Origin of the sequence: Stenotrophomonas sp. Sm10, from assembly GCF_030985515.1 — a bacterium.
GTDB lineage: Bacteria > Pseudomonadota > Gammaproteobacteria > Xanthomonadales > Xanthomonadaceae > Stenotrophomonas > Stenotrophomonas hibiscicola.
The window spans coordinates 1-41,560 of record NZ_JAPTFO010000038.1; the positions used below are offsets into that span (position 1 = coordinate 1).

Consider the following 41,560-nt stretch of genomic DNA (forward strand, 5'->3'; position numbering starts at 1 on the left):
GGCCCCCCCCGCTACCGGTGGTGCCGGCCGCTGGCCGGCAACATTTCAGCTGACGGTGCGCCCACCATCCACGCGCAGGGTGTGGCCGGTGACGAAGCTGGCTTCGGCCACCAGCCAGTAGACCGCTTCGGCGATCTCCTCGACCGTGCCGATCCGCGCCAGCGGCGTGCGCGCCAGCAGCGCCTCGCGGGCGAAATCGTCCTTGCCCTGTTCCGGCCAGAGGATCGCACCCGGCGCCACCGCGTTGACCCGCACTTTCGGCGCCAGCTCCAGTGCCAGTGCGCGGGTGGCCATCTCCAGCGCGGCCTTGGCCATGGTGTAGGCGATGTGGTCGCGCATCGGATCGGTGCCGTGCAGGTCGGTCAGGTTGACGATGCAGCCCTGCTGGCGGCGCAGGTAGGGCGCCGCCGCTTGTGACAGCAGCAGCGGCGCACGTGCATTGACTGCATACAGTGCGTCCATCGCCTCGGCGGTGACCTGGCCGAGCGGGGTGGGGAAGAAGTTGGAGGCGTTGTTGACCAGCGCGTCCAGGCGGCCGAAGTGGGTAACGGCCTGTTCCACCAGGTCGGGCAGGGCGTCGGCGTCACGCAGGTCGGCCTGCAGGGCCAGCACGCTGCCCGGCCGCACATTGTCGAAATCGAACGCGGCCTGCTGCAGTTCGGCGCTGGAGGTGTTGGCATGTAGCACCACCGACCAGCCACAGGCGTGGAACTGGCGGGCGATGGCCGCGCCGATCCGGCGCGCGCTGCCGGTGATCAGGACCACGGGGTGGGTATCGCTCATCGAGGGTCCTCCAAGGCTCAGCTATCCTGTGCACATTGTCACCGCATTCGAAGACGCCATGCAGCCCACCTTCCCCCTGCCCGAAGCCGATGCCCTGGCCCACAGCGACCAGCTGGCGGCCGCCCTGCGTGCTGAAATCCTCGCGCAGGGCGGGGCCATGCCCTTCTCGCGCTTCATGGAGCTGTGCCTGTACACCCCGGGCTGGGGCTATTACAGCGCCGGCGCCAGCAAGTTCGGTGGCAGCGGTGACTTCACCACCGCGCCCGAGCTCGGCAGCCTGTTTGCCGGCAGCGTGGCCAATGCGCTTGCACCGGTGTTCGCCCAGCTCGGCGCGCAGGCGCGGATGCTGGAGCTGGGCGGCGGCACCGGCGCCTTCGCCGAGGCAGTGCTGCTGCGCCTGGCCGAGCTGGATGCGCTGCCGTCGCGCTACGCCATCCTCGAACCCAGTGCCGATCTGCGCGAGCGCCAGCAGCAGCGTCTGCAGCAGAACCTGCCGGCCGAGCTGGCCGCGCGCGTGGACTGGGTCGACCGCCCGTTCGACGAGGACTGGGAAGGCGTGGTGTTCGCCAACGAGGTGATCGACGCGCTGCCGACCCCGCGCTTCCTGATCCGCGATGGCGAGGTCTACGAGGAAACCGTCGAGCTGGACGCCGAAGGCAATTTCATCCGTGGTGCGCAGCCGGCCGACATCCTGCTCAACGGTGCGGTGCGCCATATCGAGCGCTACCTGGAAAAGCCTTTCGCCGAGGGCTACCGTTCCGAAGTGTTGCCGCAGCTGCCGTACTGGCTGCAGGCGGTGGCTGGTGGCATGCAGCGTGGTGCGATGCTGTTCGTCGACTACGGCTACAGTCGCAGCGAGTTCTACCAGCACGACCGCGATGAGGGCACCGTGCGCGCGTTCTACCGCCACCACGTGCACAACGACGTGCACCGCTGGCCGGGCCTGCAGGACATCACCGCGTCGGTGGATTTCACCGCGATGGCCGAGGCCGGCATGCACGGCGGTTTCGAGCTGGCCGGCTACTGCAGCCAGGCCAGCTTCCTGCTCGGCAACGGCCTGGACCAGGTGCTGCTGCTGGCCGAGGAGCGCACCGATGAAGTCGGCCGCATCCAGCTGCGCGACCAGGTAAAGAAGCTGACCCTGCCGACCGAGATGGGCGAGCGCTTCCAGGCCATCGGCCTGCAGCGTGGCGTCGACTTCGAACCGGCCTTCGAGCTGGGTGACCTGAGCTGGCGCCTGTGAGCGAGGCGTTGCCGGCGATCAAGCCGCTGCGGCGGCCGCGGTTGTGGGCCGGGCTGTGGGCGACGGCAGTACTGCTGGTGATCGTGGTCTGCCTGATTCCACCGCCGCCGATTCCGTTGCCGGAAAACAGCGACAAGGGCGAGCACTTCGTCGCCTACTTCATCCTGGCCGGCAGCGCTGTGCAGCTGTTCCGCCGCGGCAGGCCGCTGCTGTGGGTGGGCGTGGCCCTGGTGTTGATGGGCATCGGCATCGAGTTCGCGCAGGGCGCACTGACCAGCAACCGCATGGCCGACCCGATGGACGCCATCGCCAACACGGTGGGCGTGCTGGTCGGCATGGTCACGGCCCTGACCCCGCTGCGCGACCTGCTGCTGCGCTGGCGAGGGTGAGGTTCCTGTAGAGCCGAGCCCATGCTCGGCTGCCTTTCAACCGGAAAGCCGAGCATGGGCTCGGCTCTACAGTAGATCCACGCGATGCGTGGATCCGGCCGCAAAGCGTCAACCAAGGTTGGCACCTACATGAGCGTGACCTCATCCAGCACCCACATCGCCGGGCGCGTGTCGCCGGTGAAGTTGATGCACAGATCGCCGTTGCCAGCGGTGCCCTTCGGCAGCGCCGCACGCAGCGTCACGAAGCCATCGGCATCGGGCGTGGCCGGCAGCGGTACTTCGGCCAGCACCTTGCCGCTGCAATCTCCGCGACGCACCTGCATCTCGCCATGCGCGCGCCTCGCTTTTTCGAAGCGACGCTTCGGCTCGTCGTGGGCCAGCTGGAAGTAATAGGGGATGCGCCCGGCACGGACTTCCACGCTGCCGACGCCGTCCAGCTGCGCCTGCGGCCAGCGCCAGCAGGGCTGGAAGATATCCACGTTGAACACCGCGCGGTTTCCTTCGCGCGGACCATCGTCCTCCAGGCGCAGCACCAGCCCCTTCTTGCCCACGCAGCTGAGCAGCTCATCGCTGCGGCGGCTGAGCAGCGATTGTGCGCTGAACGCCGCGACCGTCGGCTTCGCCGCCAGCATCTGGCCCTGGTAGAACGCGGCGGTCTGCACGGTAGCGGGCAGCTGCGCGGTCAGCGGCTGCTGGTACAGCGGCGACTGCGCCGTCACCGGCTGGCCATCGGTGCTGTAGCGCACTTCATAGCCCAGCGGATTGGCCAGCGATACGGTCACCGTGTTGGCGGCGCGGTTGTTGGTGTAGTCCACGCCCACTTCGAACGGGGTCTGCGCGTAGGCCAGGCCCCAGGCGCGGTAGCGCTGCAGCTGCGCGGGCAGGCGCGCGAGGAAATCGCGGAAGTCGCGATGTTCCGGCGTGCTCCAGCCGGTCTCGGCCACTGCCGCCAGGCGCGGGAACAGGTTGTGCTGCAGGCGTGCGTAGGTGCGCGTGTGCTCGGTGAACATGTTGGCCTGCAGACCGAGAATGTGCTGGCGCTTGTCGGCCGCCAGCTCGGCCGGCACCGGCTCGTAGTTGTACAGCTTGCCGAGGTTGACCTGGGCCGGGCGGCCCGGCGGTTCGTTCGGCGAGGCCGTCTGCAGGTAATCCAGATAGAGGTAGCCCACCGGCGACATGACCACGTCATGGCCAGCACTGGCCGCGGCCAGGCCACCTTCGGTGCCCTGCCACGACATCACCGTGGCCTGCGGTGGCAGGCCGCCTTCGAGGATTTCGTCCCACCCGATCAGGCGCCGGTCGTGCTTCTCCAGGAAGGTCTCCAGGCGCTTGATGATGTGGCTCTGCATGGCCATTTCATCCTTGATGCCCAGTGCACGCATGCGCTGCTGCACCTGCTTCGAGGCTTCCCACTGGTCCTTGACTGCCTCGTCGCCGCCCACGTGCACGTACTTCGCAGGGAACAGTTCGATCACTTCTTCCAGCACGTTCTCGAGGAAGGTGACGGTGCTGTCTTCCACGTTGAACAGGTTCGGGAACACGCCCCATTCACTGATCGGCTTCAGCGGGGTGTCGATCGAACCCAGTTCCGGGTACGCGGCAATCGCGGCGGTGGCATGGCCGGGCACGTCGATTTCCGGAATCACCTGGATATGCAGCTTGGCGGCATAGGCGATCACTTCGCGGATCTGCTCCTGCGTGTAGAAGCCGCAGTACGGATGCTCCTGGCCATTGGCCGGATCGACGCCGCCATCACCCGCCGGCAGGCGGCAGCTTCCCACCTCGGTCAGCTTGGGGTAGCGCTTGATCTCCATGCGCCAGCCCTGGTCATCGGTCAGGTGCCAGTGGAAGGTATTGAGCTTGTGCGCGGCCATCGCATCGAGCACGCGCTTGATCTCGTCCAGGCTCTGGAAATGCCGTGCCGAGTCGAGCATGAAACCGCGCCAGCTGAAGCGCGGCGCGTCCTGGATCTGCACCGCGGGAAGCACGCCGTTGCTTCCGCCCGTGGCCAGCTGGGCAAGCGTGGTCGCGCCGTAGAACAGGCCGGTTTCGTTGCCGGCCTGGATCACCACGCCCTGCGCGGTGCTTTCCAGCGTGTAGCTCTCGCCGCTGTCACGGAAGGTGGGCACGATCTGGAAGCGTATGCCGCCCGGGGCGGCTGCCGTCTTGCCCTTGGCCGGCGTAAGGCGCGGACCGCCACTGCGCGCCAGCAGGTCGGTGAACTGGGTGGCGACGTGCTGCGCGGCTTCGCCTTCGGCGTGCAGCGCGGTATCGGCGCGTACGGTGATGCCGCTGCCCTGGCCGCGCTGCACGGTGGCTGGCGCGGGAATCAGCATCAGGCTGCCGGTGCGTAGCTGCGGGCCGGGTGCTTCGGTGGCCGGCGTGGGATCGGCGGCCAGCGCCGGCAGTGCCGGCAGTGCCGGCAGCAGGGCAATCAGGCTGCCCAGCAGCGCGCTGCGCATCCGGGCGCGGGAAGGCTTGACCATCGGAACGACTCCTTGGAACGGTGCGATGAACGCTATACATGAAAAACGCCGGGCCCGGAATGACCAGGCCCGGCGTGCGTGCACGACTCGGCGATGTTGCCGCCGCTGGATCAGTACTTGAAGCGGAAGTTGAGGTAGTACTGGCGACCGTTCTCATAGAACGCGCTCGGGATCGAGGCGCTCTGGTAGTACTTCAGGGTCGGGTTGTTGAGGTTCAGTGCATCGAAGCTCACGCTCATCCAGTCGGTCGCCTTGTAGCTGAGCGACAGCGACAGTGTGCCGAAATCATCCTGGTAGTACGGGCTCGCGCCCTTCAGACCGATCAGGAACGAGGACCGGTAGGTGTAGCTGACGCGCGCACCGAAGGTATCATTCTCGAAGTAGGCACCCACGTTGTAGGTGTTCTTCGAGGTACCCAGCAGGTTGTTGCTGCCGTCTTCCCAGGTGTGGGAGGTGCTGCCGTCGGCGTAGGTGTAGTTGGCGTTCAGGCCGAAGTTCTCACCCAGCGGCTGTTCGTAGGCGAACTCCATGCCGTAGACCTTGCCGTCGGCGTTGACCGGCACGGCGACCTGGTAGGCCTCCAGCTGGTTGCTCAGCTCGCTGTACAGCATCTGGGTCTGGGTGCCGAAGGCCACGTAGTCCTTCAGGTTCATCGAGTACGCGCCCAGCGACACCAGGCCGCGCGGCATGAAGTACCACTCCAGGTTGGCGTCGAAGTTGGTCGACAGCACCGGCTTCAGCTTCGGGTTGCCGCCACCGCCGACCTTGGTCAGGTCCGAACCCCAGGACGATGCGCCCAGTGCCGAGAAGTCCGGCAGGGTCTGGGTCTGCGACGCGGCGAAGCGGAACACCAGGTCATCGGCCAGATCGAACTTCAGGTTCGCGCTGGGCAGGATGCGGTCGTGCTTGTTTTCGAACGACAGCGCCTTCCATTTGCCGAACAGGCTGCTGACGTCGGCGTTGGCGATATCGCTGACCGCCTGGTAGGTGTCGATGTCCTGCTTGATGTTGACGTAGCGCAGGCCGACGTTGCCGCTCCAACGGTCGCCGCTGAAGTTGGCCTGGACATAGCCGGCGAAGTTCTTTTCGGCCACCTTCCACTCGGCGCCATAGTTGTGGCGACCGGTCGGGCCGTCATTGCCGGCCAGCCAGGTGGAGTTGTTGAGCACTGCGTCCTTCAGCGCACCGGGGGTGTAGTACCAGATGTTGCGCGGGAAATTGCCGCCGATGCCGCCGGCGAAGCCACCCGGGAAGCTGCCGGTGGGGGCGCCCTTCAGTGCGTCCCAGATCGCGCCCGGCGTTGCCCCTTCCGGCGACAGCGCCTCGCGCTTGTGGTCGGCATAGCGCACGCCGAAGTCGAGCGAGTTCAGCACGCCGCCATCGTTGAAGTACTGATTGAAGTCCGCCGTGAACCACTTTTCCTTGTCTTCGGCAGTGACTTCCTGGTTGCCCCAGGTGCCGAAGCTGGTCACGCCGTTCGGGCTGATGTCGCCGCCGACGTTCCAGTCCACCGGCGAACCGTTGCCGTGGGTGGTCCAATTGGCGCCGCCGCCGTCAGCCACGGTCACTTCCGCGATGAACTGGCGCGGCGTGGTGCCGGTGCCCTTGGTGCTGCCGGCCTGGAACTTGGCGTTGAGGCTGTCGTTGATCTGCCAGTCGGCATCGAGGGTGATGTAGTTGCTCTTGGCGGTGGCCTCGCGGTAGATCATGTCGTACACCGCGTACGGCGTACCGGCGACGCCTGCGAAGTTGGCGTTGGTCAGCACGCCATCCTTGACCACATAGCCTGGCAGCGGGGCCTGGCCCGGGCGGGTGATCACGCCGGCGTCGTCCTTGTCGTCGCCCATGATCTTGCTACCCCACAACATGAAGTTGCGATTGTAGTTGTTGGCTTCCATCTTGGAACTGAAGCCTTCCAGGCCCAGCGTCAGATTGTCGGCCGGCTTGAACTGCAGTGAGATCAGGCCACCCTTGCGCTCGCGGGTCTGCTCGAACAGGGTCGAGCCGAGCAGGGCGGGCGCATAGACACCGGCCAGGTCCGGGTTGGACTTGGCTACAGTGCCGTTCGGGTCGATCTTGAAGAAGCCCGACGGGATTTCCTGCGCTTCACGACGCAGTTCACGCTTCTGGCTGAACCCCTGCACCATCACGCCGAAGGTGCCGTCGTCGTTCTTGTAGTTGAACAGGCCCGACAGCTGCGGGTCGGTCGACTTGGCCTGGTCCGAGCGCACCGCGCCGATCGAGGCTTCAGCGGTGATCTGCTTGGAAAATTCCAGCGGCTTGCGGGTGAGGATGTTGACGGTGCCGGTGGTGCCGCCGTCCTGCAGCTTGGCCTGCGAGGACTTGTTCACCTCCACCGAGCGCACCAGTTCCGACGGCAGCAGGGTGTAGCTGACGCTGCGGCCGACATTGCTACCTTGGCTGAGCACGAACCAGTCGGCCGAGCCGACGCTGTGGCCGTTGATCAGGGTCTGGGTCAGGCTCGGGCTGGTGCCGCGCAGGCTGACACGGTCGGCTTCATCGAAGCCACCTTCGTCGGCGCTGGACGAGCTGATGTTCACGCCCGGCAGGCGCTGCAGGGTATCGGCAACATTGTGCGCGGGCAGCTTGCCCACGTCTTCGGCAGTGACCACTTCCACGCGCGCATTGGCTTCGCGCTTGGTGTCCAGCGACTTTTCCATCGAGCCACGGATGCCGGTAACGGTCACGGTGTCCAGATCGGTGGCGGTCGGGGCCGCCTGCTGCGCGTGCGCACTGAAGGCGATGCAGCTGACGATGGCGGCCGAAAGCAGGGTCTTGCGGGTGTTCATGATGTCTCTCCTCATCACTCGATTGGGTGCCGGCGGCGGTGTTCGGTTACGGTTGCGATGACATGCGCGGGGCGGCGGCGAAGTCCCGTGCGTTGGCGTGCCACGTACTGCGTGCTGCGATTGCGTTGAAGCCTGTTGCGGTGTCAGGCGGCCGATTGCTGCAGGTACCAGCTGGCAGCGCCGACCACGCCCAGCTGGCCGTGTTCGACGACCTTCACCGGGATGCGTGCCAGCGCTTCGCCCATCGGCCCCTTCTGCAGGTAGCGTTCGACGAAGGTGCTGGCGTGCAGGTATTCGCGGATCTGCGGCAGGATGCCGCCGGCCAGGTAGACGCCACCGTGGGCGCCGTAGAACAGCGCCATGTCGCCGATGGTGCTGCCGAGCAGGCCACAGAACACGTCCAGCGCCTGGCGCGCATGCGCATCGGTATCGGCCATGGCGGCGGCGGTGACTGCGTCGGGGCTTGCCAGGGTCGGCGCCTGCCCCTGCAGTGCACACACCGCACGGTACAGGTTCATCAGGCCGGGGCCGGAGATCGCATGCTCGATCGACACGTGCGCGCGGTCGCGCTGCATGTGGCGGACGATGGCCATTTCCAGTTCGGTGCTGGCCGCCAGAGTCGGCTGGCCGGCCTCGGTGGGCAGAACCACCGGGCCGTGCGCGGTGGGGATCCACAGCGCGGCGCCCAGACCGGTACCGGGGCCGACCACCAGGGTCGGACCGCGTGCGGCGCTTTCCGGCCCGCACAGGTGCAGCACGCCACTGGCGTCCACCTGCGCGGCGGCGTAGGCCACTGCTTCGAAGTCGTTGACGATGTAGACCCGCTGCAGGCCGACGTCGGCTTCCACCTGGCGCGCCGACAGCGGCCACGGCAGGTTGGCGGTGATCACGGTGCCGTCCTCGCGGGCGTAGCCGGCGCTGGCGACCACGCAGTGCGTGGGCCGCGGGCCTTCGCCCAGGAAGTCGGACAGGATCGCGCTGAGACCGGCATGGTCGGCGTTGCGGTACTTGCGGTACTCCAGCACCTGCACCGGGTGGGCGGCATCGCCGCTGGCCTGGACCCGGGCCACGCGCACATGGGTGCCACCGACGTCGGCGGCCAGGAACGAGGGCGCAACGCGGGACAGGACATGGGCCGGGGCGGGGTGGCTGGCGGTCACGCGGGCTCCTGCTGTCAGGTGGGGCCGGCCCGGAACCGGGGCGGCGATTGTGGCGGAGTCTGTAACCGCGCTGACAACGATGTCAACGAGTTCGTGACACTTTCGTTGCTGCGTTGCAACGAACGCGGCGTGCAGTAAACGTTTACATGGTGTGAGTGTGGGTTTCACGTGGGAACCATTGCCGCACGTGGCTCTAGGACTGCCGCGCATTCAGCGGAGCGTACCGCGGTGGACTTGCGCAGTGCAGCACGAGGTTCACAGGGCTGCGCGTGGAAGTTGACAAACCGCGGCTGTCCATCGAAAGAATGTGACAACGTTGTTCCCAGCCACTCTCCGACGCCGCGTTCTGCGGCCGTCGCCGCAGGAGCCCTCCTGATGTCCGCCGTCCCCGCTGCAAGCGCGCGCCCGAACGTGGCCACCTCCATCGCCATCGTTGGCGTGTTGTTCTTCCTGATCGGCTTCTTCACCTGGCTCAACGGCCCGCTGATCACCTTTGTCAAGTTGGCCTTCGAACTCAGCGAGGTCGGCGCCTTCCTGGTGCTGATGGTGTTCTACCTGTCCTATTTCTTCCTGGCCCTGCCGGCGTCCTGGATCCTGCGCCGCACCGGCATGAAGAAGGGCCTGAGCCTGAGCCTGCTGGTGATGGCCGGTGGTGCCGCGCTGTTCGGTGAATTCGCCACCCAGCGCTGGTATCCGGGCGCGCTCGGCGGCCTGTTCGTGATCGGCAGCGGCCTGGCCCTGCTGCAGACGGCGATCAATCCCTACATCTCCATCCTCGGCCCGATCGAGACCGCAGCGCGTCGCATCGCGCTGATGGGCATCTGCAACAAGATCGCCGGCATGCTGGCGCCGGTGCTGATCGGCACCCTGGTACTGCATGGCATCGGTGACCTGGACAAGCAGGTACAGGCGGCCGACGCGGTCACCAAAGTGGCCCTGCTCAATGAGTTCGCCGCCAAGATCCATGCGCCGTACCTGGCCATGGCGGGCCTGCTGGTACTGCTGGCCGTCGCCGTATTGTTCTCGCCGCTGCCGGAGATCAAGTCCTCCGAGGCCAACGCCACCCCGACGACCGCCGGCGCAGCCGAGCGCAGCAGCATCTTCCAGTTCCCGCACCTGTGGCTGGGCGTGCTCTGCCTGTTCGTCTACGTCGGCGTGGAAGTGATGGCCGGTGATGCGATCGGTACCTACGGTCATGGTTTCGACCTGCCGCTGGACCAGACCAAGATGTTCACCTCGCTCACCCTCGGCGCGATGCTCATCGGCTACGTGGTCGGCCTGCTGGTGATCCCCAAGGTGGTTTCGCAGTCGCGCTACCTGACCATTTCGGCGGTGCTGGGCGTGGTGTTCTGCCTCGGCGCCTGGGCCACCCACGGCTACGTATCGGTGGCCTTCGTGGCCCTGCTGGGCTTCGCCAATGCCATGATGTGGCCGGCGATCTTTCCGCTGGCGATCCGCGGCCTGGGCCGCTTCACCGAGACCGGCTCGGCCCTGCTGGTGATGGGTATCGCCGGCGGCGCGATCATTCCGCAGCTGTTCGCCGTGCTCAAGCAGCACATCGACTTCCAGCTGGTGTTCGTGCTGCTGATGGTGCCGTGCTACCTGTACATCCTGTTCTATTCGGTGATCGGCCATCGCGCCGGCCTGCCGCAGGACAAGGCCTGATCGGCGATGATGGACGGCAGCCAACCCCAGGGAAAACCCATGCGCAGAGCGACCATCAAGGACGTTGCGGAGAAAGCCAAGGTCTCGCTGAAGACGGTCTCGCGCGTGATCAACAACGAGCCCTCGGTGATGCAGGCCACCCGCGCGCGGGTGCTGCGTGCCATTGCCGAGCTCGACTATGAACCCGATCCGTCCGCGCGCAACCTGCGCAGCGGCACTACCTTCGTAATCGGGCTGGTCTACGACAACCCGAACCCGTACCACATCATCGGCGTGCAGAATGGCGTGCTCGCCGCCTGCCGCGAGACCGGGTTCGGGCTGCAGATCCATCCCTGCGATTCCAGCTCGCCGCTGCTGGCCGATGAACTGGCCGACTGGGTGCAGCGTTCGCGCCTGGCCGGGCTGGTGCTGACCGCACCGATGTCCGAGCGCCGCGACCTGATCCAGGCGCTGACCGCGCGCGGCATCAAGCTGGTGCGCATCATCGCCGCCACCGAAGACCCGGCCGATGGCGCCTGTGTGTTCGTCGACGACCGCGAGGCCGCCTACGAGATCACCGAGCACCTGATCCAGCTGGGCCACCAGCGCATCGGCTTCCTCTGGGGCGGCAGCTCGCACCGGTCTTCGGGCGAGCGTTACGCCGGTTACGAAGCCGCGCTGAAGGACTACGGCATGACCGTGGACAAGCACCTGGTGGTGCAGGGCGACTACACCTTCGATGACGGTTTCCGCGGCGCGCGCCGCCTGCTGGCGCTGCGCGAGCCGCCCACCGCCATCTTCGGTTCCAACGACGAAATCGCTGCCGGCGTGCTGGCCGCCGCCAAGTCGGCCGGCATGAACGTGCCCTACGACCTGTCCATTGCCGGCTTCGAGGACAGCCCGTTCTCGCGCCAGTCCTGGCCGCCGCTGACCACCGCCAAGCAGGCCACCGAGGACATCGCCCGCCATGCCGCGCGCCTGCTGATCGCCCAGCTGCGCAGCGATGCCTACGACGACGCGCCGGCGCCGCTGCACAACCAGGGCTTCGTGCCGCAGCTGGTGGTGCGTGGTTCGACCGCGCCGATGCGCCCCGCCGGCGCACGCCCCCTTCCTTCCGATCCTGCCTGAGCCTGCCATGTCGCTGTCAGACCCCACGTCCACCCTGATGTTCGCCGAGGCCGCTGAAGCGGCCGACGTGGTCGCGCGCCAGTTCTCGCGCAACCACGCCACCATGGAAACCCTGGCCGCCAGCCTGCGTGCTGCACCGCCGCCGTTCGTGGTCACCTGTGCACGCGGCAGCTCCGACCACGCCGCCACCTATGGCAAGTATCTGCTGGAAACCCAGCTGGGCCTGGTGGTCGCGTCGGCCTCGCCATCGGTGGGGTCGGTCTACGCCGCACCATTGCAGCTGCGCGGCGCACTGTTCATCGTCATCTCGCAGTCGGGCAAGAGCCCGGACCTGCTGCGCAACGCCGAGGCCGCCAAGGCGGCCGGTGCGCGCGTGATCGCGCTGGTCAACGTCGAGGATTCACCTCTGGCGCAGCTGGCCGACACGGTCATTCCGCTGCACGCGGGTGCCGAAAAGAGCGTGGCGGCGACCAAGAGCTACCTGGCGTCGCTGGCCGCGCTGCTGCAGCTGGCCGCGTACTGGAAGCAGGACAGCAGCCTGCGTGCGGCGCTGGACCTGCTGCCCGACGCGCTGCGTGAGGCGTGGCAGTGCGACTGGAGCGCGGTGACCGAAGGCCTGGTCGAGGCCACCAACCTGTTCGTGCTCGGCCGTGGCCTGGGCTTGGGGGCGGCCCAGGAAGCGGCGCTGAAGTTCAAGGAAACCTGCAGCCTGCATGCCGAAGCCTACAGCTCGGCCGAGGTCAAGCACGGCCCGATGGCGCTGGTTGACCGTGGATTCCCGGTGCTGGCCTTCGCGCAGCCCGATGAAACTGGCGCCGGCACCCGCGCGGTGGTCGAGGAATTTTCTGCCCGGGGCGCGCAGGTGTGGCTGGCCGGGGCCGGCGGCAACCTGCCGGTGGCTGCAGCGCCGCATCCGTTGTGCGCACCGTTGTTGACCGTGCAGAGCTTCTACCGCGCAATCAATGCGCTGGCATTGCGTCGTGGCTTCAACCCGGACCTGCCGCCGCACCTGAACAAGGTGACGGAGACGGTGTGATGGCAACCGTGCTGCGCAATGCCCGCATCCTGGCGGGCGATGAGTTCCGCGACGATCTGGCAGTGGTGATCGAAGAGGGCCGCATCAGCGCGCTGCTGCCCGATGCCGCGCCGCAGCTCGGCCACGCTGCCGAGCAGGTGGACCTGGGCGGTGGCTGGCTGCTGCCCGGCTTCATCGACGTGCAGGTCAATGGTGGTGGCGGCGCGCTGTTCAACAACACGCCGGACGTGGCGGCGCTGCGCACCATTGCGCAGGCGCATCGTCGTTTCGGTACCACCGCGATGCTGCCGACGCTGATCAGCGATGACGTGGAGGTGATGCGCGAAGCCATCGGTGCGATGCGCGAGGCCATCGCGCAGGGCGTGCCGGGCGTGATCGGCATCCACCTGGAAGGCCCGTACATCGCGCCGGCGCGCAAGGGCACGCACGATGCCAGCAAGTTCCGCGTGCCGGATGAAGACGAGATCGCGCTGGCGGCATCGCTCGACAACGGCGTGACCCTGCTGACGCTGGCGCCGGAACGCGTGCCGCTGGAGACGATCCGCGCGCTGGTCGAGCGTGGCGTGATCGTTGCTGCTGGCCACACTGCTGGCACGTACGAAGAGATTCGTGCCGGACTGGATGCTGGGGTGCGTGGCTTCACCCATCTGTACAACGCGATGTCGCCGCTGCAGGGCCGTGAGCCCGGTGCGGTGGGCGCTGCGCTGGAAGACCGCGACAGCTGGATCGGCATCATTGTCGATGGCGTGCATGTGCATCCGGCCAGCCTGCGCGTGGCGCTGGCGGCCAAGCCGCGCGGCCGCCTGCTGCTGGTGACCGATGCGATGCCGCCGGTCGGTGCCGATGATCCCAGCTACGTGCTCTACGGCGAAACCATCACCGCCATCGACGGCGTGGTGCGCAATGCCGCCGGTTCGCTGGCCGGCTCGGCGCTGGACATGGCCACCGCCGTGCGCAACACCGTGCAGCTGCTCGGCCAGCCGCTGGCCGAAGCCGCACGCATGGCCTCGACTTACCCGGCGCAGTTCCTCAACGTCGACGACCGCCTGGGGCACATCGCCGAGGGCTACCAGGCCGACCTGGTGCTGCTGGATGATGCCCTGCAGGTGCGTGGCACCTGGATTGCCGGACAGTACGAGGCCGCCTGATGAACGCGACGCCGCCACGCCGACTGGGCTCGATCGACGCCCTGCGTGGCATCACCGTGGCGGCGATGCTGCTGGTCAACAACCCGGGCGACTGGAGTGCGGTGTTCGCACCGCTGCGCCATTCGGAATGGCATGGCTGCACGCCCACCGATCTGGTGTTCCCGTTCTTCCTGTTCCTGGTGGGCGTGTCGATGGCGTTCAGCGTAGCGCCGCGCGCGCTGGACGTGTCGGCGCGACCTGCACTGGCGCGCGGCGTGCTGGAGCGCGCGCTGCGCATCCTGCTGGCCGGTGCGCTGCTGCACCTGCTGATCTGGTGGGCGTTGGATACCCATCACTTCCGCATCTGGGGCGTGCTGCAACGCATCGCGGTGTGTGCGGCGTTGGTGGGCGTGCTGGCGGTCTACGCGCGGCCGCGCGTGCAGGTGGGCGCTCTGATCGCGCTGCTGGTGGGGTACACCGTGTTGCTGCTGGGCATCGGTGACCTGGCGCCATGGACCAACCCGGCCAGCCGCCTGGATACCGCGTTGTTCGCGCCGTGGATCTATCAATGGCACGCCGATGCCGGGCTGGGCCATGACCCGGAAGGATTGCTGAGCACGCTGGGCGCGCTGGCCAGTACCTTGCTCGGGCTGTTGGCCGGAGGCCTGCTGCGCAGCGGACGTGCCGCGGCGCTGGCTGGGCTGGGTGTGGCGACTGCGGTGTTGGGCCTGCTGCTGGCGGTGGTGCTCCCGTTGAACAAGCAGCTGTGGACGCCCAGCTACGTGCTGTGGACCGGTGGCCTGGCGGCGCTGGCGCTGTGGCTGGGCCACCTGTTGATCGACCAGGAGGGCTGGCCGGCGCTGGGCCGGCGCTTCGGCGTCAATGCGATCACGGCGTATCTGGGCGCATCGGTGATGTCGGTGGTGCTGATGGCTACCGGGGTTTGGGGGTGGGTCTGGCAGCGACTGGCCACCGCAATGCCGCAGGCGCTGGAGCTGGCGTCCATGCTGCAGGCGCTGGTGTTTGTCGCGCTGTGGTGGGGCGTGGCATGGTGGCTGGACCGGCGGAAGATCTATCTGAAGATCTGATGGCACCTCATCCACGCCATGCGTGGATGCTCTCCGCGCGGCCTGTGACCGCTGCAAAGATGAATAATTTCAGCCACGTAGAGGTGCCGTGATGGCCGATCAAGTTCGCAACTGAACTGTGATGGCCGCCACGCAATTTCACCTATCGAAACCGTTCACCACACGGCAGACTGCCTGCGCAGTACCGCATATCCGCAGTTCCTGATCCCTTTTCCAGGAGTGCTGTATGTCCCGTGCCGTTCCACACGCTTTTCGTCCGCGCCGCCTCACCGTTTCCGTGCTGCAGGCCCTGGCTGTCCCGTCCGTCATGCTGCTGAGTGCCAGCGTCGCCTGGGCCGGCTGTGACAGCGCCGCCCCCGTCGCCGGCCAGACGGTCACCTGCGACGCCAATGCGCCGAACCCGCAGACTGTTCCCATCACCGCCAATGGCGCGGCCGGCATCACCGTCACTGTCGCCAGCGGCGCACAGCTGCAACAGAGCGGCGGCGTAAGCGCAATCTCGCTGGTCGGCGCAGGCGGGCACCTGTTGTCCAACCTGGGCACGATCAGTTCGGTGGGCGGTGTGGCGGTCCAGCTCGGTGGCGGCAGCCGTGTCGAAAATGCGGGCAGCATCAGCACCGGCAACAACACCGCCCTGCAGTTCGTCGGTGCGGGCGACAGCGTGCTGGTCAACCGCGGTACGATCAGCGGGCGCACCGGCGTACAGTTCGATTCAGGCAACGACCGCCTGGACATGCAGGCCGGCAGCATCAGCGGCGGCGTCCTGCAAGGGGATGGCAACGATGTGCTGCTGCTGGGCAATGGCACCATCGACAGCGTCGACCAGGGCAACGGCGATGACCAGATGACCGTCACCGGCGGCACCGTCACCGGCCTGGTAGCGCAGGGCAGTGGCCGCGATGATTTCGTCATGAGTGGCGGCACGGTCGGCGCGCTGCAGCAGGGCGACAACATCGATACCTTCCGCATGAGCGGTGGCCGCATCATCGGCGCGTTCGAGGATGGCGACCAGGCGTGGATGACCGGTGGCCGCATCGGCCGCGTCAACATGAAGCTGGACAAGAACCTGTGGGACCAGTCCGGCGGCACCGTGGATGGCAATGTGGTGACCGGTTTCGACACCGATACCATCATCATCTCGGGTACCGCCTACATCGGCGGCAACATAAGCGTCAGCGGCGGCAACGACAGCGTGACCATTACCGACGGCACCGTGCGCGGGCAGGTACTGCTCAGTACCGGCGATGACACCTTCAACTGGAATGGCGGCGGCATCGTCTACGGCGCGATCGACATGGGCCCGGACAACGACGTGGCCAACCTCAGCAACCTCAACCAGGGCAACCTAGGTGCGGTGCCGCTGTTCGACGGCGGCAGTGGCATCGACCAGCTCAACCTCAGCAACGTCAAGACCACGGGCGTGGGCCGCTTCCAGAACTGGGAGACGATCAGCCTGACCAACAGCACCGAGCTGAGCTTCGATGGCGACCTGGTGCTGGGCGACAGCGCAACCGGCACCGGCACGCTCACCGTGGATGACACCAGTACCGTGTATGCGGGCAGTGGCGGCCATGCCATCCGTCCGTTCAACAGTGGCGCACTGGTGGAGATGGTCAATGCCGGGCGCATCGACCTGACCGGTACCGGCGCGGGCGACGTGTTCACCGTGCGTGGCAATTATCGAGGCGATGGCGGTGGCCTTTACCTGCGTACCGTGCTGGGCGCAGACAACTCCACCAGCGACCGTCTGGTGATCGACGGCGGTACTGCCACCGGGACCACCGGCATCGGCGTGCTCAATGCCGGCGGCAGCGGCGCCGCCACGCTGGCCGATGGCATCCTGGTGGTGCAGGCCTTGAATGGCGGCCGCACCGCGCCGGGTGCGTTTTCGCTGTTCGCACCGGTGGCGGCCGGTGCCTACGAGTACTACCTGTTCAAGGGCGGTGTCAGTGCCGGTACCGCCGAGAACTGGTACCTGCGTTCGACGCTGGTGACCGGGCCGACGCCAGCACCCAACGGTGGCGGCAGCGCGACACCGCCACCGCTGACGCCTCCAGTGGCCCCACCGCCGCCGATCACCCCGGCACCGCCGCCGCCGCCCGAAGGCGCCACCGATCCGGATCTGACCGCGGGCGAGACCGCGCCGCCACCACCGCCACCGGAACCCGCGCCGGTGGCGCCGCCCAGCGATCCGGCCGTGCCGGACGTGCCGGTGGCCGGCGGTGCGCTGCCCGGAACCGGTGCCCCGCCGACGCCGGGTGCACGCCCCGCCGAGGGCGCAGTGGTGCCGCTGTACCGCGTGGAGACTGCCACCTATGCCGTGGTGCCGCCGCTGCTGCGCGAGACCTCGCTGGCCAGCCTCGGTACCTTCCACGAGCGGCAGGGCGAGCAGCGCCTGCTGTACAACCAGGGCGCATTCCGCACCGCCTGGGGCCGGTTGGTGGGGCAGAGCAGCGAGATCCACTGGAAGGGGGATGCGCAGCCCGGCTTCGATGGCGATGTGATGGGCCTGCAGGCCGGCCTCGACGTGTGGGCTGCGGCCTCCGACAACCACCGCAACCAGATCGGCGTGTTCGTCGGCCGCACCCGCGCGCAGGGCAAGACCACGGGTCTGGCACTGGGCTGGGAGAACGTGCAGGTGGGCCAGAACCGCCTGGACGACAAGCACGTGGGCCTGTACTGGACCTTCACCGACAGCGGTGGCGGCTACATCGATGCTGTGGCGATGCAGAGCCGCTACGACGGCCGCGTGCGTTCCTCGCGTGGGCTCGGCTTCGGCATTAAGGGCGATGGCACCAGCGTGTCGGTGGAGGCGGGCAAGCCGCTGCTGCGGTTTGGGCAGTCGGCGTGGTGGTTGGAGCCACAGGTACAGGTGATCTGGCAGCGCACCTCGCTGGACGACCGCCGCGATGAGGTATCGAGCGTGCGCTTCGACAACGACAACGCCTGGACCGGCCGCATCGGCCTGCGTCTGGCCGGCGACTACCAGCTGGCCGACAACGGCTGGCAGCCGTATTTCAAGCTGAATTGCTGGCATGGTCGTTCCGGCGAGGACCGCATCCGCTTCGACGACGACACGATCATCAATTCGCAGCGCTCACGCGCGCTCGAAGCCGGTGTCGGCGTGGTAGGGCGCTTCAACCGCACCATCAGCGCGTACGCGGTGGCCGACTACACGCGCGAGCTGGGCGGTGACCGCAATGAGAAGCGCCGCATCATCGAAGGCAACATCGGCCTGCGCGCGGACTGGTAGCGCCGGGCCATGCCCGGCGGCATGACCCGCTCTGGTGGGTGTCGACCTTGGTCGACACGAACCCTGCCGCCGTCATGACTCTGTAGAGCCGAGCCATGCTCGGCTGCTTCAGTCGCAATTTCCCCAAGCCGAGCATAGGCTCGGCTCCACAGAACACTAGCGCGTGGCGAGATCGATCCCACCGCGGCTATCCTACGGCTTCGATACATGACAAGGAGTCGTCGATGCTGGACCTAAGGAATGTCCGTGCCGCCATGCTCACCACGCTGCTGCTTTCATCTTCGGCCGCAGTTGCAGAGGAGACAGTGGAGCTGCCGTCGCCGGAAGCGCGTGAGCAGATGCTGCAGTTGTTGGAAACCCAGTCCTTGTACCGTCGCCGCGTAGATTGGAACGACGTGCGCGCGCGCCTGAACGCGGCAGGGGATGACCGCGCGCAACAGCGCCGTGTTCTGGATGAAGCCGCCGCACGCAGCAGCGGAGGCCATGGCCGCTGGTTTTCACCAAGCGAGCAGCGTCAGCGCTCCGAACGTGCTCAGCGCTTGAATGCCAGTCAGGCGACCGACTTCGCTGCCCCCAATCATGCCAATCCCCGCATCGGCGTGCTGCGGGTGAGCCCCTTCGTGGAAGACCTGCAACGCAACGAATCAGAACGTTATGAAGCACGCAAGGTCTACGCGCTGGCGTTGCAGGGGCGTATCGCTGGCCTGGATGACGGCACGCGGTGCGGCTGGGTAGTGGATGTAAGCAGCAATGGTGGTGGCAACATGTGGCCTATGTTGTTTGGTTTGTTGCCATTGCTGCATGGAACGCCGGATACGCAGGGGGCGTTGATCGGCGCCTTCCGTAGTGCCGATGGATTGCTGTGGTGGCGGCAGGCGGAAGGTGAAGTCGTGCAAGGCAATGCCTCGATGCTGCGTTCACGACAGGGCGCGTATCGGTTGCGTGCGGGCACGGCGCCGGTGGCGGTGGTGATGGGGGCAGGCACTGCAAGCTCCGGCGAAGCAGTGGCACTCGCGTTTCGAGGGCAACCGGGGAGTCGCAGTTTCGGTCAGCCCAGCGCAGGCTTTTCTACTGGCAATCGACCGACGACGCTGGTGGACGGTACCACCTTGTTGTTGACCCACAACGTGATGACCGATCGTAACGGGCAGGGCGACGGTGGCAGAATGCAGCCGGATCAGGCTACGGCCAGCGGGCCGGCCACCCTTGCCGCCGCCCAAGCCTGGCTGCTGGCCCAACCCGCCTGCCAGGGCCGCTGATCCATGATCCTGATCGGCCAGCAGGAGCGGGTGGTGGTGGTCGGCCCCACCGAGGCCCACCACTGCCTGCGCTGCCAGACGGAAACCGAGTTCGCGCCCCAGTTGCGCTACAAGATGGCGCGCATCGACCTGCTGTTCGGCCTCACCTACCATCGCCGTTATGAGCTGGCCTGCACCCGGTGCGGGCACGGCTGGGTGCTGGACACCGACACCATGGACCAGCAGCTGGGTGGGGTGCCGATCCCGTGGCGGCATCGCTTCGGCCTGCCGCTGATGCTGGTGGTGGTGGCCGGTCTGGCGGCGTTGGGCTGGCTGTGGCGGCATGGATTCCTCGGTTGAGGAGCGGGCCTGCTAAAGTCTGCCCTGCAATCACGTACCGGAACCGACCATGGACCACGACACCCCGTTCGAACCCCTCAACGACCTCGAGGTGCGCCTGTTGCAGGCACAGGACGGCACGCTGACCGCGTCGCAGTTCCTCGACGGCCTGCTGACCTCGACGGCGTTCGTGCTGCTGGACAAGGCCATCGGTGAAGATGGCGCCTGGGACGAGAGCATCTCGCCGCTGGTGCTGACCAGCGAGAGCGGCGAGCCGATGTTCGCGGTGTTCACCGCCCCCGAGCGCGCGGGCCTGTGGCACGAGCAGCTGCCGCAGTTTGCGCATGCCATGCCGATCGCGGTGCACGCGCTGCTGGCCGGTATCGGCGACGGCGTCGGCCTGGTGCTGAACCCGGGCCTGGACGTGGGCATGGAGATGATTCCCGATGCGGTGGCGCAGCTGAAGCAGCGGGCTGCGGCGATCACCCGTGGGATGGCGCACTGATCCCGCGAGTGTCTGGTTGCCGGCCAGCGTCCGGCACTACCCGTGGTGCCGGACGGCGGCGATGGCTTGCAAGTGCGTCCTGTTCAATGGAGAGGAGCATCGTGGGCAGGCGTTCTAACCGATCGCTGTGGGTCTATGAGGTCGGCCTTGTTGCGGGTTTGGCACTGGTAGCTGCGTTCATCACCCGGTTCAATCCGGTGGAGACACTCCGGCTGGGTGGATGGCTGTTCCTCTTGATGCAACCCATCTTGTTGGGTGCTCATGCTGTCGACCACTTCTCGCGTAAGCGTCGTCGATAGACGGGCGATCGGTGCCGGCCAGCAGCCGGCATCACCAGGTGCTTCAGCGGGCGGCGGCGATGGCTTTCACCCGCGCCTTGGCCAGCGCTTCGCCGATGGCCGGCCCCTTCAGGTGTGTCGTATCCAGATCCCGTGCCTGCACTGACAGCGCCGCCTGGTGCAGGCGCTTGAGTGTTTCGCCCTGCGGGTAGTCGGCGTCCTCGAAGCCGAGCCGGCCGCGCTTGTCGGCCTCGCAGCACAGTGCGATGCGGGCCACGCGTTCCGGCCGGCGCAGCGCATCACAGCGGCCCAGCAGTTCCAGCACGGTGGCATCGCGCAGTTCGTCGATGCGGTGCACGTTCAAGTGCTCGCGGCACACCGCTTCGGCCAGCTGCTGGTGTTCGGTGGGAATCTTCAACCGCGCACACAGTGCCTTCAACGGCTTGATGCCGCGCTGCTCGTGCATGATGTGGCGCGGCCATTCCTCCGGCGGGGTCAGGCCCTTGCCGAGATCGTGGGTGAGGGCAGCGAAGCCGACCAGGTCATCGCCGGGGGCGAGCTTCGCGGCCATGTCGCTGACCATTTCCTGGTGGATGCCGGTGTCGACTTCCGGGTGGAATTCGGCACGCTGCGGTACGCCGTACAGTGCTTCCAGTTCGGGCAGGATTGGGCCCAGTGCCTGCGCATCGTGCAGCGTGCGCAGGAAGGCGGAGGGCCGTTCACTGACCAGCGCCTTGCGCAGTTCCTGCCAGACGCGTTCCGGCACCAGCGCGTCCAGTTCACCGCTGGCGGCGACCTCGCGCATCAGTGCCATGGTCTCTTCGGCGACGGTAAAGCCCAGTGGTGCAAAACGGGCCATGAAGCGCGCCGCGCGCAGCACGCGCAGCGGATCCTCGACGAAGGCCGGCCCGACATGGCGCAGCACGCGCTGTTCCAGGTCACGGACACCGCCATAGGGATCGACCAGCGTGCCGGTGTCTTCGTCGCAGGCAATCGCATTGATGGTGAAGTCGCGGCGCTGCAGGTCCTCTTCCAGCGTCACCGCCGGATCGGCATCGACCACGAAGCCGCGATAGCCGCGGCCGGATTTGCGCTCGGTGCGCGCCAGCGCGTATTCCTCACCGGTCTTCGGATGCAGGAACACCGGGAAATCACGGCCGACGGCGGTGTAGCCCTGTGCTTCCATCTGCGCGGGCGTGGCACCGACCACCACCCAGTCATGGTCGCCGGCAGGGCGCTGCAGCAGGCGGTCGCGCACGGCGCCGCCGACAAGATAGATCTTCATGGTCGGGATCATCGCATGCCCGACTTGTAGAGCCGAGCCCATGCTCGGCTGCTCAGGCGGTAGCGCTACCGGACAGAACAGCAGCCGAGCGTGGGCTCGGCTCTACAGAAGGCGGGTGATCAATCGCCGCCCTGCTCGGCGTCGGCCGCGCAGCTGAAGTTCTTGCGCTTGTCGACCAGGCGGCCCATCAGGCGGTCGCTCAGCGGCAGCGCATCACCATTGAGGCGCCAGTCGTAGATCACGCTGAAGGCCAGCACGCGGGCCACGTACTCGCGGGTTTCCTTGTAGCTGATGGTCTCGATCCAAAGATCCGGATCGAAGCCCGGGCGCTGGCCCTGCCAGCGTGCGGTCGGGGTCGGGCCGGCGTTGTACGCGGCGATGGTCACGTACGGCAGGCCATCGTACTTGTTCATCAGCTGGCGCAGGTAGGCGGTGCCGATCGCGATGTTGGTGTCCGGGTCGTACAGGCTGTCGGCGCCGCCGTAGCCGGTCAGGCCGATGGACTTGGCCACGCTGGCACCGGTGGCCGGCAGCACCTGCATCAGGCCCATGGCATTGGCAGGCGAGCGCGCACGCGGAGTGAAGGTGCTTTCGGCTCGGATCTCCGCAGCCACCCAGGCCGGGTCGATGGCATTGCGTGCCGACTCGCGGCGGATGGTGGCGTCGTGGTGCAGCGGGAAACGCAGGTCGTACAGGCGCTGTTCCTGCGGCTGCTTGCCGAGCGCGAACACGGCGCGGTCGAACCAGCCGTTGTCCTGCGCGACACGTACCGCCAGGCGGCGCTGGGTGTCATCGAAGCGCGACAGCGCGCTGTTCCATTCGGCCACGGCCCAGCTGGCGCGGTCGATCTGGTACAGCGCCATCGCGCGCTGGATGGCCGGGTCGCGCGCGACCGCTGCCTGTGCCTGCGCGCTGTCATTCGGCTTCCACGGGCACAGCGTGTAGCCCTGCTGCAGCTTGTCGGCGGCCAGGAAACCGTGGAAGGTCGATGCGCGTGCGGCTTCGCGGAACAGCGGCTGCGCCTGCTGGGCCTGGCCGGTCTTCTCCAGCATCCGGCCTTCGAAGTAGCGCCAGCGCGGGTCGCTGCGCTGCTTGCTGCCCATCTTGCGGATGGCGGTCAGCGCCGCCGGCCAGTCGCCGCGCGACATCGCTTCGCGCACGCGCCATTCGTGCAGGCGTTCGTCATACGCCGATTCCGGCACCGCGTTGAGGCGGCGCGCCGAATCGGGCAGGTAGGACGCCACCGTCCACAGTGCGATCTGGTATAGCACCTGGCCCTGCTGCGCGGCACTCAGGCCCAGCGCCTGGGCGTACTGCGGCAGCTGCTGTTCGGTGGCGGCCGGGTCGGCCTTGGCCAGCTTGGCCAGGCCATCGGTGGCGATGCGCCGGCTGCGTTCGTTGCGCGGCCAGTTCAACGCGCTGGCATTGGGCTTGTCGACAAAGGCAGCGTAATTGTTCGCCAGCGCCAGGTCGGTGGCAGGCAGGCCACGCGCAGCGCTGCGCATCACGGCGGGCTGCTGCGCGTCGGCGGCGGCATCGATGCGTTCCCAGCGCAGGGCGTCGCTCAGGCCACCTTGCGCCTGCAGCACGGCGAAAACGGCATCACAGCCGTCCGGCAGCGACTTGCCGTTCTTGCGCCACAGGTCCTGCGCCTCGCTGATCCACTGCGGATCGACCTTGCCCGTCACCTGACGCGCGGTCAGTTGCGCACAGCGCAGGCCGGCGTTGTCGGTGGGCACCCAGTTGGCGAGCAGGGTGGGCCAGTCCTGGCGGCGTGCGACCGAGGGCAGCCACACGCTGCGGAACGTGTTGGCCACGGCCTGGCCGTCATAGCGCTTGAGGAAGGCCTGTGCCTGCGCGGTATCGACCGTGTCGATGTTACGGCGCAGGTTGGCGTACTCCAGCCATCCGTAAGCCGGATGGCGGCTGAGTGCAGCGGCCTGGCCGGGATCGAACTGGCCGCGTTCGGCGGCTGCGATCGCGGCCTTCAGCTGCGCGTTCTGGGCGTCGAGGGACTGGGCGTTGGCGCAGCCGATCAGCAGCGTGGTGGCCAAGGGCAGCAGGGACAGGGCAGTTGAAGTGCGTCGGGTCATGGCGACCAGCATAGCGGGCGATGGCTGAATTCAGTTTCGCATTGCGTGCACGGTGGCTGCAATGATGCAAATGGCCCGCTTTGGCGGTGGGTCAGGCCGGATGCTCGGGCCGGTCCAACGCGGAATTCAGTGAGAGTCGTCGCATAAAGCCCACTTTGAAGGCGTTTCACGCAGTTGACGCTTTTGCCAATTGAAGCGGCCGCACAACGGGTGCCTGCTGCAGTCAAACGGGAGCAGCCGCTCCGCCCCTGCAGAGGAGCATCGCATGTCAGATCAGCCCAAGCCGTTTAGTCCTGTCTCGGTTGCCGTCATCCAGTTCGACCCACAGTGCGGGCCGGAGAACGTCCCCGCCAACATCGAACGGGCGCGCCTGCTTGCCACGCAGGCAGTGGAACGTGGGGCCCGCCTGATCGTGCTGCCCGAGCTATGCTGCACCGGCTATTCGCTCAGCAGCCGGGCGGAGGCGTTCGCGATGGCTGAGTCGGTGCCGGAGGGGCCGACCTCGCGGTTCTGGGAAGCCTTCGCGCGCGAGGCGGGCATTCACCTGGCCGTGGGTATTGCTGAATACGATGGCAGCCGTCTGTACAACACCGCCGTGCTGTTCGGGCCCGGCGGCTATATCGGACGCTATCGCAAGACCCACCTGTGGTGCCGCGAAAAGCTCTACTTCTGTGCCGGAGATCTCGGCTACCCGGTTTTCGAGACCAGCATTGGCCGCATCGGCCTGATGATCTGCTGGGATGTCTGGTTCCCCGAGGTGCCGCGTCTGCTTGCGCTGCAGGGGGCCGACATCATCCTCAGCCTCAACTGCTGGGTGTGGACACCGCCGCCGTTGTTCGATGAAAGCGGACGCTGCATGGCCAGCTATCTGACGATGACCGCCGCACACGTCAACAACGTGTTCATCGCGGCGGCCAACCGCGTCGGTACAGATCGCGGGAATCGCTTCCTGGGGTGCTCGTTGATTGTCGGTACCAACGGATGGCCGCTGGCCCCGATCGCAGCGCCTGAAGGTGAGGCGTTGGTGATGGCCGAGGTGGACCTGTCCACGGCACGCAGCGCGCCGATCTGGAATTCCCTCAACGATCTCTGCCGCGACCGGCGTACCGATCTCTTCGATACGATGCTGGGCTATCGCCAGCATCCCATGCTGCCGCGCTGACGGACAGACATGGCGCGCATCCCGTCACATGCTCAAGCGGCAGCCTCCCGCAGCCATTTCGGCTCGGCACTCTTCCTCGCGGCGTTCGCGGTGGTGATCGTCGCAACGCTGGTGGTCGGGTGGGGCGCGGCGTCTCCCGGCCAGCTCTGGCCAGACCACGCCCAGATGATGGGCAGCCTCGATACATGGTCAGGTCGTTGGCGATGGTGGGTTGGCGATGCCAGTGAAGTGACCTTCTACAAGCATGAGTTTGCCTCGCTCGGCCTGATCGGCGGTGCTGCATTGGCCCATTGGGCGCACCGGCGAGGAAAGCGATGGCAGGGGTTCCCGATCTGCTACGGCACTGGCCTCTGGCCCTGGGTCGCGGTAGCGTCGATTGGCGGATTGCTGCTTGCCAACATGATATTTGCCGGCACGGTGCAGGACGGGCGCTGGCAGCCCACGTTCGTTGCTGCCGTCTCGCTGCCGGCGGCGATGGTGCTGCTGTTCGGTGGCGGCTGGAAGATTACGGGAATCGCCGCTGCATCTGGCGCATTGCTGGTCACGCCGCTGGCGTTGTTGCTGGTGAATCAGGTCTGCGCACCGCTGGGCCTGCCCGCCGTCATCGGCAACGTCCTTGCAATGACACTGGCAAGCGCGGCCGCCTTTGTCGCCGCGAGGCGGCTGGGCTGGAATCCGGTTCCCGCTGCGCCTGGGTCAGCGCCGGCTGCGCCCGTCACGCGGCATGGCTGGCAATGGGGCATGCGCAGGGTACTGGCGGACTTCAGTGAAGCACCCTTCCTGGGCAACGAGCTCGCCAGTGCCGGGCTGATCGGCGGCGTACTACTTGCCGCCCTTCTGCAGCCGGCCGGACCCTTCTATGGCACCGGTTGGCTGATGGCATTGCTGTGCGGCCAGGCGCTCGCCTCCGCGGTGGGGGTCTGGGTATGGCGGGAGCGCTGGATCCAGGGAGGCTGGTATCCCACGTACATCCCGATTGTCTCCGTGGTTCCTGCCTGCATTCTTGCCTACGGCGGGAGCGCGGCGGTGGTGGTGCTGTCCGCGCTGCTGGGGGCACTGCTGACGCCACCGCTGGCCGCGGCATGTTCTGCTCGCTTGCCTGCACACGTGCATCCGTATATCGGCAATCTCCTCTCGATGGCGGCAGGCGTTCTGCTGATCGTCCCTGCAGTGGGCTGGATACTGAAGGGGGCCATATGAGACGGCTGGCATTGGGCTCACTCGGCGGCACCCTCAGCATGCGTGTTGATGCGGCGGACGTGGGCATCGTTCCGAAGGTTTCTGCGCAGATGCTGGCGGAGGTAGTCCCCGGTCTGGGCAGGTTGGCAATGGTGCAGACGCATACGCTTGGTCTGTCACCCAGTGCGTCGCTGTCGTGGGTCGACGTTCTCGCTGCGCGCGACTGGGCCGGCGCGATGGTGGACGACGGCGCTGATGGCGTGGTCATCACCCAGGGCACCGACACGCTCGAGGAGTCAGCGTATCTGTTGGATCTGCTGTGGCCGCACCCGCAGCCGATGGTGTTGACTGGTGCCATGCGTGGGGCTGATGCAGCCGGTGCTGATGGGCCCGGAAACGTGCTTGCTGCGGCGATTGCGGCACTGGATCCGCACACGCGCATGCGCGGGGTGGTCGTCGCCATGCAGGACCGACTGTACGCGGCGGACCAGGTGCGCAAGGTGCATAGTCTGGATCTGGATGCCTTCCAATCGCCAGGCAAAGGCTGTATCGGGCGGGTGCAGGAAGGGCAATGCAGCTATGAAGGATCGCCTCCGGAACGACTGCCTGCACTGGTGCCAACACGGGTTCATCAACGGATAGCCATGCTCGAGGCGGTGCTGGGCGAAGGTCCTGAGGTGCTGCATTCGGTGCTGGAGAGCGGATGCGAGGGGCTGGTTGTGGCGGCCATGGGCGCGGGTCATGTCCCGTCCAGTTGGGTTGAACCCTTGGCGCGTGCCGCAGTGCATCGTCCCGTCATCATCGCCTCGCGCACCGGCGCCGGCGCGACGGCACGCCGCACCTATGGCTTTGCTGGCAGCGAAATCCACCTGCAGCGGCGGGGGCTGCTGATGGCGGGATCACTGTGCCCACGTAAATGTCGCCTGTTGTTGTGGGCGCTGATCGGCTCGGATGCACTCGGTTCTCTGCAGCAACGTCTGCAGGCCTACGGCGGTGGCAACGGCAGCTGAATGCTCCATGCGCAGACACTGCCGCCAGCCTGCATCGGCGACGTACTGTCGGCCTTGGGCGAACGGCCCGGCTGCAGGGAGCGGCACATGGCGTTCAGTAGCGCAGGAAGAAGCGGTCCGCTGGCGGACATCAATGTCACGCCACTGGTGGATGTGATGCTGGTGCTGTTGATCATCTTCATCGTGACCGCGCCGATCGTGGCCCGGCCGATTGCCGTGCAGTTACCACAGGCCACCGATCGCACGATCGATCGCCCCGAACCGCCGCCGCCGATCGAGCTGCGCCTGGATGCTGCCAACCAGCTCAGCTGGAATGGCCAGCCCATGACGATCAGCGAGCTTCAGGCGCGCCTGCAGGCACAGGTGGGCGAACATGCCGGCAACCTGCCGGAGCTGCGCATCGCCACCGATCCGGCGGCCGAGTACGAAGGCATGGCGAGGATTCTGGCCGCGGCCGAGGCGACCGGTATGGAGCGGATTGCCTTCGTGCGATAGAGCGTTGTCTCACTGCCGCTCATGCGGTGATTGCTGCATGAGCGGCGCTTGCCCCGCTGACAGCGTCGCATCCAGGATCCGCAGAAAAGCCATTTCAATCTGCGCTGGAACCGGGGTCGGATTTGCTCGCCACTTTCCGCTCTCAGGGTCATGTTCAACGTCGAAAGCAGTCAACTCGGCTCTCTCGAAATCCACCACAACCGTCAGTCCCTCTCCCGAGGCCAAGGCCGCATTGCTGGGAGAGGGGCAGTCGTTGCACTCGATTACGCCGCCCGCTCTCGATTCGCCTGCCAGGAAAAGAAGCAGCGTCATCACCATCGTAATGCCCGGCGCGCCACTTGCTGGTTTCATGATCGATCCTCCTGCGATTGGCTGGAGGTTCGAGTCTGCACCGGACCGATCAGCGGGGCCTTCTGAATCAAGCAATTTCAGATTACTCTTGAAACGGTTCGGCAAAGACCTGTTCGATAAATGCGGCAACTCCCGGCGCGCGATGTCGCGGCCGGCATCAAGGCCGCGTGCCGTGAACACCATCGCAAGGTCATAACTGCAGCTATCTGACGCAAAGCGCCTGTAATTGCGTCAATTCCACGTGAAAGAGTGTCGACCGTCACGCCGGGCCTTTTACCACTTGTTTACAAAGGAGACGCTGCCGCCATGCAGGGGGGAGCGCGGCAGTCCATGTCCCGACATTCCTTTGGAGAGAGAGCGAATGAATTACCTGCACCACCGCCCGTTGGCGGTTGCCGTCGCGCTGTGCGTGATGGCCCTGGCACCGCTGGGTGCCGCTGCACAATCCACCACCAACCTCGATGCGGTGGAAGTGACCGGCACCCGCATCAAGCGCGCTGAAGTCGAAGGCCAGGTGCCGATCCAGACATTGACGCGCGGTGACATCGAACGCACCGGCCTGACCTCGATCGGCGAAGTGCTGCAGCAGCTCACCGGTTCCGGTTCGGCGCTCAACGCCAAGTTCAACTCGTCCGGCAACTTCGGTTTCCCGCCCGATGGCAGTGGCGTAGGTGCCGGCTCGGCGCAGGTCGACCTGCGCCACCTGGGGGCCAAGCGCGTGCTGGTGCTGGTCGATGGCATCCGCTGGGTCAATGAGTCGTCCGCCTCCGGCGTCGGCTCGGCCACCGACCTCAACACCATTCCGTTGGCCATCGTCGAGCGCATCGAGGTGCTGGAAGATGGCGCGTCGTCACTGTACGGCTCCGATGCCATTGCAGGCGTGGTCAACATCATCACCCGCCGCGATTTCGATGGTGGCCAGGTGACGCTGAACTACGGCGAGTACAGCAAGGGCGACGGCACCCAGAAGGGCGTGGACCTGGCTTGGGGCAAGAGCGGCGACCGCTTCAGCCTGTTCCTGGGCGCCAGCTGGACCAAGCAGGATCCGGTGTTTGCCAAGGACCGCGAACAGTCGCGCTTCCCGATTCCCGGCACCGGTCTGGCCTTCGGCAGCGGCGGCATTCCGCAGGGCCGTTTCATGTTCACCGACCCGAACACCGGTGCGGTGCAGAACATCGTGCCCAATACCGGCGTGAGCAATCCGCGCTACGACGGCAGTGCCGGCTGCAGCCGCACGGATGACTACCACTGCTTCGCTACCGCCGACCGCTTCAACTTCGCCGAATACAACATGGTGCTGACACCGTCGGAGCGCAAAGGCCTGTTCGGCCAGTTCCGCTTCGACATCACCGACAACGTGCAGTGGTACGTCAAGGCACTGGGCAACCGTCGCGAGTCGACCAACCAGGCCGGCCCCGAGCCGCTGTTCTTCGGCCCCGATGGCGCCACCGGCAATCCGCTGGCCGACAACATCACCGTGTCTGCACTCAACCCGTACAACCCGTTCGGGTTTGACCTGGTAGCGGGCGACAACCTGAGCCTGATCGGCCGCCGTCCGGTGGAAGGCGGTGCGCGCGTGTTCAAGCAGGAAGTGGACACCACCTATTTCGCCACCGGCCTGGTCGGTGACTTCCATGCCGCTGACCGCAGCTGGTACTGGGATGTCAACGGCATGTACAGCAAGAACAAGGCCGAACAGACCAACTACGGCAGCTATGACATCTACAAGGTGAACATGGCGCTGGGCGATCCGGCGGTGTGCGCGGCCACGCCGGGCTGCGTGCCGCTGAACATCTTTGGTGGCGTCGGTTCGATCACCCCGGACATGCTGAAGTGGATCCAGCCGGTGGTGCGTGACCGCAGCCAGAACGAGCTGAGCCTGTTCACCGCCAACCTGTCCAGCGAGCTGTTCTCGCTGCCGGCAGGTCCGGTATCCTTCGCCACCGGTTTCGAGTACCGCAAGTACAAGGGCTCCTATCAGCCCGATCCGCTGACGGTGATTGGTCACTACAACGGCGTGCCGTCGCAGCCGACCTCCGGTTCCTACGACGTCAACGAGGCCTACCTGGAGCTGAGCGTTCCGATCTTCGCCGATTCCTCGTTCGGCAAGAAGCTGGACCTGAGCCTGGCCGGCCGTTATTCGGACTACTCCACCTTCGGTGGCGAGTTCACGCCCAAGTACGGCCTGCGCTGGCAGGTGACCGATGATTTCGTGCTGCGCACCACCTACGCCGAGGGCTTCCGCGCGCCGTCGATCGGTGAACTGTACGGCTCGGCGGCGCGTGCCGACCTGCAGCTGTTCGATCCGTGCTCGGTGGGCCTGGGCGGCACGCCGCCGCGTGGCAGCGCCGCCAACTGTTCCGCGCTGGGCGTGCCGGCCGGCTTCCAGCAGGCCAACTCGCAGATCTCGGTGACCACCGGCGGCAACCGCGAGCTGGACCCGGAGCGCTCGCGCAGCTTCAGTGCCGGCTTCGTGTGGAGCCCGTGGTTCGGCAACAATGCCTCGTGGTCGGAGCGCTTCGATGTGGAGGTGACCTTCTACCGCCATGCCATCGACGGTGCGATCCAGGCAATCAACGCGCAGACCCAGCTGGACCTGTGCGTGGAGACGCTGGACCCGATCTACTGTGATGGCATTACCCGTGCAAGCACCGGTGCGGTCAGCAGCTTCAACAACCGCCTGACCAACCTGGGGTCGATCAAGACCGACGGCTGGGACGTGGATCTGTTCTGGACGCTGCCGCAGACGTCCATCGGCCAGTTCAAGCTGGGCTGGAAGAACACCTTTGTCGGCCGCTACGAGGCCACCGGCGCGGCCGGGCAGAAGCAGCCGCAGAAGCCCGGCGTGGAAGTGGCTGACAGTTCGATTCCCAAATGGACCAGCAACGCCAGCATCGGCTGGACGCTGGACCGCTGGAGCGCCAACTGGACGGTGCGGCACATCTCCGAGCTGACCGAGAACTGTGGCGATGCCGCGGCATTCCCGGTGTGCAGCAACCAGGCTGCGGGTACCAACACGCTGTCGGCCACCACCTTCCACGACATGCAGGTGGGCTACAAGATCGACTGGATGAAGGGGTTGCAGCTGACCGCCGGCCTGAACAACGTGTTCGACAAGGATCCGCCGATCTGCCTGTCGTGCTCGTTGAACGGCTACGACGCCTCGACCTACGACATCCCGCGTGGCCGTTACTGGTACCTGCGCGCGGACCTGCGCTTCTGATGTGAGGGTGGCAGCGCCGGACAGTTCCGGCGCTGCCTTGCGGATGTAGCGCCGAGCCCGCGCTCGGCTGATTCTCTGAGCCGAGCATGGGCTCGGCTCTACAGGTGCGGCGCGGTCGTACCCCGCGTCTGATCAGAACGCCCAGGTGAACGTCAGCGAGCCGTTGCGGCCATCGCCGTAGGCACCGTAGCCGTTGATCTGCGACAGGTACTTCTTGTCCAGCAGGTTGTTGAGGTTGGCCTGCACGCTGAACTCCGGCGAGATGCGGTAGCGCACGAAGGCACTGACCAGTGCGTAGCCGCTCTGCTCGATGCGGCCGTAGGCCGGCACCGGGTAGTAGATGCGGTTCTGCCAGTTGGCACCGCCACCGACGGTCAGTGCCTGCAGCGACTGCGGGGTGTAGCTGGTGAACAGCTTCAGTGCGGTCTGCGGCAGGTTGGTGTTGATGTCGGCGTCGTTGATGTCCTTGGCCACGTAGCGCGACGCACCGAAGGTCGCATTCCAGCCCGGGGCCAGTTCGCCGTTCACCTCGAACTCGAAGCCGCGGCTGACGGTGCCGCGTGCAGCGCGATAGGCGAACTCGTTCTGGCTGCCCAGCACCGGCTCACCGGTGGCCTGGCCGACGTTGTCCTGTTCGATGCGGAACACGGCCAGCGAGGCGTTCAGGCGGTTGTCGAACCACGCGCCCTTGACGCCAACTTCGTAGCTCTTGCCATCGACCGGATCGAGGTAGCCGCCATTGCGGTCCTTCAGCGTCTGCGGCTGGAAAATTTCGGTGTAGCTGGCGTAGGTCGAGTACGTCCCGTTGATGTCGAACACCAGGCCGGCGTATGGGGTGGTGACCTTGTGCGCGCGGTCGGCGCCTTCACCCTCGCTCTTCCAGTCGGTGTAGCGAGCGCCGACAATCAGCTTCAGCGGATCGGCCAGCGACAGGCGCGCGGCCGCGTAACCGGCCTTCTGCGTGATGGTGCCCTCGCTGGCCAGGGCCAGCGGGTTCCAGTTCGGCTCACCGATCTTGCCCGTCCAGTTCAGATAGCTGGCGAACGGATCCCAGGTCTGGCCCGGGCCACCGACCTGGTAGTCGCCGTAGTTGGCGTACTCGCGCCTGTTGTAGCTGACGCCGGCCATCAGCTGGTGCTCGCGGCCGAACAGCTGGAACGGGCCGTCAATGTAGCCATCAACGCCGGTGACCTTGCGCTCAGTGTTGTAGAAGCCTGCGGATGGCGAGATGCCCGCGCCGGTGGTCCTGTCGAAGTTCGATTCGCCCGTGGTCCAGTCGTTGTAGGCCGGGTAGAACAGTTTGTCGTCGGCCTTGGTCTCATCGTGCGTGGCGCCAACCTTGAACTTCCAGCCATTGCTGAAGGCGTGCTGCAGGGTGGCGAAGGCGCGCTTGCTGGTGGTGTCCCAGTAGGTCCAGTCCGGGCTGGCGTTGAACGATTCGTCGTAGCCGGTGCGCGAGCCATCCGAATACAGCATCGGGAAACCGCCCCAGGTCGCGCCGTTGGCGCGCTTCTGCTGGTAGTCGTAGCCCACGCTCAACTGGGTGTCCGGAGTCAGGTCGGCGTCGATGACGGCATAGCCCAGCGTCTTGCGCTGGTTGTAGCGGTCCATCTGGCCATCGGTGTCCAGGTAGCTGCCGATTACGCGGCCGCGCACCGTGCCACTGGCGTTGAGCGCGCTGCCTACGTCCACGGTGGTGCGGGTGCGGCCCCAGCTGCCGACGTTCACCGACACGCTGCCGGCCAGCTCGGCACTGTCGGCATGCTTGCGGATCAGGTTCACCGACGCGGACGGATTGCCGGCACCACTGAGCAGGCCGGTGGCGCCACGCACCACTTCCACGCGGTCGTACAGCGCAAGGTCCAGGCCGGAATCACCGTAGCTCCAGTTCTGCACCATCTGCGTCGGCAGGCCATCGAACTGGTAGGCATCGATGTAGAAGCCGCGCGCATAGAACTCGGTGCGCTCGCTGTCGGACTGGGTACTGGTCACGCCGGTGGTGTTGGCCAGCACGTCGATGATGTCGTCCAGGTTCTGATCTTCGATGCGCTGGTAGCTGATGATGCTGAGCGACTGCGGGATCTCGCGCGGTGCCAGGTCGAAGCGGGTACCGGCCGAGGTGCGGCGCACCGAATAGCCTTCGGCGCGTTCGCCCTTGACCACCACCTTGTCCAATGTGGTCGGGTCGGCGGCGGTGTCGGCGAAGGCGGCCGGGGCCACGGCGCAGAGAACGGCGAGCACGGCAACGGACAGCCGTTGCGGCTGCGGGGTACGGAAGGCGGAACGGGTCATGGGGGTCCTGGACGAGCACGCGCGCTCGGCCGGCATCCAGAAGGCGAGGCGCTACGGGTAGGGGGAGGGCGGGCAGGCCGTCCTGGCGCCACCGGAAACGAAAGAAATCGTAATACGAACTATTCCTATTTACAAATAATGAACGAATCGATCCGATGATCCGGGTGTGGGCTGGGTCAGCGCAGCAGCGGGAGTGGATCGCGCGCGCCGTCGGTGCCGTAGATGCCCCAGTGCAGGTGCGGCGGCGTGCCCTTGGCATTGCCGCTGTCGCCTACATGCCCGAGCAGGTCGCCGGCCTGGACCACCTGGCCGCGCGCCAAGCCCTCAGCCCAGTCGTCCAGATGGGCGTAGTAGTAACGTTCACGCCCGGGCCCGATCACCCAGACCTGGCGGCCACCGAGGCCGCGCTCGCTGACATCCACGACGACGCCGGCGGTGGCACTGCGCACGGGGGTGCCGCGCCTGGCGAAGATGTCGATGCCGGCGTGGGAGCGGTCACGGCCGCGCGGAGCGCCGAACGTATCGGCGATCTGGCGGGGCCGCACGCCTTCCACCGGCACCGGAAGCTCGGTGGCCGGAGGCATCCGCGAGAGTGTCCACAGCAGTTTCGGTGCAGCGGCCCATGGGCTGTTCCACAGTGCCATGGCGGCAACGATCGCGATGACCAGCCACAGGCCGCGCAGCAGCCAGCGGCGCAGGCGACGGGCGGGGGAGGGCGATGTGTTCATGGTCTCCGACTGTAGCGCCGAGCCATGCTCGGCGGCTGTTGCTTTGCGGTCAAAGCGCAGTCGAGCATGGCTCAGCGCTACAGAACCGGGTCCAGTGGCACTTCGAAACTGCGCTTCAACGTCCCCAGCGCGACCGACGTACGGAAGCGCTCGATGTTGTCATCGCCGCCGAACAACCGCTCGGTGATCGCCTCGTACTCCTCCATCGACGCGGCCGATACCAGCAGCAGGAAATCGCCGTCGCCGGTGATCGAGTAGCACTGCTGCACCGCCGGGTCGTCCTGCACGCGGCGCTTGAACGGCGCCACGCGGTCGCGCTGCTCGCTGACCACGCGCACCTCGACGATGATGGTCAGCGGTCGCCCGACCTTGGCTTCGGCGACCACCGCCACGTTGGCGGCGATCACGCCACTGTCCTGCAGGCGCTTGATGCGGCGTTGCACGGCCGGGGTGGACAGGTGCACGGCCTCGGCGATTTCGCGCTGCGGCAGGGTGTTATTCCGCTGCAGGAGGTCGAGGATGGCGCGGTCGAAGCTGTCGAGCACGGGAGCGATGGCCATGGCGAGCAGAAGTTGCACGAACAGGCTGTCAATTGAGCCAAGTGCTCGGCGCCGGCGCAATAGACTTTGCGCATGCAGACCTCACGACTCGCGCCGATGTTGCCGGCGCTGGCGGTGCTCGGCTCGGTCACCTCGTTGGCCATCGGCACCTCCTACGCAAAACACCTGTTCCCGCTGATCGGCGCCCAGGGCACCAGCGCGCTGCGTGTGGGCTTCTCGGCACTGTTGCTGCTGATGTTCTGGCGGCCATGGCGCTGGAAGACCAGCCGCGTGGATGCGATCACCATCCTGCGCTACGGGCTCACCCTGGGGCTGATGAACCTGCTGTTCTACATGGCCCTGCGCATGATTCCCTTCGGCATCGCGGTGGCCATCGAGTTCACCGGGCCGCTGACGGTGGCGATGCTGTCATCACGACGCCCCATCGACTTCGTCTGGGTGGGCTGCGCGGTGGTGGGTTTGTTGCTGCTGCTGCCGCTGGGCGGTGGCCCGGCGCTGGATCCGGCTGGCGTGCTGTATGCGATGGGCGCAGCGGCGTGCTGGGGCCTGTACATCGTGTTCGGCAAGCGTGCCGGTCATCTGCACGCTGGGCACTCGGTGTCGCTGGGGCTGCTGGCCGCGTCGCTGGTGGTGGTGCCGGTGGGCGTGGTGCATGCCGGTGCCGCGCTGCTCGACCCGAAGATCCTGGCGGCGGGCCTGCTGGTGGCCCTGGTGTCCAGCGCGATCCCGATGTCGCTGGAAATGATGGCGCTCAAGCGCCTGCCGAAGGAGACCTTTGGCATCCTGATCAGCATGGAGCCGGCGGTGGCCGCGCTGTGGGCGATGCTGCTGCTGCACGAGCACCTGCATGGATTGCAGTGGCTGGCGATCGGTTGCACGGTGCTGGCCTCGGTGGGCAGCACGATGACCGCGCGGCGGTTGAAGGTGCCGGTGGTGCAGGCCGGGTAGCGGCAGAGAGCGTGCGGACCAACGGTCCGCACCCACCAGAGCGGCGTGCCAACCAAGGTTGGCACCTGCCAGGAGCGTTCAGCGCAGGGCGTCGGCCGGGACGTCGATCTGCATCGCCAGGGCGAGGTGATCGGAGAACGCGGCTGGTACGGCTTCCACGGTGCGGGTCTGCAGGCCACTGCTGACCAGGATGTGGTCGATGGCGCGGTCGGGGCGCCAGCTGGGGAAAGTCGGCACGATGCAGCCCGGGGGCTGCAGCCGGGTCTTCTGGTACAGCACCTGCATTTCCGGGCGTTCGGCCAGGCAGTTGAAGTCACCCATCAACACCGCGTTGGGGTGGTCGGACAACAGCTCGGCGATGAAGCCCAGCTGCGACATCCGCGAGCCCGCGCCCAGCGACAGATGCGCCACTGCCACCGCCAGGCCATCGGCGCCGTCGCCGAACTTGGCCAGCAGCACGCCGCGCCCGCCGATGCGGCCGGGCAGGGCGTGATCCTGCACTTCAACCGGTTCCAGCTTGCTCAGCAGGCCATTGGCGCTGGATGCGACCCCGCCCATGCGCCGGTTCGGCTGGTGACTCCAGTAGTTGAAGCCGGCGCGTTGGGCCAGGTAGTGGGTCTGGTTGGTGAAGCCCGAACGCAGGCTGCCCGGGTCGGCCTCCTGCAGGCCGACGATGTCATGGTCGCGCGCCAGCGTGGCGATCGCGTCCAGGCTGCTGCGCTTGCGACCCGCCGGCAGCGCATGTGACCAGCTGCGGGTCACATAGTCGCTGTAGCGGCGGGTACTTGAGCCGGCCTGGATGTTGGCCGTCAGCAAACGCAGGGTCCGTGTGCGGGGGGAATTCACGGCCGGGAACAACGTCCTTTGGATCAGTGAGCCTGGGCCGCACCGCGTTCGCGGGCGATCAGGTGGTCGGCAATGCGCAGCATGTCCGGGAAGCTCTTGCCCTTCACCAGGTACTTGCCGTTGACGATGATCGACGGGGTGCCGCTGATCTGGCTGCGCTGGGCGAACTGCTTGGCCGAGTTGGTCTTGGCATTCACCGCGAAGCTGCCCATGGTGGCGGCGAACTGCTTCGGATCGACGCCGTAGGCGGCGTAGAACTTGGCGATGTCTTCCACCGAGTCACGGCCGCGCTCGCCCTTCAGGGTCTTCTGCGAGTGGATGGCGGCGTACAGCGCTTCGTGGGTCTTTTCCTGCACGCCCAGGGTCTGCGCGGCGTAGAAGGCACGGGCGTAGTCATCCCAGGTGCCGCCGAACATGGCCGGCACGTAGACGAAGTTCACGTCGCTGGGCAGGCCGGCCTTCCACGGGCCGACCAGCGGCTGGAATGCGGCGCAGGCCGGGCAGACGTAGCCGAAGATCTCGGTCACTTCGATCTTGCCGGCAGCCGGCTGGAACGGCTGGCCGTTCGGGATCACCTGGTAATCGGCGCCTTCCACCGGGGCCGGGCCGGTCAGCGCGGCAGTGGTCGGGGCCGGCGCCGCGGCGGGGGCGGCTTCGGCCGGGGCCTTTTCACCTTCGGCGGCAGCCGGAGCGGTGCCTTCGCTGCCCGCGGTCGGAGCGGCCGGTTCGGTGGCCGCCGGAGCTGCAGCCGGTTCGGCCGGCGCCGCGGTGGTGTTGGTGCTGCCGTCGTCGGCCTTGCAGGCCGCCAGGATCGGCAGCAGCGCTGCGAGGGCGAGGGCGTAACGGATCTTCATGGAAACGTCTCCAGCATCTGGAAAGGTGGGGGCCGGCGCCAGGCGCCAGCCAGGGGGAAATGATGACATGCGGCGGCGACAGCGCCGTGTCGATGGTGTGTGTTGGTTCAGCGGCCGCGGGCGGCGCGGGCCTGGGCGATCAGGGCCGAGGCGATGCGCAGCTGGTCGTCGAAGCTGTTGCCGCGCACCAGATACTGGCCATTGATGATCAGCGCCGGGGTACCCGGGATCCTGGTGCGCTGGGCGAACGCACGGGCGGCATCGACCTTCTTCTGTACGGCATCGCCGCGCAGGGCCTGCAGATAACGGTCCGGGGTCACCCCGTAGGCCTTGTAGAAGGTGGCAAGCTCATCGGCCGAAACGTTCTGCATCGGCAGCGAGCCATCCTGGTGCAGGGCCTTGAAGACCGCCGCGTGGCTGCGCTTGGCCACGCCGACTTCGTCGGCGGCGTAGTAGGCCAGGGCCCATGCATCCCAGGCGCCACCGAAGGCGGCCGGGACCGGGGTGAAGCGCACGTCGGCCGGCAGCTTGGCCGCCCAGGCTTCCAGTTGCGGTTCAAAGTGGGCGCAATGCGGGCAGGTGTAGCCGAAGACCTCGACCACCTCGATCTTGCCGGCCAACGGCTGGAACGGGCCCGGCTGCGCGATGCGCTCGTAGTCTTTGCCCTCGACCAGCGGGGCATTGGCGGGGGGGGCGGCGCAGGCTGCCAGCGGCAGCAGTACCAGCACGGACAACAGCAGGCGGGAAATCAACCTCATCGACACGCATCTCCGTTGAAAAAAGCAACGCCGGCGCAGCCGCCGGCGTGAAGGAACATACCGCAGCCGTGGGCCGACGTGGCGGCCCAGGCCGACCAGTGGTGGTCAGGGGGCGGCAGCCGGTTGCGTCGGCGTAGCTGCAGCGGCCACGTCGTCGGCCTTGTTGTGCAGGCCCTGCAGGTAGCTCGACAGCGCCTGCACCTCCTGCTCGCTCAGCTTCTGCGCGACCGTGGCCATGATCTGGAAGTGTGCCTTGTCGGTCTCGTTGGTCTGGCCGGCCTGGTACTCCTGCAGGCGGCGCGCGACATAGCTGGCGTGCTGACCACCGAGATGCGGATAGGCCGGGCCGGGATTGCCGGCACCGCTGGGGCCATGGCAGGCCATGCAGGCCGGCAGGCCACGCTTGGCATCGCCGCCGCGGTACAGCTGCTGGCCGATCTCGTAGAACTTCATGCCCTTGTAGGGGCCCTCGGTGACCGCCGTGTCATCGGCGATGCCGGCGTTGGCTTTCTGCGTGGCGAAGTAGGCGCCGATATCACGCATGTCCTGCGGGGTGAGGTTCTGCACGAACGGCACCATCGCTACCGCGGCGCCGGAACTGCGCTGGCCATTGGCGATCAGGGCCATCTGCTGGGCCACGTAGCGTTCGCTCTGGCCGGCAATGGACGGATACATCTCCACCGTGGAATTGCCGTCGACGCCATGACAGGCCGCGCAGGCCGAGGCCTTGGCCTGGCCTGCCTTGGCATCGCCCCAGTGGGTCTTGCTGAAATCCACCTCCAGCGAGGCGGTATTGATCGGCCCGTTGTCGGGCAGCGGGGTCAACGTGGTCTGCGCGAACGCAGCAGCGGCAACGACTACAGCAGTGGCAAGGGCGGATACGGCAAGAACGCGAGCGTGGCGCATGCTGAAGCTCCGTATGGACCGGGCCGGGCGGCGGCCGCCGGCATCGCCCGGATTATCAACGCCGTTTCTGCGCACGGTCAACGCAGCAGTGCAGCAAAATGGCCGCAGCGGCCGCCGGCACGGGCGCGCGGCGCCGCAACATGCGATCCTAGGCACATGTCATTGCTCATCGAACGCGCCCGTTACCACCTTTCGGCCCACAACGTGCGGCAGCTGCCGCCCGACGAAGGCGCCGAAGTGGCCTTCGCCGGCCGCTCCAACGCCGGCAAGTCCAGTGCGCTCAACGCGCTGACCCGCCAGAACGCCCTGGCCCGTGTCTCCAAGACCCCTGGCCGCACCCAGCAGCTGGTGTTCTTCCAGGTCACCCCGGAAGCGCATCTGGTCGACCTGCCAGGTTACGGCTACGCCAAGGTGCCGCTGGACCTGCAGGCGCACTGGCAGGCCTTCATCGACAAGTACTTCCGCACCCGCGAAGCCCTGAAGGGGCTGGTGGTGGTGATGGACATCCGCCATCCGCTGAAGGACTACGACCGGCAGATGCTGTCCTACGCCGTGCAGCGCGGCCTGCCGGCGCACGCGTTGCTGACCAAGGCCGACAAGCTCAGCCGCAGCCAGCAGATGCAGTCCCTGCAGAAGGTGCGCAAGGAACTGCAATCGGCCTACGGCGACAGCGTCAGCGTGCAGGTGTTCTCCGGCGAAGACCGTACCGGCGTGGACGAAGCCCGCGGCGTGATCGGCGGCTGGCTGGGGCTGGAGTAAGGCATCCCCTGCCTTCCTGTAGAGCCGAGCCTACGCTCGGCTGTGGAATCCCGGCACGCTGAGCGCGGTAGCCGAGCATGGGCTCGGCTCTACACGGGTCATTTCAACGGCGAATACTCCGCCGGCACCCACGCATAGGCCTGGCCCTCGCCACGCACATGGCCCAGGCCCGGGAACGGCAGGTGCGCACCGGCCACCCACCAACCGTTGGCGGTGGCCTGCTGCAGCAGCCCGCGACGGCTGGCGATGGCCGCCTTGCGGTCCGAATCGGCCTCGAATGCCGCTTCCGGGTGCGCGAACTGCACCGCATGGAAGTGCAGCACATCACCCCATACCAGCAGCGACTGGCCCTGGCTGTCGAACCGGTAGGAGACATGGCCGGGGGTGTGGCCATGGGTGTCCATCGCCACCGCGCCGCCGGGCAGGGCATCGCCGGGGTTGAAGGTGCGCAGGTGGCCGCTGGCCTGGTACGGGGCTACCGCATTGCGCGCCAGCGGGAAGGCGAAGCGCACACCCTTCGGCGCGGTGGCCTCGCTGGCCGGGTTGAGCCAGTAATCGGCATCGGCCCTGGACAGCCACACCGTGGCATTGGGGTAGGCCGGCGTACCCTGCGCGTCGAGTACGCCGCACAGATGGTCCGGATGGGCGTGCGTCAACAGCACCTCGTCCACCTCGGCCGGATCCACGCCGGAGGCGCGCAGATTGCCCAGCACCTGGCCCAGGCCGGGGCCGAAGCACTGCGCGGTGCCGGTATCGACCAGGGTCAGGTGGTTGCCTTGGCGGATCAGGAACGCGTTGATCGCTGTCTGCAGGCCTTTCTTGTCCTCAGGTACGTAGCGGCCTTCCAGCAGGCGGCTGACCAGGGTGGGCGGCACGTCCACCACTTCCTGCCGGCCCAGCGCGACCACGCCATCGAACAGGGCGGTGACCTGCAAGGCGCCGACGCGCAGGTGGTAGACGCCCGGTACCTGTCGGGTGGGGGCGGGCGAGGTGGCTTCGGCCAGCGCGGCCAGCGGCAGGGAGGAGAGGGCCAGCAGCAGGGCGGAGCGAAGGGGAAGGTGGCGCAGGGTCATGAGGGGTCTCGGTGGATGACGGGCGGTTCTGTTGGCCTAGCGTGCCGTGGCTGGCGTGTGCGCGGCGCTCAAACCACTACGTGGAATGCTCAGGGAAGGAGTGTTGTCTGCAGGGCTGCGCCCTGCACCCGCAGAGGCAACGGCAACAGCCGAAGCAACAGCAACAGCCGAAGCAACAGCAACAGCGGGCTATCCGTGGGATGGCGGGGTGGGTCCGGTTGCGGGAGACGCCGTAAACCCGTCCATGGGGGCTTGGCCGCGGCATCCATGCCGCGGACACTCCCGCACCCCCCCCCCCCCCCCCCCCCCCCCCCCCCCCCGCCTTCGACAGTTGGTCGCGAGCTGTCGGAACGACGCATTGCTCTGGTGGGTGTCGACCTTGGTCGACACGGTGGATCCACGCCATCCGTGGATGACTCATTCGATATCTGACAGATGTGTCGACCAAGGTCGACACCTACCAACAGCCGCGGAAATCTGTCAGAGGTGGGGGGGGGGGGGGGGGGGGGGGGGGGGGGGGGGGGGGGGGGG

General features: G+C 66.9%; 33 protein-coding genes. 18 read left to right on the forward strand and 15 right to left on the reverse strand.

Going from position 1 to position 41,560, the window contains the following annotated elements:
- Positions 1–45 precede the first annotated feature (45 nt).
- Positions 46–783 carry a pteridine reductase gene (locus O0J15_RS12110; protein ID WP_019660663.1) on the reverse strand — a complete coding sequence of 246 codons (738 nt, stop codon included), beginning with the start codon at positions 781–783 and terminating at the stop codon, positions 46–48.
- Positions 784–841: 58 nt separating this feature from the next.
- Here O0J15_RS12110 and O0J15_RS12115 point away from each other — a divergent pair, with 58 nt between their 5' ends.
- Together O0J15_RS12115 and O0J15_RS12120 are read left to right on the forward strand one after the other, a co-directional pair.
- Entirely contained in the window at positions 842–2,026 is a 1,185-nt protein-coding gene (locus O0J15_RS12115) for a class I SAM-dependent methyltransferase (RefSeq protein ID WP_058981625.1), read from the forward strand.
- Positions 2,023–2,415: a VanZ family protein gene (locus O0J15_RS12120; protein WP_134735336.1), complete on the forward strand. Its 393-nt coding sequence runs from the start codon at positions 2,023–2,025 to the stop codon at positions 2,413–2,415. The genes O0J15_RS12115 and O0J15_RS12120 overlap by 4 nt, the downstream gene beginning before the upstream one ends.
- A 125-nt stretch (positions 2,416–2,540) precedes the next feature.
- On the opposite strand, the gene O0J15_RS12125 is transcribed toward O0J15_RS12120, so the two are convergent.
- From O0J15_RS12125 to O0J15_RS12135, 3 genes are all read right to left on the reverse strand, one after another.
- Positions 2,541–4,901: a family 20 glycosylhydrolase gene (locus O0J15_RS12125; RefSeq protein ID WP_308305712.1), complete on the reverse strand. Its 2,361-nt coding sequence runs from the start codon at positions 4,899–4,901 to the stop codon at positions 2,541–2,543.
- Positions 4,902–5,011: 110 nt separating this feature from the next.
- Positions 5,012–7,711, reverse strand: a complete 2,700-nt coding sequence (locus O0J15_RS12130) for a TonB-dependent receptor (protein WP_021204672.1) — start codon at positions 7,709–7,711, stop codon at positions 5,012–5,014.
- Between the two features lie 143 nt (positions 7,712–7,854).
- Positions 7,855–8,871, reverse strand: a complete 1,017-nt coding sequence (locus tag O0J15_RS12135; protein ID WP_111098690.1) for a glucokinase family protein — start codon at positions 8,869–8,871, stop codon at positions 7,855–7,857.
- Between the two features lie 375 nt (positions 8,872–9,246).
- On the opposite strand from O0J15_RS12135, the gene O0J15_RS12140 reads away from it, so the two are divergent.
- From O0J15_RS12140 to O0J15_RS12180, 9 genes are all read left to right on the forward strand, one after another.
- A complete protein-coding gene (locus tag O0J15_RS12140; protein WP_111102098.1) occupies positions 9,247–10,536 on the forward strand; it encodes a sugar MFS transporter in 1,290 nt (429 codons plus the stop codon).
- Between the two features lie 39 nt (positions 10,537–10,575).
- The gene (locus tag O0J15_RS12145; protein ID WP_005411045.1) at positions 10,576–11,643 is read left to right on the forward strand and encodes a LacI family DNA-binding transcriptional regulator; all 1,068 of its coding nucleotides are present in this window, start codon (positions 10,576–10,578) and stop codon (positions 11,641–11,643) included.
- A 7-nt stretch (positions 11,644–11,650) separates the two neighbouring features.
- Positions 11,651–12,679, forward strand: coding sequence for an SIS domain-containing protein (locus O0J15_RS12150; RefSeq protein ID WP_227844062.1), 1,029 nt, complete (start codon positions 11,651–11,653; stop codon positions 12,677–12,679).
- A complete protein-coding gene (gene nagA, locus O0J15_RS12155; protein ID WP_308305713.1) occupies positions 12,679–13,827 on the forward strand; it encodes an N-acetylglucosamine-6-phosphate deacetylase in 1,149 nt (382 codons plus the stop codon). Before O0J15_RS12150 ends, nagA begins: the two co-directional genes overlap by 1 nt.
- Positions 13,827–14,894: a heparan-alpha-glucosaminide N-acetyltransferase domain-containing protein gene (locus tag O0J15_RS12160; protein ID WP_308305714.1), complete on the forward strand. Its 1,068-nt coding sequence runs from the start codon at positions 13,827–13,829 to the stop codon at positions 14,892–14,894. The genes nagA and O0J15_RS12160 overlap by 1 nt, the downstream gene beginning before the upstream one ends.
- Before the next feature lie 226 nt (positions 14,895–15,120).
- Positions 15,121–18,147 carry an autotransporter outer membrane beta-barrel domain-containing protein gene (locus tag O0J15_RS12165; protein ID WP_308305715.1) on the forward strand — a complete coding sequence of 1,009 codons (3,027 nt, stop codon included), beginning with the start codon at positions 15,121–15,123 and terminating at the stop codon, positions 18,145–18,147.
- 254 nt (positions 18,148–18,401) lie between these two features.
- Positions 18,402–19,406 carry a S41 family peptidase gene (locus tag O0J15_RS12170; protein WP_308305716.1) on the forward strand — a complete coding sequence of 335 codons (1,005 nt, stop codon included), beginning with the start codon at positions 18,402–18,404 and terminating at the stop codon, positions 19,404–19,406.
- 3 nt (positions 19,407–19,409) lie between these two features.
- Entirely contained in the window at positions 19,410–19,745 is a 336-nt protein-coding gene (locus O0J15_RS12175; protein ID WP_021204662.1) for a hypothetical protein, read from the forward strand.
- A 49-nt stretch (positions 19,746–19,794) separates the two neighbouring features.
- A complete protein-coding gene (locus O0J15_RS12180; RefSeq protein WP_005411035.1) occupies positions 19,795–20,229 on the forward strand; it encodes an SseB family protein in 435 nt (144 codons plus the stop codon).
- 342 nt (positions 20,230–20,571) lie between these two features.
- Here O0J15_RS12180 and O0J15_RS12185 read toward each other — a convergent pair whose 3' ends face one another.
- Positions 20,572–21,792, reverse strand: a complete 1,221-nt coding sequence (locus tag O0J15_RS12185; RefSeq protein WP_308305717.1) for a multifunctional CCA addition/repair protein — start codon at positions 21,790–21,792, stop codon at positions 20,572–20,574.
- 119 nt (positions 21,793–21,911) lie between these two features.
- Positions 21,912–23,897 (reverse strand): transglycosylase SLT domain-containing protein, encoded by a 1,986-nt coding sequence (locus tag O0J15_RS12190; protein ID WP_134735327.1) that lies wholly within the window; start codon positions 23,895–23,897, stop codon positions 21,912–21,914.
- Between the two features lie 253 nt (positions 23,898–24,150).
- Here O0J15_RS12190 and O0J15_RS12195 point away from each other — a divergent pair, with 253 nt between their 5' ends.
- The 4 genes from O0J15_RS12195 to O0J15_RS12210 all read left to right on the forward strand — a co-directional run bounded on the left by O0J15_RS12195 (position 24,151) and on the right by O0J15_RS12210 (position 27,731).
- On the forward strand, positions 24,151–25,047 hold the full coding sequence (locus tag O0J15_RS12195) for a nitrilase family protein (RefSeq protein WP_308305718.1): 897 nt from the start codon (positions 24,151–24,153) through the stop codon (positions 25,045–25,047).
- 9 nt (positions 25,048–25,056) lie between these two features.
- Entirely contained in the window at positions 25,057–26,247 is a 1,191-nt protein-coding gene (locus O0J15_RS12200) for a hypothetical protein (protein ID WP_308305719.1), read from the forward strand.
- Positions 26,244–27,236, forward strand: a complete 993-nt coding sequence (locus tag O0J15_RS12205) for an asparaginase (protein ID WP_053500298.1) — start codon at positions 26,244–26,246, stop codon at positions 27,234–27,236. The genes O0J15_RS12200 and O0J15_RS12205 overlap by 4 nt, the downstream gene beginning before the upstream one ends.
- Positions 27,237–27,323: 87 nt before the next feature.
- Positions 27,324–27,731 (forward strand): biopolymer transporter ExbD, encoded by a 408-nt coding sequence (locus tag O0J15_RS12210; protein ID WP_021204654.1) that lies wholly within the window; start codon positions 27,324–27,326, stop codon positions 27,729–27,731.
- A gap of 9 nt (positions 27,732–27,740) precedes the next feature.
- Here O0J15_RS12210 and O0J15_RS12215 read toward each other — a convergent pair whose 3' ends face one another.
- On the reverse strand, positions 27,741–28,265 hold the full coding sequence (locus tag O0J15_RS12215; RefSeq protein WP_308305720.1) for a hypothetical protein: 525 nt from the start codon (positions 28,263–28,265) through the stop codon (positions 27,741–27,743).
- A 178-nt stretch (positions 28,266–28,443) separates the two neighbouring features.
- On the opposite strand from O0J15_RS12215, the gene O0J15_RS12220 reads away from it, so the two are divergent.
- The gene (locus O0J15_RS12220; RefSeq protein WP_308305721.1) at positions 28,444–31,305 is read left to right on the forward strand and encodes a TonB-dependent receptor; all 2,862 of its coding nucleotides are present in this window, start codon (positions 28,444–28,446) and stop codon (positions 31,303–31,305) included.
- Positions 31,306–31,437: 132 nt separating this feature from the next.
- Here the strand turns inward: O0J15_RS12220 and fhuE are convergent, their stop codons facing one another.
- The 3 genes from fhuE to O0J15_RS12235 all read right to left on the reverse strand — a co-directional run bounded on the left by fhuE (position 31,438) and on the right by O0J15_RS12235 (position 34,885).
- A complete protein-coding gene (gene fhuE / locus O0J15_RS12225) occupies positions 31,438–33,597 on the reverse strand; it encodes a ferric-rhodotorulic acid/ferric-coprogen receptor FhuE (RefSeq protein ID WP_308305722.1) in 2,160 nt (719 codons plus the stop codon).
- 176 nt (positions 33,598–33,773) lie between these two features.
- Positions 33,774–34,325, reverse strand: a complete 552-nt coding sequence (locus tag O0J15_RS12230) for a M23 family metallopeptidase (protein WP_049452794.1) — start codon at positions 34,323–34,325, stop codon at positions 33,774–33,776.
- A gap of 77 nt (positions 34,326–34,402) precedes the next feature.
- On the reverse strand, positions 34,403–34,885 hold the full coding sequence (locus O0J15_RS12235; protein ID WP_308305723.1) for an Lrp/AsnC family transcriptional regulator: 483 nt from the start codon (positions 34,883–34,885) through the stop codon (positions 34,403–34,405).
- Positions 34,886–34,957: 72 nt separating this feature from the next.
- On the opposite strand from O0J15_RS12235, the gene O0J15_RS12240 reads away from it, so the two are divergent.
- Positions 34,958–35,833: an EamA family transporter gene (locus O0J15_RS12240; protein ID WP_308305724.1), complete on the forward strand. Its 876-nt coding sequence runs from the start codon at positions 34,958–34,960 to the stop codon at positions 35,831–35,833.
- 78 nt (positions 35,834–35,911) lie between these two features.
- On the opposite strand, the gene O0J15_RS12245 is transcribed toward O0J15_RS12240, so the two are convergent.
- The 4 genes from O0J15_RS12245 to O0J15_RS12260 form a co-directional block, all read right to left on the reverse strand.
- Positions 35,912–36,649: an endonuclease/exonuclease/phosphatase family protein gene (locus O0J15_RS12245; RefSeq protein ID WP_005411026.1), complete on the reverse strand. Its 738-nt coding sequence runs from the start codon at positions 36,647–36,649 to the stop codon at positions 35,912–35,914.
- 53 nt (positions 36,650–36,702) lie between these two features.
- Positions 36,703–37,533 (reverse strand): thiol:disulfide interchange protein DsbA/DsbL, encoded by an 831-nt coding sequence (locus tag O0J15_RS12250; protein WP_019660640.1) that lies wholly within the window; start codon positions 37,531–37,533, stop codon positions 36,703–36,705.
- Positions 37,534–37,640: 107 nt separating this feature from the next.
- Positions 37,641–38,291 carry a thiol:disulfide interchange protein DsbA/DsbL gene (locus O0J15_RS12255; RefSeq protein ID WP_308305725.1) on the reverse strand — a complete coding sequence of 217 codons (651 nt, stop codon included), beginning with the start codon at positions 38,289–38,291 and terminating at the stop codon, positions 37,641–37,643.
- Between the two features lie 105 nt (positions 38,292–38,396).
- Positions 38,397–39,197 carry a cytochrome c gene (locus O0J15_RS12260; RefSeq protein ID WP_019660638.1) on the reverse strand — a complete coding sequence of 267 codons (801 nt, stop codon included), beginning with the start codon at positions 39,195–39,197 and terminating at the stop codon, positions 38,397–38,399.
- A 156-nt stretch (positions 39,198–39,353) separates the two neighbouring features.
- On the opposite strand from O0J15_RS12260, the gene yihA reads away from it, so the two are divergent.
- On the forward strand, positions 39,354–39,956 hold the full coding sequence (gene yihA / locus O0J15_RS12265) for a ribosome biogenesis GTP-binding protein YihA/YsxC (protein WP_005411022.1): 603 nt from the start codon (positions 39,354–39,356) through the stop codon (positions 39,954–39,956).
- Positions 39,957–40,054: 98 nt separating this feature from the next.
- Here yihA and O0J15_RS12270 read toward each other — a convergent pair whose 3' ends face one another.
- Positions 40,055–41,029 carry an MBL fold metallo-hydrolase gene (locus tag O0J15_RS12270; RefSeq protein ID WP_308305726.1) on the reverse strand — a complete coding sequence of 325 codons (975 nt, stop codon included), beginning with the start codon at positions 41,027–41,029 and terminating at the stop codon, positions 40,055–40,057.
- Positions 41,030–41,560: the final 531 nt, after the last annotated feature.

What these genes read in the sequence shown, in the direction of transcription:
- O0J15_RS12110 (WP_019660663.1), bottom strand. Translation starts at nt 783, where the DNA reads ATGAGCGATACCCACCCCGTGGTCCTGATCACCGGCAGCGCGCGCCGG.
- O0J15_RS12115 (WP_058981625.1), top strand. Translation starts at nt 842, where the DNA reads ATGCAGCCCACCTTCCCCCTGCCCGAAGCCGATGCCCTGGCCCACAGC.
- O0J15_RS12125 (WP_308305712.1), bottom strand. Translation starts at nt 4,901, where the DNA reads ATGGTCAAGCCTTCCCGCGCCCGGATGCGCAGCGCGCTGCTGGGCAGC.
- O0J15_RS12130 (WP_021204672.1), bottom strand. Translation starts at nt 7,711, where the DNA reads ATGAACACCCGCAAGACCCTGCTTTCGGCCGCCATCGTCAGCTGCATC.
- O0J15_RS12140 (WP_111102098.1), top strand. Translation starts at nt 9,247, where the DNA reads ATGTCCGCCGTCCCCGCTGCAAGCGCGCGCCCGAACGTGGCCACCTCC.
- O0J15_RS12145 (WP_005411045.1), top strand. Translation starts at nt 10,576, where the DNA reads ATGCGCAGAGCGACCATCAAGGACGTTGCGGAGAAAGCCAAGGTCTCG.
- O0J15_RS12150 (WP_227844062.1), top strand. Translation starts at nt 11,651, where the DNA reads ATGTCGCTGTCAGACCCCACGTCCACCCTGATGTTCGCCGAGGCCGCT.
- nagA (WP_308305713.1), top strand. Translation starts at nt 12,679, where the DNA reads ATGGCAACCGTGCTGCGCAATGCCCGCATCCTGGCGGGCGATGAGTTC.
- O0J15_RS12160 (WP_308305714.1), top strand. Translation starts at nt 13,827, where the DNA reads ATGAACGCGACGCCGCCACGCCGACTGGGCTCGATCGACGCCCTGCGT.
- O0J15_RS12165 (WP_308305715.1), top strand. Translation starts at nt 15,121, where the DNA reads ATGTCCCGTGCCGTTCCACACGCTTTTCGTCCGCGCCGCCTCACCGTT.
- O0J15_RS12170 (WP_308305716.1), top strand. Translation starts at nt 18,402, where the DNA reads ATGCTCACCACGCTGCTGCTTTCATCTTCGGCCGCAGTTGCAGAGGAG.
- O0J15_RS12175 (WP_021204662.1), top strand. Translation starts at nt 19,410, where the DNA reads ATGATCCTGATCGGCCAGCAGGAGCGGGTGGTGGTGGTCGGCCCCACC.
- O0J15_RS12180 (WP_005411035.1), top strand. Translation starts at nt 19,795, where the DNA reads ATGGACCACGACACCCCGTTCGAACCCCTCAACGACCTCGAGGTGCGC.
- O0J15_RS12185 (WP_308305717.1), bottom strand. Translation starts at nt 21,792, where the DNA reads ATGAAGATCTATCTTGTCGGCGGCGCCGTGCGCGACCGCCTGCTGCAG.
- O0J15_RS12190 (WP_134735327.1), bottom strand. Translation starts at nt 23,897, where the DNA reads ATGCTGGTCGCCATGACCCGACGCACTTCAACTGCCCTGTCCCTGCTG.
- O0J15_RS12195 (WP_308305718.1), top strand. Translation starts at nt 24,151, where the DNA reads ATGTCAGATCAGCCCAAGCCGTTTAGTCCTGTCTCGGTTGCCGTCATC.
- O0J15_RS12200 (WP_308305719.1), top strand. Translation starts at nt 25,057, where the DNA reads ATGGCGCGCATCCCGTCACATGCTCAAGCGGCAGCCTCCCGCAGCCAT.
- O0J15_RS12205 (WP_053500298.1), top strand. Translation starts at nt 26,244, where the DNA reads ATGAGACGGCTGGCATTGGGCTCACTCGGCGGCACCCTCAGCATGCGT.
- O0J15_RS12210 (WP_021204654.1), top strand. Translation starts at nt 27,324, where the DNA reads ATGGCGTTCAGTAGCGCAGGAAGAAGCGGTCCGCTGGCGGACATCAAT.
- O0J15_RS12215 (WP_308305720.1), bottom strand. Translation starts at nt 28,265, where the DNA reads ATGGTGTTCACGGCACGCGGCCTTGATGCCGGCCGCGACATCGCGCGC.
- O0J15_RS12220 (WP_308305721.1), top strand. Translation starts at nt 28,444, where the DNA reads ATGAATTACCTGCACCACCGCCCGTTGGCGGTTGCCGTCGCGCTGTGC.
- fhuE (WP_308305722.1), bottom strand. Translation starts at nt 33,597, where the DNA reads ATGACCCGTTCCGCCTTCCGTACCCCGCAGCCGCAACGGCTGTCCGTT.
- O0J15_RS12230 (WP_049452794.1), bottom strand. Translation starts at nt 34,325, where the DNA reads ATGAACACATCGCCCTCCCCCGCCCGTCGCCTGCGCCGCTGGCTGCTG.
- O0J15_RS12235 (WP_308305723.1), bottom strand. Translation starts at nt 34,885, where the DNA reads ATGGCCATCGCTCCCGTGCTCGACAGCTTCGACCGCGCCATCCTCGAC.
- O0J15_RS12240 (WP_308305724.1), top strand. Translation starts at nt 34,958, where the DNA reads ATGCAGACCTCACGACTCGCGCCGATGTTGCCGGCGCTGGCGGTGCTC.
- O0J15_RS12250 (WP_019660640.1), bottom strand. Translation starts at nt 37,533, where the DNA reads ATGAAGATCCGTTACGCCCTCGCCCTCGCAGCGCTGCTGCCGATCCTG.
- O0J15_RS12255 (WP_308305725.1), bottom strand. Translation starts at nt 38,291, where the DNA reads ATGAGGTTGATTTCCCGCCTGCTGTTGTCCGTGCTGGTACTGCTGCCG.
- O0J15_RS12260 (WP_019660638.1), bottom strand. Translation starts at nt 39,197, where the DNA reads ATGCGCCACGCTCGCGTTCTTGCCGTATCCGCCCTTGCCACTGCTGTA.
- yihA (WP_005411022.1), top strand. Translation starts at nt 39,354, where the DNA reads ATGTCATTGCTCATCGAACGCGCCCGTTACCACCTTTCGGCCCACAAC.
- O0J15_RS12270 (WP_308305726.1), bottom strand. Translation starts at nt 41,029, where the DNA reads ATGACCCTGCGCCACCTTCCCCTTCGCTCCGCCCTGCTGCTGGCCCTC.